Genomic DNA, 57,671 nt, shown 5'->3' on the forward strand with positions numbered 1-57,671 from the left:
ATGGAGCACGCTCTCGCCAGGCATAGAAGCCGCTGGCGGAGACACCGAGCACGCGGCACATGGCGCGCACAGGAAGGTCGGCCTGGTTCGCCATCACGAGTCCGAAGACTTCGTGGATGTCGCATCGCTGCGACCGGCGAACCAGGCCGTAGCCTTTGCCAGGATGTCGCGCTCCATCTGGACCTGACGCAACTGGCGGCGCAGCCGCACCAATTCTTCTCGCTCGGCGGTGGTCAGGCCTTCTTTGCCAGGTAAGGGCTTGCCCTCGTCGATGGCGGCCTGACCGACCCAGTTGGTGATGGACTGGGCAGTGACACCGAACTCACGCGAGAGCTGTGTGGGTGAGCGGCCGGCTCGAACCAGCTCGACCATCTGCCGACGGAATTCCGCCGGGTACGGCGGTCGTACTTTGGACATCTGCGACTCCTTGAACACAAAGAATGATGTGTCCACGGAACCGGGTCAACTCCAATCAGCCAGCGTCAGGCGGGCGTCATCTCGGCCTAGCCGGGCTTGCTTGAGCGTGACGGCGGGGTAGCTGCCCAGCGCCAACCGCTTTTCCTTGCCAGCAAATCGGTACTTCCAAAACCAGCGTTTGGCCTTGTCGGTGACTTCCAGGTAGAGACCGCCAGAATCGGCGTAGCGGAGCCTTGCACGCTCTGGCGGGCAGGTCGCGGCCTTGCATTGTGCTTCAGTCAACATGGGGGAAAAGAAAAGTCAAAAAAAGTGGAAGAAACGATGTTTTCCCCCACTTTACCCCCAAACCTGATGATATTCAATGATTGCTTATGACGCTTACTTGTCCTTGTTTTCCATCCAACCCTTTGATTTTATTGCTATTTTTATCAATTCTAGGCATCAGTGAAAGCCTCAAATGGTGCCTGGGACGGGAATCGAACCCGTAAAGCTTGCGCCGAGGGATTTTAAGTCCCTTGTGTCTACCAATTCCACCACCCAGGCTACAGAGGGGCTGATTCTACCTCATGGTGTTTCGGTGCGTAATTCATGTGTAGATCAGGCCATATCACCCTACCCTCCAGTCGTAGCCAACATTGTGAGTGGCCGGACAACACAAGCCGCGATCCCGTTAAATTGTTCCCGGGAATCGCAATGGAACAGGCGCCAGGCTTGAAGTGTGACGACCTGCGTTCCCCTGCAAGGCGTAAAATTTCTGCGCTGCTGGTTCGGCAACGCAGAAGCGAGCCGCGAAATTGCCGGGTGTTACCGCAATGTTTGAGGTACGCCAAGGGACCAGAAGCAGATGGTGCTCGAGCCCTATTTGCACCCGTCCCGGGCGCCATGTGTTGACGCAGGGGTGTTTTTCACCGAGCAACAGGCATGTCCACCTCCCCCTTCCTCCTGATGGCCATTCCCGCCGTGGTCGCCCTGGTGGGCGGTTTGCTGGCTGCCGTCTGGTCGCCAGGCCATCAGCCCCGCAGCATGATCCAGCACTTTGCCGCAGGCGTGGTGCTGGCGGCCCTGGCGGTGGAACTGCTGTTCCTCGGCCTGGCGCTAGCATCGGACCAGATCCGTGGCTGGAAAATCGTGGCCGTCTCCGGCGCCCTGGGCCTGACGGTGCTCGGCTGCGCCCTGGCCGGCAGCCTGCTGCTGGCACAGGCCTCGCACGACACCATTGGCACCGTGCTCTCCTTCAGCGCCGCCGCCCTGCTCTATCTGGTCACCGAAGAGCTGCTGATGGAAGCGCACGAAGTAGAAGAAAAATCCTACTTCACGCTGATCCTGTTTGGCGGCTTCCTGACCTTCTGGTGCATCCAGCTGCTGGGGCAAGGCTGACGCCCCTGCAAAGACAGGCATGCCCGGCCAGCCATCCGGCTGCCGGGCATCGGGAATCAGGCCGTGGCAGCTGCCAGACTTACCAGTACGGCTTGGCCGAGCGCATTTCCTGCAGCGCCGGCATGATTTCCTCTACCGCCAGATAGCCGATGTGTTCTTCCCAGCCAGCGGCGGCGCCAGCAGCAAAGGCCACCGCCGGCTGCTGCACCGCCAGTTGCTGCAGCAGTTCGCGGCTGACCACGGCATCGTTCATCAGGCCCAGCGCTTCCTGCACGTCGCGGTAGGAACCCAGGAACTTCTTCACGCGCGCCTGCGGGTACAGGCTGGAGAAGAACTCGGCACTGTAGCGCAGCTTCTTCACGTGCTTGCGCAGCGTATGGCGCTCGGGCTCGTCCAGCTTTTCCCAGCGCTTGGCAAACTTCTCGACCGACGCCAAGCGCTTGTCCAGCGCGGCATGGGCAAAATCCTTCAGCGCCACGCCATCGGCAGCGGAGTCTTCCGGATGGTCCACATGCAGCCAGGCCAGCAGGTGCAGCAGCAGCGTGCCGATGCGCGGCGAATGCATTGCCGTGCGCACTTTCTGGATCAGCTCCTCGCGCTGCTGCAACAAGGCCTGCTGCACCACATGCAACGGAATCTTGCCCTCAAACGCCGGCTCGATGCGGGCCAGCGTCTCGTGCACCAGCACGTCACGGTCGCGCACGTCACCCAGCATCTGCGCCAGCGCCTGCAGGCCGTTTTCGAGGCGGTTCCAGGTGGCATCGTCCGGCAGCGCGGCAAACGCCTTGTTGGCCGAGCGCATGCGGCGGATTGCCACGCGCGCCTGGTGGATGAACTCCATGTCATCCCCCTGGCCGACCCAAGGCAGGTTCGCCTGCAGGTGGCGCAGGCATTCCATCTTGATCAGGCGGCGTGCCTCGATCGGGCTCATGTCGGGCGTCAATTCGGGCAGCTTGGCGCCTTCCGGCTTGATCGGCGTCTGCGTGAACAGGCGCGCACCGCGTTCGGCCTTGCTGCGCGGTTGCGGCAGCAGCGGAAAAGTCTTGGCCAGCGTCAGCGCCACGGCAAACATGGCTTCGAGCTTGCCCTGCTTGAGTTCGACCTCGACCTCGTTCACCACCGCACTGCGGTCATCGCAGGAAATATGGCCAACATCCAGACAAACCTCGACGATATTGCCCTGCTTGTCCTCGATTTCCCATAGCGTGCGCTGCACGCGCGTGGTAAACGCCGGCTGCAGGCGCGTGGCGATCTTGTCATCGCACAGGAAGTTGCGCGCATCCAGATCGGCAATATTGGCCAGCTCCAGCGCCGGGCCATGCGTGATGTGCTCGAATTCGGCACGCGCGTTCAGGCCGGCCCCCGCAGACTGGCCATACTTGACCGTCTGGATCCACTGGTTGCCCTTCTGGCGCAGGCGCAGGCCCATGTCACGGCGCTGCAGGTCCATATTGGGCGTGTCGTAATAGATGCTCAGCAGATCCTGCTGTTCCGGCTTGCCGGCGGCGGGCAGCAGCTTGGGCAGTTTCTGGATAAAAGCCGAGTTCAGCTCTGCCGGCAGCGCCAGACACAGTTCAATTTCCTGATCCATGGCGATTCCCTTTCTCCTGTCACGGTTTTTTAATGCAAAGGGCTAGGCTATCACGAAAGCCCCCGCGCATTGTGACAACGGGAATCGGCTCAGCCCTGTTGCGCCAGCAGATCCAGCATGCCCTGCTGGTCCAGCACCGTGATCCCGAGCGATTGCGCCTTCTCCAGCTTGCTGCCGGCCTCGGCTCCGGCGACCAGGTAATCGGTCTTCTTGCTTACGCTGCCGGTGACCTTGGCGCCGGCGGCTTCCAGCAGTTCCTTGGCCTCGTCACGGCCCATGTCGGGCAGCGTGCCGGTCAGCACAAAGATCTTGCCGGCCAGCGGGCTGGCACTTTCCAGGGCAGCAGCCTGGCCTTCCGATTCCGGCCAGTGCAGGCCCAGCGCACGCAGGCGCTCCAGCACCTCACGGTTGTGCGGTTCGGCCATGAAGCGCAGCAGGCTGTCGGCCACCACCGGGCCGACATCAGGCACCTGCAGCAGCGCGGCCTCATCGGCCTGCAGCAAGGCATCAAGGCTGCCAAAGTGGCGCGCCAGGTCCTTGGCCGTGGTTTCGCCGACATGGCGTATGCCCAGGCCGTAGACAAAGCGTGCCAGCGTGGTCGACTTGCTCTTTTCCAGCGCGTCCAGCAGGTTTTGCGCGGATTTTTCGCCCATGCGGTCCAGCCCGGACAGGGTCTCCAGCTGCAGCGTGTACAAGTCGGGCAGGCTGCGGATGATCTCGCCATCCACCAGCTGCTCCACCAGCTTGTCGCCCAGGCCTTCGATGTCCAGCGCGCGACGCTGGGCAAAGTGCAGCACCGCCTGCTTGCGCTGCGCGCTGCAGTAGATGCCGGCGGTGCAGCGGGTATCGACCTCGCCCTCTTCGCGTGCCACGGCGCTGCCGCAGACCGGGCAGACATCGGGCATGGCAAACGGCACCGTGCCTTCGGGGCGCTGTTCCAGCACCACCGATACCACTTCGGGGATCACGTCACCGGCGCGGCGCACCACCACGGTATCGCCAATGCGCACATCCTTGCGGTTCGCCTCTTCCTGGTTGTGCAGCGTGGCATTGGTCACGGTCACGCCACCCACAAACACCGGCTCCAGCTTGGCCACCGGTGTGAGCTTGCCGGTACGGCCGACCTGCACGTCGATGCCGCGCACCACGGTCAGCATTTCCTGCGCCGGGTACTTGTGCGCCACCGCCCAGCGCGGCTCGCGGCTGACAAAGCCGAGCTGGCGCTGCAGCGCGATGCGGTTGACCTTGTAGACCACGCCATCGATATCGAAGGGCAGCTGGTCACGCCGTTCGGCAATCTGCTGGTGAAAGGCAATCAGGCCTTGCGGGCCCTGGCTCACCACGCGTTCTTTCGACACCGGCAGGCCAAAGGCATCCAGCGCATCGAGCACACCGCTGTGGCTGTCCGGCATGGCGTCCCAGCCCTGTACCTCGCCCCAGGCGTAGGCATAAAAACTCAGCGGGCGCTGTACCGTGATGGCAGGATCGAGCTGGCGCAGCGAACCGGCGGCGGCGTTGCGCGGGTTGACGAAGGTTTTTTCGTTCTTCGCGCCCTGGGCGATCTTGTCGCGCTGGCGCTCGTTCAGTGCCTCGAAGGCATCGCGCCGCATATAGACCTCGCCGCGCACTTCCAGCACGGCCGGCAGCGCATCGCCACGCAGGCGCAGCGGAATCTGCCGAATCGTGCGCACGTTCTGCGTGATGTCCTCACCACGCTCGCCATCGCCGCGCGTGGCGGCCTGCACCAGCACGCCCTGCTCGTAGCGCAGGTTCACGGCCAGACCGTCAAACTTGAGCTCGGCGGCATATTCGACCGGCGGCTCTTCCGGCGTCAGGCCCAGCTCCTTGCGCACGCGCGTGTCGAAGGTGATGACGCCGCTGGCCTCGGTATCGGTCTCTGTGCGGATCGACAGCATCGGCACCGCATGATGCACCGCTGCAAAGCCCGGCAGCAGTTGGCCCAGCACACGCTGCGTCGGTGAATCGGCGGTCAGCAGCTCCGGGTGCTGCTGCTCCAGCGCTTGCAGCTCCTGGAATAGCCGGTCGTATTCGGCATCGGGCAGCTCGGGCGCGTCCAGCGTGTAGTAGAGGTAGGCGTTGTGGTGCAGCTGCGCACGCAGCACGGCGGCACGTTCACGCGCCGGCTGCAGCGGATCGGGCTGCGCGGCAAACAGGTCAGGCGTGCTCATGAGAACAGACGGCGCGCCAGGTCAGAACCGGCCGGGAATCCGCGCTCGTCCAGCTCCTGGTACAAGCCTTCCAGTTCCTGCGCGATTTTCTCCATAGATTCCGGCATGATGCGGATGCCATTGCCGTCGGTGACATTGCCACCCATCTCTTCGGCCAGCTGCAGCGCGATCTCGCACATGCGCGCAAACGGGCGCTCTTCGGCTGGCACATGCGTGACTTCCAGGCCCAGCAGCGCCTCGTAGATGGCGGATTGCTCCAGGTCTTCCGCCAGCGCCGCCTGGGTGTCGTATTCCAGGCTCAGCAGTGGCGCCGCACCTTCGGTGCCGGACGGCAGCACCAAGCGGCCCGGCAGTGCCCCCGGCACGAATCCGAGGCGCGCCACGGTCTGCTGCAGGTAGCCGATGCTCCAGGCAGCCTGGCGTGCGCGCAGCACGAAGTGCAGGCGGGCATCGTGGCTGGCCGCAAACTGGTCCAGTTCACGCGCCCGGTGCACCTCGTTGCGCATGTCGGGGATGCGCGCCGAGCCGTTGATGGCATCGGCAAAATCCTGCGCCTTCAGTGTGAACTCGGAAAAACCGATGTCGTTCAGCGCGCCGCTGCGGTTGGCCAGCTGCACGCCGGCCTGGAAGCCATCGTACAGATGGCCGGGCTGCGGGTATTCCCAGTCGCCGGAATCCTTCAGGCGGCCTTCCACGGCAAACGGCTTGTTGTCCACACGGCGCGTCGCCGGCAGCGCGGCCAATGCGGCATCGCCCGAGACCAGCGCGCCTTCATCGAGCAGGATAGGCGCCAGCGCGTCCAGCAGCGGATCCAGCATCAGGCGGCGCTCCTGGTGCACCGGCACCTGCAGCGTGATAGGCGTGGCAGTCTCGTCCATCGCGGCGGCAGTGGCTTCATCCAGCAACGGCTCCTGGCGCTCGGCTTCGCCGGGCACGATGGCGCCGGCATCGGCGGTTTCATGCAGCGGCGTGGCGGTTTCGGGCTCGGCCTGGCGCGGCTGCGCCTTGCGCGCCTGCAGGGCGTTGTGCAGCACCAAGCCTGCCAGCACCACGCCACCTGCCGCTGCCAGACCGATTTGTAGGGAGTAACTCATGGGATTTCCGTATGACTTGGCCGTATCTTAGGTCAAACCGGCCCGGAATCGGCCATGGACACAGCGGATTCCATATCGACGGCCACGATGCGCGAGACGCCCTGCTCCTGCATCGTCACGCCAATCAGCTGTCGGGCCATTTCCATGGCGATCTTGTTGTGGCTGATGAACAGGAACTGCGTCTCCGCGCTCATGCGCGTCACCAGCCTGGCATAGCGTTCGGTGTTGGCATCGTCCAGCGGCGCGTCCACCTCGTCCAGCAGGCAGAACGGTGCCGGGTTGAGCTGGAAAATCGCAAACACCAGCGCGATTGCCGTCAGCGCCTTCTCGCCACCGGACAGCAGGTGAATCGTCTGGTTCTTCTTGCCCGGCGGCTGCGCCATCACCTGCACGCCGGAATCGAGGATTTCATCGCCGGTCATGATCAGCTTCGCCTGGCCGCCGCCAAACAGCTCGGGGAACATGCGGCCAAAGTGCTCATTCACGGTCTCAAAGGTCGATCCCAGCAGCTCACGCGTTTCGCCATCAATCTTGCGGATCGCGTCTTCCAGCGTGGTGATGGCGTCGAGCAGGTCGGCTGATTGCGCATCCAGGAAGGTCTTGCGCTCGCGTGCGCTGATCAGTTCGTCCATGGCGGCCAGGTTGACCGCACCCAGGGCGGCAATCTCGCGCTGGATACGGTCGATCTCGCCCTGCAGGCCCTGCAGCTTCACGCCTTCTGCCTCGATGCCTTGCGCGATCGCGGCTTCGTCGGCCTCGGCTTCCTGCAGCGACTGGCTGAACTGTTCCACGCCGATGCGCGCGGCCTGCTCCTTCAGCTGCAGCTCGGTGATGCGCTGGCGCAGCGGATCCAGCTCGCGCTCCAGCGTCAGGCGGCGCTCGTCGCTGGCGCGCAGCCTGGCGCTCAGGTCTTCGTACTGGCTGCGGCGCGCGGCCAGATCCAGCTCACGCTCGGCCTTGCGCTCCAGCGCATCCTGCAGGCCGTCCTGGGCCTGGTCGGCGGTCATGGCTTGCAAATCCTGCTGCGCCTGTTCGATTTGCGCCTGCAGGGAATGCGCCTGCTGGCTGGCCGTAGCCAGGGTACGCTGCAATTCGCCGGCGCGTGATTGCAGGCTGCGGCGCGCAAACACCGCTTCCTGCGCCGCACGCTCCAGGCTGCGCTGCTGTTCGCGGCTGTCCGACAGCTTACGCTCGGCGGCCATCACCTGGTCCTCGGACTGGGCGTGGCGCTCCTGCACATCGGCCAGCTGCATGTCCAGCTCTTCAAAGCGGCCTTCGGCGGTGGCGCGGCGGATCTGCAGCTCTTCCAGCAAGGCATCGATTTCTTCCAGATCAGCGCCAATCTGTTCGCTGCGGGCGCGCATCTGCTCGGATTGCTGCTGCAGGCGCAAGTGCTCCACCTGCAGCGCATGGTGTGCCGATTGTGCTTGCGCTGCCTCACGGCGCACGCTGACCAGACGCTGGCTGGCATCGCCATAGCCGGCATCGGCACGCGACAGTGCCAGCCGTGCTTCTTCGTGGATCAGCTGCTGCGCACGCAAGGCTTTTTCCAGGTTCTCGATCTCTTGGGCGCGCGCCAGCAGGCCGGCCTGTTCGCTGTCCTGGGCGTAAAAATCCACGCTGTGGGCGCTCACCACATGGCCGGCGCGCACCACGATCAGTTCGCCGGCAACCAGCTGATCGCGCTGGATCAGCGCTTCATCCAGCGTGCTGGCAGCGTAACAGCCGTGCAGCCACTCGGCCAGCAAGCCCTGCAGGCCGGCATCGTGCACGCGCACCAGATCGATCAGTGCCGGCAGCGCCACGGCACCGGCTGCGGCGGTCCTGGCCGCCTGCGGCAGGCTATAGAAGCTCAGCTTGGCTGGCGGTGCATCGCTGGCTAATGCACGGATGCTGTCCAGCCGCGAGACTTCCAGCGCGCCCATGCGCTCGCGCAGCACGGCTTCGATGGCGTTTTCCCAGCCCGATTCGACCTGCAGCCGCGACCACAGGCGTTGCATGCCGTCCAGCCCGTGCTTGTGCAGCCAGGGCGCGAGCTTGCCGTCGGTCTTCAGTTTTTCCTGCAGCGCCTTGAGCGCTTCCAGCCTGGCGGTCAGGTCGGCCAGCTTGCCCGATTCGGCGTTCAGGCCCTGCTGTGCGCTGCGACGCTGCTCATCCAGCTGCGGCACCTGGTCCTGCAGTTCAGCCAATTGCGCCTGTACCAGTTCCAGCTGTTCGCCGCTGCTGGCGAGCTGGGTGTCCATCTGCAGCAGGCGCGCTTCTTCGGGCGCAGCCAGCGCCTTGCGGTCGCCCAGCAGGCGCTCGCGGCGCTGGTTCTGCTGGCGCAGCTGTTCCTCGATGCTGCGCTGCTCGGCCGCCAGCACCTGGATCTGCTGCTGCACCTGGCTAACGCTGGCACGCAGTTCGTTGCTGCGCTGCTGGCTGTGGCGCAAGCCCTCTTCCAGCGCCGGCAGCTGCATCGCCTGCTCTTCCACCTGCGCTTGCAGGATCGCCTCGCGCTCTTCCGATTCCATGTCCTGCGCCGCCAGCCCTTCCTGCTCGGCCTCGGCCTCCAGGCGGCGCTCGTCCCAGTGCGCGATCTGTTCTTGCAGCTGCTGCAGGCGCAGTTCGGCACGCTGGCGGTTTTCCGTCACGAAGCGGATCTCGGCTTCAAGCTTGCCGACTTCAGCCGTGGCCTCATAGAGCTTGCCCTGCGCCAGGTTGACCTGGTCGCCGGCAGCATAGTGCGCCTGGCGGATGCTTTCCAGCCCGGCTTCGGTGCTGCGCACCTCGGCCATGCGCTCTTCCAGCGCATTGCGGGCGGCATCTGCTTCGGCCTGCACCTTGCCTTGGTCGGCCGCCGCGCTGGCGCGTTTCAGGTACCACATCTGGTGCAGCCGGCGCGTGCCGGCCGCCTGTAGCTGGTGGTATTGCTCGGCCACCGCAGCCTGCTTTTCCAGCCGGCTCAGGTTGCTGTCCAGCTCGCGCAGGATGTCTTCCACGCGCGTCAGGTTTTCGCGTGTGTCGTTCAGGCGGTTTTCCGTTTCGCGACGGCGTTCCTTGTACTTGCTGACGCCAGCCGCCTCTTCCAGGAACAGGCGCAATTCCTCGGGGCGGCTTTCGATGATGCGGCTGATCGTGCCCTGGCCGATGATGGCGTAGGCACGCGGCCCCAGGCCGGTACCCAGGAACACGTCCTGCACATCACGGCGGCGCACCGGCTGGTTGTTGATGAAGTAGCTGCTGCCGCCCTCGCGCGTCAGCACGCGCTTGACCGCGATCTCGGTGAACTGGCCCCACTGGCCGCCGGCGCGGTGATCGGCGTTGTCAAACACCAGTTCCACCGAGGAACGCGATGCCGGCTTGCGCGTGGTCGTGCCGTTGAAGATCACGTCCTGCATCGACTCGCCACGCAACTCGCTGGCCTTGCTCTCGCCCAGCACCCAGCGCACCGCATCCATGATGTTAGACTTGCCGCAGCCATTGGGGCCTACCACGCCCACCAGCTGCCCGGGCAGCTCGAAATGGGTCGGTTCGGCAAAGGACTTGAAGCCGGAAAGTTTGATCGAATTCAGTCGCACGTGGTCAAGCGCAAAGCCCGCGTACCCTGTTGCGTCAGGCACCCGGGCTCTTACAATACAGAGTCAGAAAAAAACGCATCATACCTGTTCCCCCCGCCGTCTGACGCGGCGGGCTGCCCGCTGCGCCACCATGAAGTCCCGCCCACGACTGCTGCAAGCCTGTCCCACCGCGCATCTGCGCTTCGCGGGTCTAGATGGCACATTTGCCCTTGCAGGCAGCGGCTCACCAGAACTCCCGGTATCCCGTTTCCGCCAGCAGATTTGCTGTCTATCCCGCCGCACGCCGCGCAGTGGCCTGCTACAGGCACGCACCGCACCCTGCCCGAAGGCGCCACAGCGTCTCCGTACCCTTCTCCAGGGACACCATCCCTGATTTTTCTCCATCCTGACAGGAACTCCCCATGACGACCCAACTGCAGTCCATTATCGAAAACGCCTGGGAAAGCCGCGCCGACATCAACTTCTCCTCCGCCCCGAAAGACATCGTTGACGCGGTGGAGCATGTACTGGCAGAGCTGGACCACGGCAGGCTCCGCGTAGCCACGCGCGAGGATGTCGGCAAATGGACGGTGCACCAGTGGATCAAGAAGGCCGTGCTGCTGAGCTTTCGCCTGCAGGACAATGTGCTGATGCGTTCCGGCGACCTCGCCTTTTACGACAAGGTGCCAACCAAATTCGGCAGCATGACGGACGAGCAGATCCGGGCCAGCGGCGTGCGCGTGGTGCCGCCGGCGGTGGCGCGCCGTGGCAGCTACATTGCGCCAGGCGCCATCCTGATGCCCTCCTACGTCAACATCGGTGCCTATGTCGATGCCGATTCCATGGTCGATACCTGGGCCACCGTCGGCAGCTGCGCCCAGGTCGGCAAGCATGTGCACCTGAGCGGCGGCGTCGGTCTGGGTGGCGTGCTGGAGCCGCTGCAGGCCGGCCCGACCATCATCGAGGACAACTGTTTCATCGGCGCGCGTTCCGAAATCGTCGAAGGCGTGATCGTGGAAGAAAACTCCGTGATCAGCATGGGCGTGTATATTGGCCAGAGTACGCCGATCTACGACCGCGCCACTGGCGAGATCAGCTATGGCCGCGTGCCGGCCGGCTCGGTGGTGATCAGCGGTTCGCTGCCCAAGGATGGCGGCCGCTACAGCCTGTATGCGGCCGTCATCGTCAAGCGCGTGGACGCCCAGACCCGCTCCAAGACCAGCCTGAACGATCTGCTGCGCGATTGACAAGCCCCTAAAATCGCTGCGGGCGTGCCGGCCAGACCGTGCACGCCCCTGTTTTTTTCCGGCAGCCTGCTGCCCTCCTGCTGAATCTTCATGTCCGACACCCTTGCCCTTTCCGAACAGCTGATCCGGCTGGCCTCCGTCACGCCGGATGATGCCGGCTGTCTGCCGCTGCTGGCCAGCCAGCTGGAACCGCTCGGCTTTGCCTGCGAACGCATCGACAGCGGCCCGGACGATTTCCGTGTCAGCAACCTGTGGGCGCTGCGTCCCGGCCGCCTGGGCGATGCCGGCAAGACACTGGTACTGGCCGGCCATACCGATGTGGTGCCGACCGGTCCGCTGGAACAGTGGACCAGCCCGCCCTTCGAGCCGGCACAGCGCGATGGCAAGCTCTACGGCCGCGGTGCCAGCGACATGAAGACCTCGCTCGCCGCCATGGTCGTGGCGGTACGCGAATTCCTGCAGCAGCAGCCCGATACCGCGCTCAACCTCGCCTTTCTGCTCACCAGCGACGAGGAAGGCCCGGCGCACGATGGCACGGTGGTCGTCTGCAACACGCTACAGCAGCGCGGCACGCGCATCGATTACTGCCTGGTCGGCGAGCCCACGGCCGTCAGGCAGACTGGCGACATGATCAAGAACGGCCGCCGTGGCAGCATGAGCGGCCGCCTGACCGTGCACGGCATCCAGGGCCATATCGCCTACCCGCACCTGGCGCGCAACCCGATCCACCAGGTCGCGCCAGCACTGGCCGAACTGGCCGCCACCACCTGGGACGAGGGCAATGCCTTTTTTCCACCCACCAGCTGGCAGATCAGCAATATCCACGGCGGTACCGGTGCCAGCAACATCATCCCCGGTTCGGTGGTGATCGATTTCAATTTCCGCTTCTGCACCGAATCCACGCCCGACAGCCTGCAGCAGCGTGTCGAAACTGTGCTGCAGCAGCATGGCCTGGACTACACGCTGGACTGGAGCATCAGCGGCCTGCCCTTCCTGACTCCGCCCGGCGAACTAGTGGCCGCCGCGCAACAGGCCATCCGCGACGAAACCGGGCTGGAAACCGAACTCTCCACCAGCGGCGGCACCAGTGATGGCCGCTTTATCGCGCAGATCTGCCCACAGGTCATTGAGCTCGGCCCACCCAACGCCAGCATCCACAAGATCGATGAACATATCGCGCTCGACGACATCGAACCGCTCAAGAATATCTACCGGCGCTTGCTGGACAACCTGTCAAAGGAAATCACCCCATGATCGTGCTTCAGGATGTGGTGCTGCAGCGCGGCACCAAGGTCTTGCTCGACAAGGCCTCGGTCAGCATCAACCCCGGCGAACGCGTCGGCCTGGTCGGGCGCAATGGCTGCGGCAAGTCCAGCCTGTTCAGCCTGCTGCAGAACCGCCTGCATGAAGATGCCGGCGATGTCAGCCTGCCGCCCCACTGGCGCATGGCCGAAGTGGCACAGAACATGCCCGAAACCACGGACAGCGCGACGGAATTCGTGCTCGGTGGCGATTCCCGCCTGCAAGAAGCCCATGCCGCACTGGCGCAGGCCGATGCCAGCGGCGACGGCATGGCGATTGCCCACGCGCACACGCTGCTGGCCGATGCCGGTGCGCACGACGCGCGCTCGCGCGCCCAATCGCTGATCCTCGGTCTCGGCTTCCAGATCGATGAGCTGGAGCGTCCGGTCAACAGTTTCTCGGGAGGCTGGCGCATGCGCCTGCAACTGGCGCGCGCGCTGATGTGCCCAAGCGACCTGCTGCTGCTGGACGAACCGACCAACCACCTGGATCTGGACGCGCTGGTCTGGCTGGAAGGCTGGCTCAAGCGCTACCCCGGCACGCTGCTGGTGATCAGCCACGACCGCGAATTCCTCGATGCTATCACCCAGGTGACGGTGCATGTGGAGCACGCCCAGCTGACGCGCTACAGCGGCAACTACACCGCCTTCGAGGAGCAGCGCGCCGAACGCATCGTGCTGCAACAGGCCGCCTACGCACGCCAGCAGGAAAAAATCGCCCACCTGCAGCAATTCATCGACCGCTTCAAGGCCAAGGCGACCAAGGCCAAGCAGGCGCAGAGCCGGGTCAAGGCGCTGGAGCGCATGGAACGGCTGGCACCGGTGCTCACCAGTGCCGATTTCACCTTTGAATTCCAGGAACCGCCGCAGCTGCCCAACCCGATGCTGGCAGTGCGCGATGCCGCTTTCGGCTACCGCGGCGCTGCCGGCAAGCCGGCACCAGACCTCATCCTCGACGCAGAGCTGCAGGACTTCAGCACCAGCCAGGAGTTGCACCAGCACCAGCTGCAAAGTGGCGAGGCGCTGCCGCCCATCACCGAACAGGACAAGGTGATCCTGCAGGGCATCAACGTCTCGGTGCTGGCAGGCCAGCGCATTGGCGTGCTCGGTGCCAACGGTCAGGGCAAGTCCACCTTCGTCAAGACGGTGGCGCACGCCCTGCCGCTGCTGGCTGGCCGCATCACCGAAGGCAAGGGCCTGCGCCTGGGCTATTTCGCCCAGCAGGAACTGGACGTACTGCAGCTCGATGACCACCCGCTCGGCCACATGACGCGGCTGGCGCGCGAGCACCCGGATCTGGCCGCCCAGGCCGGCCGCGAGCAGGATTTGCGCAACTTCCTAGGCAGCTTCCAGTTTGCCGGCGACATGGTGCACCAGGCCGTGGGCAGCATGAGCGGTGGCGAAAAGGCACGTCTGGTGCTGGCGATGCTGGTCTGGCAGCGTCCCAACCTGCTGCTGCTGGACGAGCCGACCAACCACCTGGATCTGGTCACGCGCGAGGCGCTGGCGATGGCGCTCAACAGCTTTGACGGCACAGTGATGCTGGTCAGCCACGACCGAGCCCTGCTGCGCGCCGTCTGCGACGACTTCTGGCTGGTTGGAGAAGGCGGCATCCGCCCCTTCGATGGCGATCTGGACGACTACCAGCGTTACCTGCAGGACGTGGCACGCCAGCGCCGCGAACAGCTCAACGCCGGCAACAGCGCCAGCGCAGATGCCACAGACAGCAAGCCAGCCCTGAGTGGTGCCGAACAGCGCAAGCTGCAGGCCGCGCGCCGCCAGCAGTATCTGGAACAGCGCCGCCCGCTGGCCAAGCGACAGCAGCAGCTGGAAAAGGACATGGAGCAACTGCGCGCCGACAAGGAACGCCTCGAAGCCGAACTGTGCCAGCCGCTGGAGCCGCAGGCGATTGCCGATGCCGGCCGCCAGCTCAAGCAGGTGACCGATGGCCTCGACGAGGCCGAGATGGCCTGGCTGGAAGTCTCCGAACAGCTGGAGGCGCTGGAGGCCAGCCAGGAAGCCGTGTAATCACAGTCTGACACACCTGCTGGCAGATGACTGCCATACAGCTGTCAGGGTTTGCGGTTAGTATGTGGCCGTTGACAACAAACAGGGAGTTTTTCCTCATGATGCAAATCATTTCCATCATCGTCGTCGGTTTTATCGTGGGTCTGCTGGCCCGCGCCCTCAAGCCGGGCAATGACAGCCTCGGTTTCCTGATGACGACCGTGCTCGGTATCGTCGGTTCCGCCGTGGCCAACTTCATCGGCTCCGCACTGGGTCTGTACGGTCCGGGTGATGCCGCCGGCTGGATCGCCTCCATCATCGGTGCCATCATCGTGCTGTACGTGTACGGCCTGGTCACCAAAAAGCGCTGATACCGCAAGCGGCGTAGCACGCCGCTGGTATATAGTGACAGGGGCTTCGGCCCCTTTTTTTGATGCTACATTGACGAGCATGACTCCATTGTTTACCCGCAGCAGGCTGCTGCTGATTACTCCCGCACTGATGCTGCTGGCGGCCTGCCAGCCAGCTGGCGATGCCACCAATGCCCCGGCTTCGTCAGCTGCCAGCGCCGTGGCCATCGCACCGGCCAGCGCGGCAGCATCGGCTGCTGATGCCCCACTGATGCAAGGCGTGTTCTTCTGGGGTCCTGAAGTCGAGACCTTCTCGCCCTGCAATACCAACCAGACTTTCTGGCTCGATGGCGAACCGGAGCAGCTGGCGCCGCTGGAAGACATGGCAATGGAAAAAGCCGACCAGGCCAACGAAGCCTACCAGCCGGTCTATGTCGAGATCCACGCCACACAGATGGGGCCAGCCACGGACGGCTATGCGGTCGAGTACGACGGCGTGCTCGCCTTGCAGCAGGTGGTCAAGCTGTCGCCCGAGGTGCCCAGCACCTGCAAGCTGATCGAGCAGCCACCGCCCCCGTCCGGCGTGGCGGCCAGCGCTGCCGAGGATTGAACACGCGCAGCCGCCGTTTACACCAGACAGAAACAGACAAGCCACCCATCGGGTGGCTTGCTGCTGTCAGGGCCTGACTGAAGATCAGTTCATGGCCTGCTTCTTGCCGTCCACGTACTGGTAAAGCGTGCTGGGCGCGTTCACCATGTCACCGGTCGCGTCAAAGGTGATCTTGGAAGTCACGCCTTCGTAGTTCGATTCGGCCAGCTTGGCCAGGTAGACCTTGGGATCGGCAGAGTCGGCACGCTTCATGGCGTCCACGATCAGCATCGCCGCGTCATAGGTGTACGGGCTGTAGATCTGGAACTGACCCGGATAGGCCTTTTCGTAACGCTCGCGCCAGGCCAGGCCACCCGGCATCTTGCTCAGCGAGGCACCGCCTTCGGCACACACCACGTTCAGCAGCGGCTTGGAACCACCAGACAGCTTGGCCAGTTCGGTGGTGCAGATGCCGTCACCGCCAAAGTACTTCTGCGTGGTCAGGCCCAGCTGCTCCATCTGGCGCAGCATCGGGCCGGCCTGGGCATCCATGCCGCCATAGAAAATGCCATCCGGGTTCTGCGCCTTGACCGCCGTCAGGATCGCCATGAAGTCGGTCGCCTTGTCGTTGGTGAACTGCTGGCTCACCACCTCGATGCCGTTCTGCTTGGCCACAGCGGCAAACACCTCGGCCAGGCCCTGGCCATAGGCGGTACGGTCGTCGATCACGGCGACACGCTTTAGGCCAAAGGTCTTGGCCTGGTTGGCCAGCGCCGCACCCAGTGCGTTGTCGTTGGCGATGATCCGGAAAGTGGTCTTGTAGCCGTTCTTGGTCAGCGCCGGGTTGGTGGCAGCGCCGGTCACCATCGGCAAGTCACAATCGTTGTAGATCTTGGATGCCGGAATGGTAGTGCCGGAGTTCAGGTGACCAACCACGCCGTTGACCTTGGAGTCGCACAGCTTCTGTGCCACGGCCGTGCCCTGCTTCGGATCGGCGCCATCGTCTTCCACCACGGCTTCAAAGCGTACCGGCTTGCCGCCGAGCGTCACGCCCTGCTGGTTCAGGTCAGCCACCGCCATCAGCACGCCGTTGGCGTTGTCCTTGCCATAGTGGGCCTGGCTGCCCGACATGGGCGCCACGGATGCCAGCTTGACGACCTGGGCGTCAGCTGCCGGAGCCGCAGCAGCAGCGCCACCGCTGGCAGCCGGTGCCGTCGGGGTTTCGGTTTTCTGGCCACAGGCTGCCAGCACGGCGCTGGCAGCCAGTACGGCGGCAACGCTCAGTCGGAGTTCAAATTGCATGGTGCTCTCCCATTTCACAAGAGTGGCAGCTGCCGACATCTGCGAGATGCGGATTGTCACGACTGGCTGTTAAAAAAATTGTAGCCAGCCCGATTTCCATTTTTCAGCTATATGTCAAGCTCAAGGGAAAACACCGATTCGCCCCAAGGCCTTGCCAAAGCCCCTTAGCCGCGAACTTGCACGTCGTGACGCACGATCTGGTAGCCGCGGCTGGTGTAGTACTTCCAGCGGGTGCGGGCCTGAGCGCGATCCTGCTCGTCAAACGTCACCACCTCGATCAGGCGGGCAAACTGCTCGAAACCGGCCGGCACTTCGGGCAGCAGGCTGACCAGCACATCGTGGCGCTCACACTGGCTGACATCGGGAGTCAGCCACAGGCGCGCATGGCGCGCCTCGGGCGATTGCGCCTGCTCCGGCTGCCCCAGCAGGCAGTGACCAATGAATTCGGTAGGTGCCAGCTGCCATAGCTGGCGATCCACCTGCTGCAGCACCTCGGGCGCTGCCACCAGAACCACCGATTCGGAATGCGCCACCGCCTTGCGCAGCAGGCGGCTCACATAGCGCAAGCGCTCCGGGATGTTGAAGTGAAAGGCAACTTCCGTCACATTCAGCCCGCGCGCTTGCCGCTCTTGCCAGTTGTCTTGGCCTTGGTGGCTGCCGGCTTGGCAGCGGCTTTGGTCACTGGCTTGTCCTGGCTCTGCTGTTCGGCTTGCGAGGGGCCAAAATCGACCGGCTGTTCTGCCATGTTCAGTGCAAACTGCAGCAGCAGCGGTACCGGACGGCCGGTCGCCCCCTTGGCCGCACCCTCGTTCCAGGCGGTGCCAGCGATGTCCAGATGCGCCCACGGATAACGGCCGGTAAAGCGCTCCAGGAACTTGGCCGCCGAAATCGCGCCAGCCAGACGACCTGCCACGTTGGCCATGTCGGCAAAATTGGATTTCAGGTCCTGGCCGTAGACATCGTCCATGGGCATGCGCCAGCACAGGTCGGAGCTTTCATCGGCAGCGCGCTCCAGTTCTTGCGCCAGCTCATCGTTGGTCGTGAACAGGCCGCTGCGCAGGTGGCCCAGCGCCATCACGCAGTTGCCAGTCAGCGTGGCAATGTCCACCACCGCCTGCGGCTGGAAGCGCTCGGCGTAAGTCAGCGCATCGCACAGGATCAGGCGACCCTCGGCATCGGTATTCAGGATCTCGATGGTCTGGCCGCTCATGCTAGTGACCACATCGCCTGGCTTCAGGGCACGGCCGCTGGGCATGTTCTCGCAGGTCGGGATCAGGCCGACCACGTTGATCTTCGGACGCAGCAGGCGCAGCGATTCGAACAGGCCGAGCACGCTGGCGGCACCGCCCATGTCGAACTTCATCTCGTCCATGCCGGCACCGGGTTTCAGCGAGATACCGCCGCTGTCAAAGGTGATGCCCTTGCCGACGAACACCAGCGGACGTTGGCTGTCGGCTGCGCCTTCATAGCGCAGCACGATAAAGCGCGGCGGCTCGTCCGAACCCTTGGCCACCGACAGGAAGGAGCCCATGCCCAGCTTCTCGATCTGCTTCTGCTCCAGCACCTCGCATTCCAGCAGGCCGTGGCCGCCGTCATTCTGCGCCTGGGCTGCGATGTTGCGCGCCACCTCGCCCAGCATGCTGGGCGTGGCGTGGTTGCCCGGGCGGTTCGCCCACTCGCGCGCCAGCGTCATGCCGGCCACCAGCGCCTTGCCCTGCGCCAGCGCGCCCTTGCGCTCGCCGGCATTCGGCGCGCCCAGCAGTACCTTCTTCAGGCCGCCCTTGGCGCTCGGCTTGGTCGTGCCATAGACATGGCCACCTGCTGCAATCGAAGTCATCGCCGCAGTCCATTGGGCATCGCTCGCATCCTGGGCAAAGCAGACCGCCAGCTTGACCGGGTCTGCAGCCACCTCCTTCACCAGCTTGGCCAGCGACTTGCGGATCTGGGCCGGCGATCCGTCACCGATACCCAGCAGCTCCACGCGCGCCGCCGGGCGCGATTCGGGCAGGTAGAGCGACAGGCGCTTACCGGACTCGGTACTCCAGTGGCCGGCAGACAATGCCCTTTTCACCAGCAGGGACAAGCCTGCGGTCAGCGGCTCTCCCAAATCCAGGCCATCGGCAGCCAGCAGGATCAGGACATCGCCAAGTTCGGCATCCTGGGTCAGGGGGTTGGAGGTTGCAAGAGAAAAATTCATCATAATGTCGGTTTGAGTTGAGGCTTTAGCGTAACGCCAATGTTATTCCAAACTTCCATCCGGCGCGAACTGGCCCGCAGTTTCGGGGCCACGCTGTTCGTACTGCTCATCATCGTGCTCACGATGATGCTGATTCGCGCCCTGCGCTACGCCAGCAAGGGGGCCATCGGCCCGTCCGAAGTCGCACTGATCCTCGGCTTTTCCACGCTCGCCTACTTCCACGTGCTGCTCACGCTCAGCATGTTCATCTGCGTCGTGGCCACGCTCACGCGCATGTACCGCGACAGCGAAATGGCGGTCTGGTTCTCCAGCGGCCAGAGCATGTTCAACCTGCTGCGGCCGATCTTCACCTTCTCCTGGCCGATCGTGCTGCTGATCATGGCGCTGTCGCTGTTCGGCTGGCCCTGGGCCAACGCCCAGACCGAAGAACTGCTGAGCCGCTACCAGACGCGTGGCGACATCGAACGCATTGCTCCCGGGCAGTTCCAGGAATCGTCTGATGGCAGCCGCGTGCTCTATGTCGATGATGACCGCAACGCCCGTGGCGGCGCCCAGATCGAGAACGCCAGCAAGCTGTTCGTGTTCACGCGCAATGCCGATAACGAGACTGTGATCACCGCCCGCAGCGGCAAGATCGAGCAGCGTGAAGACGGTGCCTTTGCCGTGCTGAAAGATGGCCAGAGCACCGAGATCAATGAAGACCATACCCTGACCATCAGCCACTTCGGCGAATACGGCATGCGCATCAGCGAACAGCAGGTGCAATCCAGCGGCATCGACCTGAACAACCCGGATGCGCTGCGCCAGGCCAATCCGCGCATGATTTCCACGCCCACCCTGCTCACCGTCGATACGCCACGCTTCCAGGGCGAATTCAGCTGGCGTCTCGGCATGGGCCTGGCGGCACTCAACCTGGTGCTGCTCGCGGTGGCCTCCACCAACCTCAACGTGCGCTCTTCGCGCAGCGGTGGCGTGCTGCTGGCGCTGATGATCTTCGTCATCTATTACAACCTGCTCAACTACGCCAGCGACTACATCAAGATGGGCAAGGCCGGGCTGGTCCCGACGCTGCTGGTGCTGCATGGCGGCGTGTTCGTGTTCGCCGTACTCTGGCTGTTCAAGCGCCAGCAGCAATGGACGCTGGGCGGCTGGCTGCGACGTCGCCAGTCACGCACGGAGGTGGCAGCATGAGAGTCTCGCAACGCTATATCTACCGCCAGATCCTGCTGGCGGTGCTGGTGGTATCCATCGGCTTCCTGGCACTGTTCTTCTTTTTCGATACCGTCAGCGAGCTGTCCTTTGCCGGTCGCCACGGCCGCGAATACAGCCCGAGCAGCGCCATGCTCTATGTCGGCCTGCTGATGCCCAGCCATGCCTACGAGCTGCTACCCATCACGGTGCTGATCGGCAGCATCTTCGTCATGTCCAGCATGTCGCAATCGTCCGAATTCACCATCCTGCGCACCAGCGGCCTGAGCCCGGCACAGGCCTTGCGCACCTTGCTCTGGCTGGGTCTGGGCTTTGCCGTGCTGACCTTCGTGCTCGGCGATTACGTGGCGCCGGCCTCGGAACGCCTGGCGCAGCAGCAAAAGGCCACCATCGAAGGCAAGCTCACCACCGGCCAGACCGGCGCCTGGATGAAGGAGCGCATGGGAGAGCATGACCGCATCGTCAACGTGCAGGAACTGCTGCCCAGCGGCGAGATGCGCCAGGTCCGCATCTTCGACTTCAACGCCCAGGGCCTGCTGGCAGAAGTGATCCGTTCCGAATCGGCCACGCTGCAGGACGGGCAATGGCAGCTGCGCCAGGTCGAGCGCAGCACCGTCATCCCCGGCAACGAGCGTCAGCAGCTGGACCGTGCCATCCAGGACAGCATGCCGCTGCAGACCACCATCCGCCAGGACATGGTCTCCTCCGCCCTGCTAGACCCGGATCGCATGTCCACGCTGGACCTGTACACCTATATCAACCACCTGCAAAGCAACAACCAGTCGGCGCAAAGCTACCAGATCAAGTTCTGGCACAAGGTGTTCTACCCGTTCAGCTGCCTGGTGATGATGATGCTGGCGCTGCCTTTTGCCTACCTGCACTTCCGCTCCGGCGCGATCTCGTCGGCGGTGTTTGGCGGCGTGATTGTCGGCATCAGCTTCTTCATGCTCAACAACGTGTTCGGCTATATCGGCAACGTCAATGGCTGGCAGCCCTGGCTGGCGGCGCTGACACCCAGCCTGATCTACACCGCGATCTCGCTGGGCGCCTTCACCTGGCTGGTGCGCAACCGATGAGCCCGGCGGCCGCACAAGCCGGCGTGATCCTGTTTGCGCACGGTTCACGTCGCCCGGGCTGGGATGACACGATTCATGAACTGGAACAGCGGCTGCGGCAGCAGGATGCCGGCCTGCACATCCAGCGCGCCTACCTGGAGCTGCAACAGCCCGATCTGGAGCAGGCCGTGCGCCTGTTGGTAGAGCAGCATGGCGTGACCCGGCTGCACGTGATTCCGCTGTTTCTGGGCAAGGGCAACCATCTGCTGGAAGATTTGCCTGCCCTGATCCGTGAACTGCAGCAGCAACAGCCCGATTTGCAGTTACACTTGCAGGCTGGCATCGGGCAACGCAACAGCTTTGCCGATTGGCTGAGTGCAGAAATCCTGCAGGATCTGGGTCAGGCCTGAGGAAATTTCCGGAAAATGCAGAATCACTTCAAGACACGCATTTTTTGGGTTATAATTTCTGTCTTCGGAGTATAGCGCAGCCTGGTAGCGCGTCTCGTTCGGGACGAGAAGGTCGAAGGTTCGAATCCTTTTACTCCGACCACACCCAAACCCATTGCTTTCACGGCAATGGGTTTTTTTCTTGCCTGCACGTAAGTCTGCCGCCGCTTATAATCCCTGGGAATTAAAAACAACTACTTCATGCTTGAAACATCATGAATCTGCATCAATTCCGCTTTGTCCAGGAGGCGGTGCGCCGCAACCTCAACCTCACCGAGACCGCCAAAGCCTTGCACACCTCCCAGCCCGGTGTGTCCAAGGCCATCATCGAACTGGAAGAAGAGCTCGGCGTCGATATTTTTGCGCGTCACGGCAAGCGCCTGAAACAGGTCACCGAACCGGGCCAGCACATTCTGGAAAGCATCCAGATCATCCTGCGTGAAGTCGCCAACCTCAAGCGCATCGGCGAGGAATTCAGCATCCAGGACAGCGGCCGCTTCAGCGTTGCCGCCACCCATACCCAGGCACGCTATGTGCTGCCGGAACGCGTGGCACGGCTGCGCGGCCTCTACCCCAAAGTACAGATCAGCCTGCATCAGGGCACGCCGGACCAGGTCGCGCGCATGCTGCTGGACGAAACCGCCGAAATCGGCGTGGCCACCGAATCGCTGGCTGATTATGCCGATCTGGTCACCCTGCCCTGCTACGACTGGCAGCACGTGCTGGTAATCCCGGAAGCACATCCACTGGCGCAGCAGGAGCGCATCACGCTCGAAATGCTGGCCGAGCACCCGCTGATCACCTACCACCCCTCGTTCACCGGCCGTACCCGCATCGACCAGGCCTTTGCCCAGCGTCACCTGACACCCGAAGTCGTGCTGGAAGCGATCGATTCCGACGTCATCAGCACCTATGTGCTGCATGGCCTGGGCATCGGCATCATCGCCGAAATGGCGGTAGCCGAAGACAACAAGCCGGGCCTGGTCTACCGGCCGATGGGTCACCTGTTTGGCAGCAACGTGACGCGTGTGGCCTTCAAGCGCGGCATCTACCTGCGCAACTACGTCTACGAGTTTGCCGAACTACTGAGTGATCGCCTGCCGCGCAAGCTGGTGATGAAGGCCATGACCGGCCAATACGAAGACTACGCACTGTAAGGAACAGACGCATGCACCCGACACCAAGCATTCCGTCGCGCCTGCCCGACAGCGGCACGACGATTTTTTCCGTCATGTCGGCGCTGGCGCTGCAGCACCAGGCGGTGAACCTGGGCCAGGGTTTTCCGGATTTTGGCTGTGACACGGCGTTGCTGGAAGGCGTGACCGAGGCGATGCAGCAAGGCCACAACCAGTACCCGCCCATGCCCGGCATTCCGGCCTTGCGTGAAGCGATTGCCGCCAAGATCGAGGCGCTCTACGGCCACCGCTACGATGCCCAGAGCGAAATCACCGTCACCGCAGGCGCCACCCAGGCGCTGCTGACCGCCCTGCTCGCCATCACCCTGCCCGGCGATGAAGTGATCGTGCTGGAACCCTGCTACGACAGCTATGTGCCGGGCATCCGCATGGCCAACGCGGTACCGGTGCCGGTCAGCCTGGATCCGCACAGCCATGCTCCCGATTTCGATCGCATCGCCGCCGCCATCACGCCGCGCACACGCGCCATCATGATCAACACGCCGCACAACCCGAGCGGCACGGTCTGGAGCGATGCCGACATGCTGCGCCTGCAGGAGTTGCTGCATGGCACCGACATCATCGTCATCAGCGACGAGGTCTATGAGCATATGGTGTTTGACGGCCAGCCACATGCCAGCGCGTCGCGCTACCCGGCACTGGCAGCGCGCAGCATCGTCGTCAGCAGCTTTGGCAAGACCTTCCACGTCACCGGCTGGAAAGTCGGCCATGTCTCGGCACCGGCAGCGCTAATGGCAGAGTTCCGCAAGATCCACCAGTTTAACGTGTTCACGGTCAACACGCCGATGCAGCATGGCCTGGCACGCTATCTGCAGGATCCGGCACCATATCTGCAACTGCCGGCGTTCTACCAGCGCAAGCGTGACCTGTTTGCCACCGGCCTGCAGCAGACGCGCTTGCGCCTGCTGCCCTGCCAGGGCACCTATTTCCAGTGTGTCAGCTATGCCGATATCGCCCTGCCGGAACGTGATCTGGGTGAAGCGGCTTTCTGTGAATGGCTGACCCGCGAGATCGGCGTGGCGGCGATTCCGCTGTCGGCCTTCTACGGCCAGCCGGTGGAGCGGCAGACCATCCGCTTCTGTTTTGCCAAGCAGGATGACACCCTGCGGCAGGCCCTGGAACGGCTGGCACGACTCTGATACCCGAAAATGACAAACCCCATCTCCGTGAGGACGATGGGGTTTGTGGCAGACAGGCTGCCAACGAGCGGCCTGCCTGTCCTGGCTGGAGCTACAGCTTAGTTGCTGGCAGCTGCCTGGGCCTTCTGGGCGGCTTCCTCGGCCTTCTTCAGGGCGTCGTTGGCAGCTTCCTTGGTAGCAGCAGCGGCGTCCTGGGCAGCGTCCTTGGTTGCAGCAGCAGCATCCTTGGCGGCATCGGTGGTAGCAGCAGCAGCGCCCTTGGCAGCGTCAACCGCCTTGCCAACAGCGCTGGCAGCGGATTCGGCAGCTGCGGAAGCAGCGTTGACGGTCGCAGAAGCGGCCAGGCCGGCAGCGGCTGCAGCCTGGTCCTGGGCCTTCTCGACCTTGGCTTCTTCTTTCTTGCCGCAAGCGGCCAGGGACACGGCAGCAGCGATAGCCACAGCCAGCATGGAGCGTTGGAAGTTCATGATCTGATCCTCATCCGGAAATAAAAAAGACCCTGCAGGCTGGATTGCCCACAGGATCTTTCTAATTTACTGCATTAGTCAATGCTGACACCAGCCTGTCGTATAAAAAAGACGGGCTGTGTGCAACAGTTGGCTATTACTGCACCTTGCTGACCATGAAATGCACCGCATTGGCCAGTTCTTCGTCGCTGGCAGTGGAAGCACCACGCGGCGGCATCACGCCGGTCAGGCCGGTGTAGCCATCGATGGAGTGCTTGATCAGGGTGTCATTGCCCTGAGCCAGACGCGGAGCCCACTCTTCCTTGTTACCCAGCTTGGGTGCACCGGCAATACCGGCGTCGTGGCAGACGAAGCAGGCCGACTTGTACAGCTTTTCACCAGCGGCCAGATCGACACTGCCACCTGCGGCAGGCGCAGCCTTGGTCACGGCAGCAGCAGCTGCAGTGGTGGCAGCTGCGGCCTTGTTGGCGGCATCGCCGGCTGCGCTGGCGGCAGCACCAGCAGCGCTGGCAGCATCATTCACGACTGCAGAAGCGGCTTCTGCGGCAGCAGATGCCGTTGCCACGGCAGCGGATGCAGCGTCGGTAGCTGCAGATGCAGCCACTTGCGCGGAAGTAACCGCTTCGGATGCTGCGTTTTGTGCTGCAGTAGGCGTAGCCTGCTTGTCGCCACAGGCCACCAGGGCGGCAGCCGCAGCCACCAGAGTCAGAATTCCAACGGTACGTTGCATCATGTGTCTTACCTCTCAATAGGTTACAAATTGATTTCTCTTGCAGTATAGCGCGCTACCCCTTACGGGGAAACCCGTTGAACGTGCTGGCATTGGGGTTATCTGATACAGGTCAATGGATCAGCTGCAGCCAGACTTTTTCCAGCCGTTTGACGCTGACCGGTTGCGGCGTGCGCAGCTCCTGGGCAAAAAAGCTGACGCGCAATTCTTCCAGCAGCCAGCGGAATTCCAGCATGCGACTGTCCTGCTGTCCCTTGCGCTCGGCCAGCAGGCGCCAGTAACGCTGTTCCAGCGGTTTCAGCTCGGCCAGCTTCTGTGCATCGCGCGCGCTGTCAGTGCGCAGCTTGTCCAGCCGCAACGTGATCGCCTTGAGGTAGCGTGGCAGGAATTGCAGCTGGGTCCAGGGCGTTTCGGCCAGAAAGCGCGGGCCGACCAGTTTCTGCAACTGTTGCGTGATGTCGGCCGTCGCCTCGGGCTGGTTGCGCGTGTCCTTGAGCTTGCGCCGTGCGCTGTCAAACTCGGCCAGCACAATGGCAGCCTGGCGCGCAACTTCCTGCGCGATCAGGCTGAGCCGGCTCTTGCCCTCTTCCACGCGCTGGCGGAAGCTGTCGGCATCGGTGGGCAAGGGGTCGAGCAGGAAGGCGCGGTCCACCGCCAGATCCAGGATCTGCTGTCGCAATTCTTCCGCCGTCCCCAGCTGCATGTAGGCAGTCGCCATCTTCTGGAAATCCGGCAGGTTCTTCTGCAGATACTTGAGGGTATCGCGTACCTGCAGCGCAAACAGCCTGCGTAGCCCTATCCGATGACTGGCTTGTGCGCGTTCGGGTTCATCGAACAGCTCGATGGTCACGGCATCACCGGCATCGATCAGCGCCGGAAAGCCGATCAGCGTCTGTCGGCCGCGGCGCAGTTCCATGATCTCGGGCAGTTCGCCGAAGTCCCAGCTGGTGTAGCGCTGGTCTTCGACCAGATCGCTGCTGGCGGCCGTGGCTACCGCTGCCTTTGCGGTGCTTACGTCTGCCGTGGCAGCGGGAAGTTCGGCAGGCTCTTCCTTGCGCACCGCGGTTTTCAGCACCGCCAGAGCCTGGAAGGCGCCGCGCGCCTGGCTCCCGAGTTCGGCCTTGAGCGCACCCAGATTGCGGCCCATGCCAAGCTGGCGGCCATGTTCATCTACCACGCGGTAGTTCATGAACAAATGCACCGGCACCATGTCCCGCTTGAAATCGGCCAGCTTGATATCCAGTCCGGTGTGCTCGCGCGCGCGCTGCAGCAGCACATCGGCCAGGCTGCCCTTGCCAAAGCCGGGATCCTGCTGGAGCTGCTCGGCCAGCTTGCGCGCGCTGTCGGGTAGCGGCACAAAACGGCTGCGTGGACGCTGCGGAAGGCTCTTGAGCAGGGCCTGGATCTTTTCCTTGAGCAGGCCGGGTACCAGCCAGGGCCCGCGCTCCTCATCGACCTGGTTCAGGGCAAACAACGGGATGTCAACGGTGACGCCATCACGCGCATCGCCGGGTTGGTGCAGGTAACTGGCGCGGCAATCGACGCCGCCCAGGCGGATGGTGCGCGGGAACTGGTCGGTGGTGATGCCGGCGGCCTCGTGCCGCATCAGCTCGTCCTTGCTGATCTGCAGCAGTTTCGGCTGCTGGCGGCTGGCCTCGCGGAACCACTTTTCCAGCTGGTGCGCATTGCAGATGTCGCGCGGGATCTGCGCGTCATAGAAGGCGTAGATCAGTTCGTCGTCCACCAGCACGTCCTGGCGGCGTGACTTGTGCTCCAGATCTTCCACCTGGCGCACCATCTTGCGATTCGCGGCCAGGAACGGCAGCTTGCTCTCCCAATCGTCCTCGACCAGCGCCTGGCGGATGAAGATGTCACGCGCATGTTCGGGATCGAGCTTGTCGTAATCGACGCGGCGGTTGTTGTAGAGCACGATGCCGTAGAGCGTGGCACGTTCCAGCGCCACCACCTTGCTCGCCTTTTTCTCCCAGTGCGGATCGAGCAGCTGGCGGCGCAGCAGGTGCGCCCCGACCTCTTCCAGCCACTGCGGCTCGATGGTCGCCATGGTGCGGCCATAGAGGCGGCCGGTTTCCATCAGTTCGGCACATACGACCCAGCGGCCCGGGCGCTTGCGCAGGCGTGCGCCGGGATGGCGGAAAAACTTGATGCCGCGTGCACCCAGGTACCAGTCTTCCTCGTCATTCTTGCACCCGACGTTGCCCAGCAGGCCTGCCAGCATGCTCTTGTGCAGCTGCTCGTAGCTGGCCGGCTGTGGCTTGGGTTTCCAGCCCTGCTCCGACGCCACCGTCAGCAGCTGGCTGTGGGTATCGCGCCATTCGCGTACACGGCGCACATTGATGAAGTTCTGCCGCAACAGGGTTTCGTACTGGCGGTTGCTGAGCTTGTGCACCGGCTGTGCTGCAACTGCTGGCTCAGTCGGAGCCGGATCTGCCCTGCCCTGGCTGCGCTGCGCCACCGGCAGCACGGCCTGCGAAGTCGGCTTGGGCCCAGCCTCGCGCTGCTGGCTGCGCGCCGAGCCCAGGCTGGAGTGGCCACCGCGCACGTCGTGCAGCCACTGCCACAATTTCAGCGTGCTGACGAATTCGCTGCGCTCGTCATCGAACTTGGCATGCTGCTGATCGGCCTGGGCCTGCTGCTCCAGCGGCCGGTCGCGCACGTCCTGCACGCTGAGCGCCGAGGCAATCACCAGCGCCTCGTTCAGCGCGCCGCGCTGCTGCGCCTCCAGCAGGATGCGGCCCACACGCGGGTCCAGCGGTAGCCGTGCCAGCGCCTGGCCGATGCGCGTCAGCTGCTTGTCGTCATCAACCGCGCCCAACTCGTTGAGCAGCTGGTAGCCATCGCTAATCGCCTTGGGGCGCGGCGCTTCCAGGAACGGAAAGTTCTCCACATCGCCCAGATGCAGCGCCTGCATGCGCAGGATCACGCCCGCCAATGAGGAACGCAGGATTTCCGGATCGGTAAACGGCTGGCGGCTGTTGAAGTCTTTCTCGTCGTACAGGCGGATGCAGATGCCGTTGGCGACACGGCCGCAACGGCCGGCACGCTGGTTCGCTGCTGCCTGGCTGACCGGTTCCACCAGCAGCTGTTCCACCTTGTTGCGATAGCTGTAGCGCTTGACGCGCGCGGTGCCGGAATCGATCACGTAACGGATGCCAGGCACTGTCAGCGAGGTTTCTGCCACGTTGGTGGCCAGCACGATGCGACGGCCCTTGTGATTGTCGAACACGCGGTCCTGCTCGGCCTGGCTCAGGCGCGCAAACAGCGGCAGCACCTCGGTGTTGCGCAGCACCGGGCTGTGGCTCAGGTGCTTGCACAGATGGTCGGCGGCCTCACGGATCTCGCGTTCGCCGGGCAGGAACACCAGAATGTCTCCGGCATCCTGCGGCGTGCGCCAGAGCTCGTCCACGGCATCGGCAATCGCCGTATTCAGGTCGGTATCGCGCGTTTCCTCGAACGGGCGGTAGCGCATTTCCACCGGAAACAGCCGGCCCGATACCATCAGCACCGGTGCCGGGCCCTTGGCCGAGGCAAAGTGTTGCGCAAAGCGGTCGGCATCGATCGTGGCCGAGGTGACGATCACCTTCAGATCCGGCCGGCGCGGCAGGATCTCCTTCAGATAGCCCAGCAGGAAGTCGATATTCAGGCTGCGCTCATGTGCCTCGTCGATGATCAGCGTGTCGTAGGCCTTGAGCAGCGGATCGCTCTGTGTCTCGGCCAGCAGGATACCGTCCGTCATGAGCTTGACCGAAGCGCCCTTCTGCAGCCGGTCGGCAAAGCGCACCTTGTAACCCACCACCTCACCCAGCGGCGTCTGCAGTTCCTCGGCAATGCGCTTGGCCACGCTGCTGGCAGCGATCCGGCGCGGCTGCGTGTGGCCGATCAGGCGCGGCCGCTGGCCCGGCTGGGCGTTGCAGGCACCGCGTCCCAGCGCCAGTGCAATCTTGGGCAGTTGCGTGGTCTTGCCGGAACCGGTTTCACCACAGACGATGATGACCTGGTGGCGTTGCATCGCCGCCATGATCTCGTCGCGGCGGCTGGAAACCGGCAGCGATTCCGGGAACTGGATACGCAAGGGGGATTTATCTGACAAGTAAAGTCCTGATCTGAAGCAAAGTATCGGAAAATGCGGGATTATCCCAGCATTGCCGGCGGGCGTCACTTGGCACGCCTGTCACCATCCTCCCCATATCGTTCCATGTCCAGCGTTTTCAATTTCACCTTTGTCCCCTGGTTCCGCTCGGTGGCGCCGTACATCCACATGCACCGCGACAAGACGCTGGTGCTGGGCGTACCCGGCGAGGCGATTGCCGCCGGCAAGCTGCCCAGCATCGTGCAGGACCTGGCCCTGATCAAGAGCATGGGCGTGCATATCGTGATGGTGCACGGCTTCCGCCCGCAGGTGAACGAGCAGCTGCGCGCCAAGGGCCAGGAGCCGCGCTACTACAAGGGCTTGCGCATCACCGATGAAATCGCGCTGGACTGCGCGCTCGAGGCTGCCGGCCAACTGCGCTACGAGGTTGAGGCCGCCTTCAGCCAGGGTCTGCCCAACACGCCGATGGCCGGTGCCACGGTACGCGTGATTTCCGGCAACTTCCTGACCGCGCGCCCGGTCGGGATCGTCGATGGCGTGGACTACCTGCACTCGGGCCAGGTGCGCAAGATTGATGCCAGCGCGATCCAGTCCATGCTGGACCAGAATGCGCTGGTGCTGCTGTCACCGCTGGGTTTCTCACCCACCGGCGAGGCCTTCAACCTGACCATGGAAGATGTCGCCACCGAAGTGGCCAGCGAGCTGCACGCCGACAAGCTGCTGTTCCTGACCGAAAACGGCGGCATCCGCCAGCGTCCGTTTGATCCGCCAGGCGACGACAACCCGATCGATACCGAACTTTCGCTGCCCTATGCCGAATCGCTGATGGCGCAGCTGCCACCGCCGGAGAAACCAACCGACAAGGGCTTCTACCTGCGCCACTGCATCAAGGCCTGCAAGAACGGTGTGGAGCGCAGCCACATCGTGCCCTACAAGGTCGATGGTTCGGTGCTGCTGGAAATCTACACCCACGACGGTATCGGCAGCATGGTGGTGGACGAAAAGCTCGAAAGCCTGCGCGAGGCCACGATCGAGGACGTGGGCGGCATCCTGCAGCTGATCGAGCCGTTCGAGCAGGACGGCACCCTGGTCAAGCGCCAGCGCCACGAGATCGAGCGTGATGCCCACCTCTACACCATCATCGAGCACGATGGCGTGATCTTTGGCTGTGCCGCGCTCTACCCCTACCCCGAAGATGGCACTGCCGAAATGGCCTCGGTCACCGTCAGCCCACAGGTGCAGGGCCAGGGCGATGGCGACAAGCTGCTGCGCCGCATCGAGCAGCGCGCACGTGCCCAGGGCCTGAAGAGCATCTTCGTGCTCACCACGCGCACCATGCACTGGTTCATCAAGCGCGGTTTTCAGGTCATGGACCCGAACTGGCTGCCTGAAGCACGCAAGCGCAAGTACAACTGGGACCGAAGAAGTCAGGTTTTAGTGAAAAAATTGTGATGCATTTTCGGGGTCGGGAATTTAAAATGCTTCTTTGGGTTTAACACAACATCAAGAAGGAGCCGTTGATGGTCACACGCCGCACCCCTGCCCCCGAAAAACCCCGCCTCGCCCGATCGGGTGACGTGATCCTCGGCAAGACATCGCCCGAGAATATTCCCAAGGTGGCCGCCCGCGATGCCGAGATGACCGCGCTGACACGTCGCGAAGTCGCCATCGAACAGATCCTGGAAAAGGCCGAAGACAAGGTCGAGGCCATGAAGACGCTGATGAGCCGCGCCTCCAAGGACGAACTGGACGCCTTGCGCCTGATGCTGGCCACGCCCTCGCACGCCGCACAGCGCGCCATCAGCGACGAAGAGCTGTCGCCGAACTGGCGCAAGGGGGGCTACCCGTACAAGAACCTGATGAGCCGCAAGAGCTACGAGAAGCAGAAATACACGCTTCAGGTAGAGCTGCTCAAGCTGCAGGCATGGGTCAAGGAAACCGGCGCCCGCGTGATGATCGTGTTCGAGGGTCGCGATGCTGCCGGCAAGGGTGGCACCATCCGCCGTTTCATGGAGCACCTGAACCCGCGCGGCGCGCGTGTGGTCGCCCTGGAAAAGCCGACCGAGGAAGAAAAAGGCCAGTGGTACTTCCAGCGCTACGTCAAGCACATGCCGACGCATGGCGAGATCGTGCTTTTTGACCGTTCCTGGTACAACCGCGCCGGCGTCGAGCGCGTGATGGGCTTCTGCACCGAAGACGAGTACCGCGAATTCATGCTGCAGGCACCGCTGTTCGAGCGCATGCTGACGCGCAGCGGCATCTATCTGGTCAAGTTCTGGTTCTCGGTCAGCCGCGACGAGCAGCGCCGCCGCTTCAAGGAACGTGAACTGCACCCGCTCAAGCAGTGGAAACTGTCCCCAATCGACAAGGCAAGCCTGGACAAGTGGGACGATTACACGCGCGCCAAGGAAGCCATGTTCTTCGAGACCGACACCGTGGATGCACCCTGGACCGTGATCAAGTCGGACGACAAGAAGCGCGCCCGCCTGAACGCGATGCGCTACGTGCTGAACCGCGTGCCGTATGACAACAAGGACACCGACAGCATCGGTACGCTGGACAGCCTGCTGGTCGGCCGCGCCAACAGCATCTACGAGCATGGCGAGCACCCGATGGGTGAGTTCCGCCACGCGTTTGACCTGATGAGCCGCCGTTAAACACTGCGGCGCTGATGGCAGCGACAGGGGCTGGTCTGCGGGCCAGCCCTTTTTCATGTGTGCGGGATCAGGGATCGCGCCCGAACAGCACCATCTGGAAGAAGCGCAGCAGCTCCTGGTCGAGCGAGGCCTTGATACCCTTGAAATCGGCCTGGCGCGGTTCCGGGATGCGCTGGACTTCCGCACGGTGCAAGGCCTCGGCGCGGCGCACGGCATCGGCCTCTTCCGAACGCACGGCGTGATCGGCCAGCACATGCACATAACCCGGCCCGATTTCGGCCAGGCCACCAATGACATACATGCCGGCCGGTTCGGCATCGGGCGTGACGCGGTAACTCAGTGTTCCGGCGCGCAAGGTGGTCAGCACCGGCACGTGGCCGGGCAACACGCCCATGCCACCGGCCGCCCCGGGCAGGTTGACCTCGTGCACGACGCCGCTGAACAGCAGCTCGCTCACCGTGCCCACTTCCAGGTGCAGGTGCTTGGGCAGGCCGCGATGGCCAGGAGGATGGACAAGGGATTCAGCGTTCATCAATGGCTGCCGCTCCGGCCACGATCTCGATCAGCTCGCGCGTGATCGCTTCCTGTCGGGCCTTGTGGTATTGCAGGGTCAGTTCTTCCACGCGCTGGTCGGCGTTTTCGGAAGCGGACTTCATGGCCGTCATGCGCGCGGCCTGTTCGCAGGCGGCGTTTTCGGCTACGGCCTGGTAGATGATGGTCTCGACGTAGCGTAGCAGCAAGGCATCAACCACCTCCTGCTCGCCGGGCTCGTAGATATAGTCCACGCTGTCATGCAGCGCATGGCGGTGCAGCGACAGCTGCAGGTGCTCCGGCACGCCTGCCAGCGGATTGCCCAGTGGCAGAAAGCGTGACAGCAGCGGCTGGTAGCTCAGCACGTTGACGAAACGGTTCGTCGCCACATAGAGCTCGTCGATCTCGCCCTGCAGGAACTGCAGGATTGGTACCGACATGGTGCCAAGCAGATCTTCCGAGGCCTCGAATTCGCTGCCGGCCGAGGCATGGGCGACCACCTTGCAGCCACAGCGTTTCAGCGTGGCCAGACCACGCTGGCCAATGATGGTCAGGCTGCACTCCCGTCCGTCCTGCTGCCAGCGCTCCAGCTGCTGCACCACCTCCTGCAGCAGGCGGGTGTTGAGCGGACCGCACATGCCGCGATCCGTCGTGACGACGATCAGGCCAACCCGCCTGGCCGGCTCGCGCTGCGCCATCAGCGCCGGCTGGTAGTCGCCACCCACGTGCACGAAGCGTGCCATCATCTTGCGCAGGATGCGGCCATACGGGCGAATGCTCTCGGCGCGCTTGCGCGCCTGCGCCAGTCGCGCAAACGCCATGCGCTCCATGGCGCGCGTGATCTTGCGAGTCTTGTTGATATTGGTGATCTGGGCGCGTATCTCGCGCGTCTGTGCCATGGCTTGCGGACTGTTAGCGACGACGGCGCAGGATGGTCCAGAACCAGCCCAGGCAGACCAGCGCAATCGCGGCAAAGCCGACGAAAGACCAGTTGGCAATCGTGCCACCCAGGAAAGTCCAGTCCACCGCCGTACAGTCACCGCTGCCGGCAAAGATACGCGGCAGCGCCTGGCTCAGCGGCAGCTGCTCGATCATGCCGTAGAAGTCACGGCCGCAGCTGTAGAACTCGGGCGGATACCACTGCAGCCAGGACTGGCGCGCGGCGGTAAAGGCGCCAAACAGCGCCACCGGCAGGATCAGGCCCATGGCCGCTATCGGTGCCTTGCACTTGCCCAGCGCAGCCCCCAGCAGTGCCAGGATCAGCACCACGATATAGGCGTAGCGCTGCACGATGCACATCGGGCACGGCGTCAGGCCCAAGCCGTATTGCAGGTACATGCCAAAGCCCAGCATGCCGACGATGACGGCAGCCATCCACAACAGGGTGCGGCGCGGGGTGGAGAAAAACAGGGAGATGAAGCTGGTCATGATGGGACTTTCAGGTGGGCGGGATGACACCAGAATGCCTCCTCCAACTGAATATTATTCCCCAAATGCGCGCTTGTGTGCAGTGCAGCATCAATTCCGTGCAGGGATACCGGCCTTCGTGCTGGCCGCAGCGGAGTGACTGGCCTGCCCGGAGGGACTCGAACCCCCGACCTGCTGCTTAGAAGGCAGCTGCTCTATCCAGTTGAGCTACGGGCAGTCATGGCTGGCGATTGTACCGGGCGCGCAATGGCGCGCAGATACAAAAAAAGGATCGGCTGGCGCCAATCCCTGGAATATGGTCGGAGCAGAGAGATTCGAACTCCCGACCCTCTGGTCCCAAACCAGATGCGCTACCAGACTGCGCTATGCTCCGAAACACGAGATTATAGCGGGTCTGGCAAGGTCTTGCAGCACCGTTACCGCTTATTTCTGCAAGATGCCCCACGCGCCCCGGACAGGCGAACGGCAGCCGCTATAGTGGCATGAACGATCCGAGCATCGCTATGACTACAGGAACTACAGGAGACTTGCCCATGCAGCCCAGCTTTCGTCCGCTTGACGGGATCCGCATCCTCAGCCTGGCACTGAATCTTCCCGGCCCGGCCGCACTGCAACGCTGTGCCGATCTGGGAGCCGTCTGCAGCAAGCTGGAACCGCTGGCCGCACCCGGGCAGCGCAGCAGTGATCCGATGCTGGCCTACACGCCCAAGGGCTACGAAGACCTGCACCAGGGCATCCGTACCCTGCAGGCCAACCTCAAGACCCCCGAGGGCCAGGCCACGTTGCACGAAGAACTGGCGCGCACCGATGTGCTGCTGACCTCTTTCCGCAAGAGCGCCATGCTCAAGCTCGGCGTCGACTGGGACACGCTGCACCCGCGCTACCCGCAGCTCTCGCTGGTGGCCATCTACGGCAACCTTGACGATCCTGATGAGGCCGGCCACGACCTGACCTACCAGGCGCAGAACGATCTGGTCAACGGCCTGCACATGCCCCCCACCCTGTTTGCCGACATGTCCGGCGCGCTCATGGCGACCGAAGCCGTGCTCGGCTGCTGTCTGCATCGCCAGGAGCACGGCTGCGGCACGGTACGCGAAGTCGGTCTGAGCCAGGCGGTGTCCTTTCTGGCGATTCCGCGCACGCGCTACGCCATGCTCGGCCCTGATACGCAACTCGGCGGCCAGCACGTCGGCTACCGCGTCTATGCCTGCCAGGATGGCCGCGTGGCACTGGCGGCGCTGGAGCCGGTGTTCTACCAGCGCCTGTGCCAGCTGATTGGCGGACTGGACGCCTCCGAGCCCGACCTGATGCTGCGCGAGGAGACCGCCGGCATCATCGGCCAGTGGCTGGCCGGCAAGACGCGCGCCGAACTGGGCGAGCTGGCACGCCAGCACGACCTGCCCCTGGAAACCCTGCCCGCCTGATCCCGAACTGGAGCCCCGCATGACCCCCAGCTATTCCCAACAACAGGAACTGATTGAACTGGCGCGTACCGCCATGCGCGAACGCGGCCTGTGGCCGGACTTTTCCTCGGCCGCCAGGGAGCAGACGGCTGCCATGGACCAGCCCGGCGAGCCGCATGGCGGCGAGGTGCGTGACCTGCGCGCCCTGCTCTGGTGCTCCATCGACAACGACGATTCTCGCGATCTGGACCAGATCACTGCCAGCGAGCCGCTGGATGATGGCAGCGTGCGCATCCTGGTCGGCATTGCCGATGTCGATGCGCTGGTGCGCCAGAACACGCCGGTGGACCAGCATGCGGCGCACAACACCACCTCGGTCTATACCTCGGCCATCATCTTTCCGATGCTGCCCGAAAAGCTATCCACCGGGCTGACCTCACTGAACCCGCAGGAAGACCGGCTCGCCATGGTGACCGACATGGTATTCCAGCCCGATGGCACGCTGGGCAGCGCCACCGTCTACCGCGCCTGGGTGCATAACCACGCCAAGCTGGCCTATGACGCCGTCAGCGACTGGATCGTCGGCAAGGGGCCGCTACCCGAGGCAGCCGCAGCCGTGCCTGGCATGGACGTCCAGCTGCGCACACAGGATGCGGTCGCGCAACAGTTGCGCGCACGCCGTATTGAAAACGGTGCGCTCGAATTCCAGACCTTCCAGCCCAAGGCGGTGTTCAAGGACGGCAAGCTGGTCAAGATCACCGAACAGGAACAGAACCGCGCGCGCCAGCTGATCCAGGAATTCATGATCGCCACCAATGGCGTGGCGGCACGCTTTCTGGCGCAACAGGGCCGCAGCTCGCTGCGCCGCGTGGTGCGCTCGCCGGAGCGCTGGCAGCGCATCGTGACGGAAGCAGCCCGCCTCGGCACCGACCTGCCACCGGAACCGGACGGCCCAGCACTGGAGGCCTTTCTGGCGAAGCAGCGTGCCCGCGATCCGGACCGTTTCCCGGACCTGTCGCTGACCATTATCAAGCTGATGGGTGCCGGCGAATACGCGCTCGAAACCCCGGGCGGCAACAGCACCGGCCACTTTGGCCTGGCAGTACGCGACTACTCGCACTCCACCGCGCCGAATCGCCGCTTCCCCGACCTGATCACGGCGCGCCTGCTCAAGGCCGCGCTCAAGAATCTGCCCGCTCCCTACTCCGACGACGAACTGGCCCGCCTGGCCGAGCACTGCACGCGCCAGGAAGACGCCTCAAACAAGGTAGAGCGCCAGATCCACAAGTCCGAAGCAGCGCTGATCCTGGAAGCGCATATCGGCAAGGAGTTTGATGGCATCGTCACCGGCGTGTCCAAGGGCAACAACTGGGTGCGCATTTTCCAGCCGCCGGCCGAAGGCAAGCTCAACGTGCGCCGTGGCGACTCGGTGCACGTGGGCAAGCGCGTGCGCGTGAAACTGCTGTCCACCGATGTGGAACGCGGCCACATCGACTTCGAACTGGTCAGCTGAAGCGCCTGTCGCTCAGGCCTGATGCCGCTGCGTCGGCGGCATCGGCCGGCGGAACAGGTGCCGGCTGACCCACTCGCGCAGCGTCAGATTGTGCAGGAAGACGCCACCCACCACGCCGATCACGCTGCCGACCACGATATCGATCAGGCGCGCCTGGATGATCACGTCTGGCGGCAGCTGCATGTTGGCGCCAGCCTCGGCCAGCAGGATCGTCAAGGGTGTGATGAAGATCACCGCCAGCCCGTAGTGGCGCACCACCAGCATCTCGATGATGAAGCTCAGCGTCGTCAGGATCAGGAACAGGCTCCAGGGATTCAGCTGCAACGTCAGCAACAGCCAAGTCAGCACCATGCCGGCAGCCGTCCCCAGGATGCGGTGCACCTGCTTGTTCCAGACCGCGCGCATGGTCACGTTCTGCATGATGGCGATGCAACTCACCGGTGCCCAGTAGGCCGAGCGCAGGCCCATCAGTTCGGCTACCACCAACGCCAGGCCAACGAACACGGCAATCAGCACCGAGTCATAGACCACGTACTGGAAATCGTAATGGGGCGAAGGAGCTGGCTGCGGGGGTGGCAGGCGCGGCATCATCCACAAGCTGTAGAAAAAGGCCATCAGCAGCGCCAGCATGCTGCCCATGAACACCAGGCCGACGCGCAAGGGAATCAGTTCCACGTTCACCGGCAGGTAGGCACCAATCGACGCCACCATGATGAAGAAGAAGCTGCCCGGTGGCGGCAGGCGGTAGAAACGCGTCACCATGCCGACCAGCAGCGTGAGAAAGGTCAGCACCACTGGCGTTGCCAGCGGATGCAGCGCGCTGCCCATTTGCGCCAGGCCAAAGCTGGCAGCCATGGCGAAGGCGCACACCATCAGCACCACCATGCGCTGCGCCAGTGGCAGGTTGGCGATATAGAGGAACACCAGGCCGCCGAGCGAGGACAGCACGCCGTACTGCACATGGCCGAACCAGGCCCCTACCGCCAGCGGCAGACCGCTGGCCAGCGCCGCCGCAAACGGCAGCTGCCAGGGACGGTCGCTGTGCTTGAAGTCGGTCAGGTGGTACCACTCGGTGCGCACCAGTTGGGACAGCCGTTGCCAGAAGGTCATGTCGTCAGGTTTGCCTAGCATAGAAAGTCGGCGTTGTCAGCCTATTTGAGACTTTTATCTTGAATTTTTTCAGGGATTTTGTATAATATAGGGATTCGACACGGCAAGCGCGACAGCAGCACCTCCGAGCCCGGCCCACCGAGGGATATACACACCCCAACCGGCCACCTCCATCGCAAGGACTGTACTCCAAATGTTCGCCCTTCCCTCTTGCCAATGTCAACCCCGGTCACGCCGCCTGCAGCCAGGTCATGGATGTTCCGGGGTTGCTCTCCTTATGGCAAGTGTTTTCCTCTACTGGAAATCGGCTTTTCCGTTCCCATATGGCGAGCATGCGTCGCACCATGGCCTGCATGGTGCCTGCCCGGAACAGTTCAAAAGGAAGGGTTCAGCCTATGGCCACCAGTAAAACCAGCACCACCACCGATACCGAACAGGACGTGAACAGCACGCCTGCGACCGAGCCGGCCAAGAAGCCCGCGGTGCGTCGCACCACCACGCGCAAGACCACCACGGCTGCTGCAGCCGCTGCTCCCGAGGCTGCCGCTGACGGCACCGAAGCCAAGCCAGCTCCCCGTACCCGCCGCGTAGCCGCCAAGCCGGCTGCCGCCGCCGCAACGGACGAGGCCGCCACCCCGGTCAAGCGCACCACCACGCGCCGCACCACCGCCGCAGCCAAGGCTGCTGCTGACACCGAGACTGCCGCAGACGCTACGGCTGAAGAGGCCACACCGGCTAAGAAGCCGGCCACGCGCCGCCGCACCACCGCTGCCGCCAGCACCACCGCCGCCAAGACGCCGGCCCGCCGTGGCCGCAAGCCTGCTGCCAAGGACGATGACGACGATACCGATCTGTCCGACGTCGAAAACGAATTTGGCGTGGACGAGGAGCCCGAAGAGGAAGCTCCTGCAGCCGATGCTGCCGCTGCACCGGTCGAGAAGGTCAAGCCGCTGCGCATGAAGCTGTCCAAGGCCAAGGAACGCGCCCTGATGAAGGAATTCGGCCTGGACGAAGTCGCCCTGTCCGAAGAGGAAGTCTCGACCCGCCGCCAGCGCCTGAAGGAGCTGATCAAGCTGGGAAAGACGCGCGGCTACCTGACCAATGCCGAAATTTCCGACCACCTGCCCGACAAGCTGGTCGATGCCGAAACGCTGGAAGTCGTCATCTCCATGATGATCGACATGGGCATCTCCGTCTACGAGCAAACGCCCGATGCCGACACCCTGCTGCTGAACAGCTCCAACACCGCCACCACCAGCGAGGAAGAGGCCGAGGAAGAAGCCGAAGCCGCGCTGTCCAACGTGGACAACGAATTCGGCCGCACCACCGACCCGGTACGCATGTACATGCGCGAGATGGGCACGGTCGAGCTGCTCACGCGTGAAGGCGAGATCGAGATCGCCAAGCGCATCGAGGGCGGCATGATGGACATGATGGAAGCCATTTCCGGCTCCCCTGCCACCATTGACGAGATCCTGGCCATGGCCGAGGAGATCCGCGAAGACAAGGTCGTGATCACCACCGTGGTGGACGGTTTTGCCGATGCCGACGAGAACGACGACTACGTGGCCGAAGAGGACGAAGACGAGGTCGACGACGATGACGACGGCGGCACCAAGTCCCAGACCAAGATGATGGAAATGGTCAAGAACGAAGCCCTGCGCCGCTTTGACGACATGCGCACCAGCTTCGAGGCCATGCTGGCCGCCTACGAAAAGGACGGCTACGGCTCGCCCGCCTACCTGCAGGCGCAGAAGGAAATCAGCAGCAAGCTGATGACGATCCGCTTCACCGCCAAGACCATCGAAAAGCTGTGCGATACCGTGCGCGAACAGGTCGAGGAAGTGCGCAAGAACCAGCGCCTGCTGCGCCAGATCATCGTGGACAAGTGCCACATGCCGCAAGAGAAATTCGTTGCCGAGTTTGCCGACAATCTGCTCAACCTGCAGTGGGTGGAACAGCAGGCAGCCGCCGGCAAGCCCTGGAGCGAGACCCTGAGCCGCAACATCCCGCCGGTGCAGGAGCTGCAGCAGCGCCTGATCGACCTGCAGACGCGCGTCGTGGTGCCGCTGGAAGAACTCAAGGCGATCAACAAGCGCATGATCGACGGCGAGCGCTTCTCGCGCAATGCCAAGAAGGAGATGATCGAGGCCAACCTGCGCCTGGTGATCTCGATTGCCAAAAAGTACACCAACCGTGGCCTGCAGTTCCTCGACCTGATCCAGGAAGGCAACATCGGCCTGATGAAGGCGGTGGACAAGTTCGAATTCCGTCGCGGCTTCAAGTTCTCGACCTATGCCACCTGGTGGATTCGCCAGGCGATCACGCGCAGTATTGCCGACCAGGCCCGCACCATCCGCATCCCGGTGCACATGATCGAGACCATCAACAAGATGAACCGCATCTCGCGCCAGCACCTGCAGGAATTCGGCTTCGAGCCGGATGCCTCGATCCTGGCCGAGAAGATGGACATCCCCGAGGAAAAGATCCGCAAGATCATGAAGATCGCCAAGGAGCCGATCTCCATGGAAACGCCGATCGGCGACGACGACGATTCGCACCTGGGCGATTTCATCGAGGACAGCGTCAACACCGCACCGATCGAGGCCGCCATGCAGGCCGGCCTGCGCGATGTGGTGAAGGACATCCTCGATTCGCTCACGCCGCGCGAAGCCAAGGTGCTGCGCATGCGTTTCGGCATCGAGATGGACAACGACCACACGCTGGAAGAAGTCGGCAAGCAGTTCGACGTCACGCGTGAGCGTATCCGCCAGATCGAGCACAAGGCGCTGCGCAAGCTCAAGCACCCGACCCGCAGCGACAAGCTGCGCACCTTCCTGGGCAGCAACGACTGATGGCCAAGACCCTGTCCACCCGCGGCGTGCTCTGCGCAGCCGCGCTGTCCGCCCTGGCGCTGGCTGGCTGCAGCCAGAACGCCAGCAAGGCACCCGCTGCGGCGGCCAGTGCAGCGGCTGCTGCGCCGGCCTCCGCCTCCTCTTCCCTTTCCACCTCTTCTGATCCCAACAAGATGAACCAGACCATCACCACGGCCAGCGGCCTGCAATACATCGACACCCAGATCGGCGACGGCGCTGAAGCCAAGCCCGGCCAACACGTGCTGGTGCACTACACCGGCTGGCTCTATGAGAACGGCCAGCAAGGCACCAAGTTCGACTCCAGCCTGGACCGCGGCCAGCCGTTTGCCTTTGGCCTGGGCCAGGGCATGGTCATCAAGGGCTGGGACGAAGGCGTTGCCGGCATGAAGATCGGCGGCTCGCGCACGCTGATCATTCCGGCCGAGCTGGGCTACGGCAGCCGCGGAGCCGGTGGCGTGATCCCGCCGAACGCGACGCTGAAGTTTGACGTACAGCTGCTGGATCTGCGCTGATCCTGGTGGTGCTGCCTGGCGACAGGCTGCCGTTCCTGCAACCCCGATGCAGCTTGTCTGCTCGGGGTTTTTTCTTGCACAGGCTTCAGGTTCAGCGCCTGGCTGCTCCCAGCAGGTCTGCGCCACCATCGCGTTTCAGCATTTCGTACACCACTGACAGGAACAGACTGCGGGTGTCTTCATTGCCTGCTCCACGCGTCTTGTACAGCTCATGACTGCGCCGGACCGGCCAGCATGTTCATGATCAGCCGGATCAGGGTGTCCTTCTGCGCTGGATCAGACTCTGCGACCAGCAACGCCAACGCGGCCAGTCCAATATCATTGATCACCGGCTGACCTGCGGCATCCAGCAGACGGCCGTTGCGATGCAGGAAGTCGACGAACAGGTAGGCACCGCTACGCTTGTTGCCATCGGCAAATGGGTGATTCTTGATGACGAAGTACAGCAGGTGTGCCGCCTTGGCCTCGACACTGGGATAAGCAGGCTCGCCAAACACGCTCTGGTCCAGATTGCCCAGCAGAGCCGCCAGGCCATCGCTACGCTCGCGGGCGAACAGCTCGGTGGCTTCGCCACGCGCCATCAGGCTGGCCTTGAGACCGGCAAGCGCCTTGCGGGCTTCTTCTACTGTCGGCAGTACGCCGCCGGTCTGCACCAAAGGGTCAGCCAGCAAGCCTTCGTCGTAGCGTTGCAGCAGCAGGAAAGTCTGTGCATAACGACTGACAATATCCGCCAGTCCACGTCCGGCATCCGCACCCAGCTCCGGGTTGCCCGCCAGCCTGCGCACCATATGCAGCGCTGCTTCCAGTTCTCGGGCATTGGTTTCGAAGCGCTGGTGATCGAGGGTGTAACCACGGGTCAGGTGTTCACGCAGCACGCGGGTGGCCCATTGGCGGAAGCGAGTCGCACGCGCGGAATTGACCCGGTAGCCGACTGAAATGACGGCGTCCAGATTGAAATGTTCCAGGTCTCGGGTAACCTGGCGCATCCCTTCGATTCGAACCATTTCCATTTTGGAAACAGTTGCCTCCCGCATCAGTTCGCCGCTGAGATAAATGTTTTTCAGGTGTTTGGAGATGGCAGCCTTCTGCACCGCGAAAAGGCTGGCCATCTGGTCCTGCGTCAACCAAAGGCTCTCTCCTTCCAGACGCACCTCAAGTTGTCCTGCCTCACCCTCGAAAATTACCATCTCGCTCATGCCGTCACCTCACCCAACAGCACGGCAATGTCGGCCTCGGCCGTCCGCGTGCGGCCATCGATCAGGCCATTGACTGAACTGATAACGACAACGCTGGCCAGCGCGGATTGCTTGAAGTCGCCACGCACGGCATCTGCCACGCTCCAGATGAAGTCGGCAAGGTTTTGTTGGTTCATGGTGTATGGCCTACAAGGTATTGCAGCGAGTATGCCACCGAAGGTGCTTGCCAGACCCCGGTTGCCCAGGCGTCGCGGGATGCGCCAGTCCTGCGCATTTTCATGCGCTCCATGTTCGCGCAATTCATGACCCCGTCCCCCACTCTCCATGAGGGGAATTCCCTGTATCGACAAGCACTTGCCCGAGCACAACAGCAGCTTGCACCAGCGCTCTTGAAATCCTCCGGCCCGCTCCCATTTGTAACCTGACGCGCAGCCCCGGCTGCCACCCTGTTTTGACCTTTCGGACCCATCACATGACGACTACCCCTGACCATCAGCCCGACAACGTCCAGAACGACACCCCCGAAGCCACCATCGACGCTGCCCAGGCGGCTACCGACACCGCTGCGCTACAGGCGCAGGTGCAGGAGCTGCAAGACCAGTACCTGCGTGCCCAGGCCGAAGTGCAGAACGCACGCCGCCGTGCCGACGACGAGGTGCAGAAGGCGCGCAAGTTCGGTATCGAGAGCTTTGCCGAAAGCCTGCTGCCGGTGCTGGACAGCCTGGAAGCCGCGCTGGCGATCCCGAACGGCACCGCCGAGCAGCTGCGTGAAGGCACAGATGCCACGCTGCGCCAGCTGCTGAGCGCGCTGGAGCGCAACAAGGTGATCGCGATTGCCCCGGCACAGGGCGACAAGTTCAACCCCAACCACCATCAGGCCCTCAGCGTGGTCCCCGCCCCCGAAGGCGTGACGCTGGAGCCCAACAGCATCGTCAACGTGCTGCAAAAAGGCTACCTGATTGCCGACCGCGTGCTGCGTCCGGCGCTGGTGATGGTCAGCCCGAGCTGATCGCCCTGCCGGAAGCGCAGCACATGCGACGCCGGCCTTGAAATTCTTTTCTGCAACCACATATCTGAACCAAGCGGCAGCGCCGCAGCCCGGCATACACGGGACGGACGCTGCAAACACATTGCCTCAAGGAGCCATTCAACATGGGAAAAATCATCGGTATTGACCTGGGTACCACCAACTCTTGCGTTGCCATCATGGAAGGCAACACCACGCGCGTGATCGAGAACGCCGAAGGCGCGCGTACCACTCCGTCCATCGTCGCCTACCTGGAAGACGGCGAAGTACTGGTTGGCGCACCGGCCAAGCGCCAGGCTGTCACCAACCCCAAGAACACCCTGTTCGCGATCAAGCGCCTGATCGGCCGCAAGTTCACCGAGAAGGAAGTGCAGAAAGACATCGACATGATGCCTTTCTCCATCGTCGCGGCTGACAACGGCGATGCCTGGGTGGATGCCCAGGGCAAGAAGCTGGCACCGCAACAGGTCAGCGCCGAAATCCTGCGCAAGATGAAGAAGACCGCCGAGGACTACCTGGGCGAGCCCGTAACCGAAGCCGTGATCACGGTGCCGGCCTACTTCAACGACAGCCAGCGCCAGGCCACCAAGGACGCTGGCCGCATCGCCGGCCTGGACGTGAAGCGCATCATCAACGAGCCGACTGCTGCGGCCCTGGCCTTTGGCCTGGACAAGCAGGACAAGGCCGACCGCAAGATCGCTGTATATGACCTGGGCGGCGGTACCTTCGACGTCTCCATCATCGAGATTGCCGATGTTGACGGCGAGAAGCAGTTCGAAGTGCTGTCTACCAACGGCGACACCTTCCTGGGCGGCGAGGACTTCGACCAGCGCATCATCGACTACATCATCACCGAGTTCAAGAAGGAACAAGGCGTTGACCTGAGCAAGGACGTGCTGGCCCTGCAGCGCCTGAAGGAAGCTGCTGAAAAGGCCAAGATCGAGCTGTCCAGCACCACGGCTAGCGACATCAACCTGCCCTACATCACGGCCGATGCCTCCGGTCCCAAGCACCTGACCATCAAGCTGACCCGCGCCAAGCTGGAAGCCTTGGTGGAAGACCTGGTCCAGCGCTCTATCGAGCCCTGCAAGATCGCCATGAAGGATGCCGGCCTGAGCGTGAACGAGATCTCCGACGTGATCCTGGTCGGCGGCATGACGCGCATGCCCAAGGTGCAGGACACGGTGAAGGAATTCTTCGGCAAGGAGCCGCGCAAGGACGTGAACCCGGATGAAGCCGTGGCCGTCGGTGCCGCGATCCAGGGCCAGGTGCTGAGCGGCGACCGCAAGGACGTGCTGCTGCTGGACGTGACCCCGCTGTCCCTGGGCATCGAGACCATGGGCAACGTCATGACCAAGATGATCCAGAAGAACACCACGATCCCGACCAAGTTCGCGCAGACCTTCTCGACCGCAGAAGACAACCAGCCTGCCGTGACCATCAAGGTCTACCAGGGTGAGCGTGAAGTGACTGCCGGCAACAAGCTGCTGGGCGAATTCAACCTGGAAGGCATTGCCCCGTCTCCGCGCGGCGTGCCGCAGATCGAGGTGACCTTCGACATCGACGCCAACGGCATCCTGCACGTGAGCGCCAAGGACAAGGGTACCGGCAAGGAAAACAAGATCACCATCAAGGCCAACACCGGCCTGATCGAAGAGGAAATCCAGCAGATGGTGAAGGACGCCGAGCTGAACGCCGCTGAAGACCACAAGAAGGTCGAGCTGGTACAGGCACGCAACCAGGGCGATGCCATGGCGCACAGCGTCAAGAAGAGCCTGACCGAGTACGGCGACAAGCTGGACGCCGGCGAAAAGGACGCGATCGAAGCCGCCATCAAGGAGCTGGAAGAAGCCATCAAGGGCGACGACAAGGACGCCATCGAGGCCAAGACCAATGCCCTGATGGAAGCCAGCCAGAAGCTGGGCGAAAAGATCTACGCCGACCAGGCCGCTGCCGCTGGTACCGAAGCTCCGGCCGGTAACGCTGGCGCTGCTGACGACGACGTGGTTGACGCCGAAGTCAAGGAAGTGAAGAAGGACTGATCCGTCAGTTGCAGGGCAGTGCCGCCAGGCCCTGCCCTGCTGCCACGGACGTCGCGCCGCGCCCACCGTTATCAGGTGACGCGGCGTTTGTGTTCCAGCCGGCCTGAGCGGCTGGCGAACAGGAATAGCCATGTCAAAACGCGATTACTACGAAGTCCTGGGCGTGCCCCGCAACGCCGGTGAGGACGAGATCAAGAAGGCCTACCGCAAGCTGGCCATGAAATACCACCCTGACCGCAACCAGGGTGACAAGGCCGGTGAAGCCGAGGCCAAGTTCAAGGAGGTCAAGGAAGCCTACGAGATGCTGTCCGACAGCCAGAAACGTGCGGCCTACGACCAGTACGGCCATGCCGGCGTCGATCCCAACATGGGTGCCGGCGGTTTCGGTGGCGGCTTTGGTGGCGGCTTCGAGAGCTTCAGCGACATCTTCGGCGACATCTTTGGCCAGGCCCGTGGTGGCCGCGGCGGCCGCCAGGTGCACCGTGGCAACGACCTCAGCTACTCGATGGACATCACGCTGGAAGAGGCGGCCAACGGCAAGGACGCGCAGATTCGTATCCCGAGCTGGGACGATTGCGACACCTGCCACGGCACGGGTGCCAAGCCCGGCACCAGCAGCAAGACCTGTACCACCTGTGGCGGCAGCGGCGTGGTGCAGATGCGCCAGGGTTTCTTCAGCGTGCAGCAGACCTGCCCGCACTGCCACGGCTCCGGCAAGATCATCCCCGAGCCCTGCACCAGCTGCCATGGCCAGGGCAAGATCAAGAAGCAGAAGACGCTGGAAGTGAAGATTCCGGCCGGTATCGACGACGGCATGCGCATCCGCAGCGCCGGCAATGGCGAACCGAGTCCGAACGGCGGCCCGCCGGGCGACCTCTACATCGAAATCCGCATCCGCAAGCACGAGGTGTTCGAGCGCGATGGTGACGACCTGCACTGCGTGGTGCCGATCAGCTTCACCAAGGCCGCCCTGGGTGGCGAGATCGAGGTACCGACGCTGACTGGCAAGGCCGTGATCGACATCCCGGAAGGCACGCAGCACGGCAAGCAGTTCCGACTGCGCGGTCGCGGCATCAAGGGCGTACGATCCTCCAGCAATGGTGACCTGTACTGCCATATCACGGTCGAGACGCCGGTCAAGCTGACCGAGCACCAGCGCAAGCTGCTCAAGCAGCTCGACGAATCGCTGGAGAAAGGCGGCGGCAAGCACAGCCCGAACGAGAAATCCTGGTTCGACAAGGCGAAGGACTTCTTCTCCTGATACCGGTAGCTCCAAAGACAAGGCCCTGCAGTGATCGCTGCAGGGCCTTGCTTTTGGTGGAATGCGTGGCTGATCAGACGTTCAGCAGCGCATCGCGCGCCTGCACGTATTCGCGCTTGAGCTGGCTTACGTAATCGGCCACCGGCTGCACCTGCTTGACCGCGCCAATACCCTGGCCACAGCCCCAGATGTCCTTCCAGGCCTTGGCCGCACCGCTGCCAAAATCCATCTTGCTCGGATCGGCTTCAGGCAGCTGCGCCGGGTCCAGGCCGGCAGCACGGATTGACGGGGCCAGGTAGTTGCCATGCACGCCGGTGAACAGGTTGGTGTAGACGATGTCGTCGGAGTTGCTGTCCACCACGCACTGCTTGTAGGCATCGCTGGCACGCGCTTCATCGGTAGCGATAAAGGGGCTGCCGATATAGGCAAAGTCGGCGCCCATGGCCTGCGCCGCCAGGATCGCGCCACCCGTCGCGATCGAGCCGCTCAGCGCCAGCGGGCCGTCAAACCACTGGCGCAGCTCCTGCACCAGCGCAAACGGGCTCTTCACGCCAGCGTGGCCGCCGGCTCCAGTGGCCACGGCGATCAGGCCATCGGCACCCTTCTCGATCGCCTTGCGCGCAAAGCGGTTGTTGATGACGTCGTGCATGACCACGCCGCCATAGCTGTGCGCGGCCTGGTTGATCTCTTCCACCGCGCCCAGGCTGGTGATGATGATCGGCACCTTGTACTTGACGCACAGCGCCATGTCTTCCATCAGGCGTGCATTGCTCTTGTGCACGATCTGGTTGATGGCAAACGGCGCCGCCGGCGACTCCGGATGCGCCGCATTGTGTGCATCCAGCGCCTCGGTGATCTCGGCCAGCCACTCGTCCAGCTGCGAGGCCGGGCGGGCGTTCAGCGCAGGCATGGAGCCGACGACGCCAGCCTTGCACTGCGCAATCACCATCTGCGGGTTGCTGATGATGAACATCGGCGAAGCGATGACCGGGAATTTCACGCGCGCCAGCGCGCCGGGGAGGGATCGGCCCATGGTGTCTCCTGTTGCGTGGCAGTTCTGTGCTGCCGGTTCAGTTCGGGTTGACGGCCACCGCATGGGTGGCCGTTTCGGCATCACGATATCATAAAATCGAACGAATGTTCACTTGTGGATTGCCCTCGGTCAGACGACCGACCACGGCAGCCTGGCCGAAGCCGGCATCGCGGAAAGTGGCCAGCACCTGATCGACGGCATCCGGCGCACAACTCACCAGCAGGCCACCCGAAGTCTGCGGATCGGTCAGCAGTTTCTGCTGCCATTCGGCCATGCCTGCCTCCAGCGCCACTTCACCGCCATAGCTGGCCCAGTTGCGCGTGGAGGCACCGGTGGAAATGCCCTGCTGCACCAGCTCCAGCGCCTGCGGGATCTTGGGTACGGCGTCAAAACCCAGCTCGGCCGACAGACCAGCCGCACGGCAGATTTCCAGCAGGTGGCCCAGCAGGCCAAAGCCGGTGACGTCAGTCATGGCATGCACGGCGTCCAGCTGGCCCAGCGTGGTGCCAACACGGTTGAGCTGCGTGGTGTACTGCACCATCAGGGCATAGCCCTCTTCGCTCAGGATGTCCTTCTTGAGCGCGGCCGACAACACGCCAATGCCAAGCGGCTTGCCCAGGATCAGCACGTCACCAGCCCGAGCGCTGCTGTTCTTCTTCATGCGCTGCGGATGCACCAGGCCGATCGCCACCAGACCGTAGATCGGCTCGACCACATCGATCGAGTGGCCGCCGGCAATTGGAATACCGGCTTCGGCACAGATGGAGGCACCACCTTCGAGGATCTGGCTGATGGTCTCGACCGGCAGCTTGTCGATCGGCATGCCGACCAGTGCCAGCGCCAGCAGGGGCTGCCCGCCCATGGCGTAGATATCAGAGATGGCGTTGGTGGCGGCAATACGGCCAAAATCACGCGGATTGTCGACAATCGGCGTGAAGAAATCGGTGGTAGCGACCACGGCCTGCTCATCGTTGAGCTGGTAGACGGCCGCGTCGTCAGATGATTCGGTACCGACCAGCAGCTGCGCCGGCAGCACGCCTGCCGGTACGTGCGACATGATTTCGCGCAGCAGCGAAGGCGCAATCTTGCAGCCGCAGCCGCCGCCGTGCGCCAGGGAGGTCAATCGGGGAGTCGTAGTCATGGGAATCCTGTCACTGTCTTTATCTCAAGGATGATACGACTTAAGATAGCGGGTTGCACCGACTCGGCTACTTTCATGAAAAACTCCTGGCTTGTTCCGCCCACTGACATTGGCAATTTCAGCACCATCATCGATGTGCGCACGCCGCTTGAATTTGCCGAAGACCATGTGCCCGGAGCCATCAACTGCCCGGTGCTGAGCAACGAGCAGCGCGCCAAGGTCGGCACCATCTACAAGCAGGTGTCGCCGTTCGAGGCCAAGAAGATCGGTGGTGCGCTGATTGCCGCCAATATCGCCACGCATATCCAGCAGCAGATGCTGGACATGCCGAAAGGCTGGCGACCGCTGATCTACTGCTGGCGCGGCGGCATGCGCAGCGGTGCCATGCAGATCATCCTGCGCCAGATCGGCTGGCAGGCGCACAAGCTCGAAGGCGGCTACAAGGCCTTCCGCCACCACGTGATCGAGCAGACCGCCCTGCTCGCGCCCAGGCTGCCGCTGCGCATCATCTGCGGCGCCACCGGCAGCGCCAAGACGCGCATCCTGCAGGCCATCGGAGCCCAAGGCGGCCAGATCCTGGACCTGGAAACCCTGGCCAGCCACAAGGGCTCGGTACTCGGCTCCTTGCCCGGACAGCCACAGCCCAGCCAGAAAGGTTTCGAGACCGCGCTCTGGCAGGCGCTGGAACGGCTGGACCCGACGCGCCCGGTCTTTGTCGAGGCAGAAAGCCGCAAGGTCGGCAACCTGCATATCCCCGAACCGCTGATCGAGCGCATGCGCGCATCGCCCTGCCTGGATATCGAGGCCACGCGCGAGGCGCGCATTGCCTTCCTGCAGCGCGATTACGACTATGCCTGCCAGAACCTGCCCTGGCTGGAGCAGCGCCTGGACAAGCTGATCGAGCGCCAGGGGCGCGCCGTGGTTGATGGCTGGAAAGCCCTGGCTGCACAAGGCGAATGGAGCAGCCTGGTCGGCGAGCTGCTGGACCAGCACTACGACCCACTCTACCGCGCTTCGCAAGGCGGCAACTACACCGGCGAACGTCCCTGGCCAAGCTTTGCCACCGATGACCTGTCCGAGGCCGGCATTGAAACGCTGGCACGCCAGATCCTGCAGCGCAGCGCCAGCTGAGCTGGCCACCCTGCTCTCCTAGCCCGCATAAAAAATCCCCAGCCGGTTGTCCGACTGGGGATGCGTGCCATTAACGGCCACCCCGTGCGGAGTGACCTGGCCTTGCCGATTACAGCAGGTCCACGTTGATGGCGTTGGTAGCCGCGTGACCGGCCACGATGCTGTGCGCCACGCCCGGAGCCTTGCTCAGGATGTGGTCAGCGTAGAAGCGTGCCACCTGCACCTTGGCCTGGTAGAACTTCTCGCCGTAGTTGTCGTCAGAAGCGACACCAGCGGCCAGCTTGCCTTCTGCCACCAGCAGGGCACGCGCCAGCTGCCAGCCGCAGACCATGTTGGCGGTCAGCATCAGGTAGGGCACGCTGCCAGCGTAGGCGGCGTTGGGGTTGCTCTTGCCGTTGGCAACCATGAAGTCCACCACCTGCAGCACGGCTTCGCGGGCAGCGGTCAGCGTCTTCAGCACGGCCTGGGCATTCTCGCCACCGTTGGCGGCCAGTTCGGATTCGGTCTGCTGCACCATGCCAGCCACTTTCTTCACCAGCTCGCCGCCATCACGCACGGTCTTGCGTCCCACCAGGTCGTTGGACTGGATCGCCGTCGTGCCTTCGTAGATGGTCAGGATCTTGCTGTCACGGTAGTACTGGGCCGCGCCGGTTTCCTCGATGAAGCCCATGCCGCCGTGCACCTGCACGCCCAGGCTGGTGACTTCCTGGCTCATTTCGGTGCTGAAGCCCTTGACCAGCGGCACGGTGAACTCGTACAGCGCCTGCTGCTCTTCGCGCACGGCCGCATCGGGATGGTGATGAGCAGCGTCAAAGGCGGCGGCAGACACGCTGGACAGCGCACGGGCACCTTCGGTATAGGCACGCATGGTCATCAGCATGCGCTTGATGTCCGGGTGCTGGATGATGGCCACGGCTTCCTTGGCGGAACCGTCCACCGGGCGGCTCTGCACGCGCTCGCGGGCGTAATTGACAGCGTGCTGGTAGGAGCGCTCGGCAATGCTGATGCCCTGCACGCCCACCGCGTAGCGGGCTGCGTTCATCATGATGAACATGTATTCCAGGCCGCGGTTTTCTTCACCGACCAGGTAGCCGGTAGCGCCGCCGTTGTCACCAAACTGCAGCACGCAGGTCGGGCTGGCCTTGATGCCCAGCTTGTGCTCGATGCTGACGCAGTGCACGTCGTTGCGATCGCCCACGCTGCCGTCGGCATTGACCAGGAACTTGGGCACCACGAACAGGCTGATACCCTTCACACCCTCCGGCGCACCGGCCACGCGGGCCAGCGTCAGGTGGATGATGTTCTCGGCCATGTCATGCTCACCCCAGGTGATGAAGATCTTGGTGCCAAACACCTTGAAGCTGCCGTCCTCGTTGCGCTCGGCGCGGCTGCGCACCAGCGACAGGTCGGAACCGGCCTGCGGCTCGGTCAGGTTCATGGTACCGGTCCACTCGCCGGAGATCAGCTTGGGCAGGTAGGTCTGCTTGAGCTCGTCGGAACCAGCCGTCAGCAGCGCCTCGATGGCACCGTCCGTCAGCATCGGGCACAGGGCAAAGCTCATGTTGGCAGCGTTGGTCATCTCGCCGCAGGCCGCGCCAATCGTCTTGGGCAGGCCCTGGCCGCCAAAATCGACCGGGTGCTGCAGGCCTTGCCAGCCGCCTTCGACGAACTGCTGGTAGGCTTCCTTGAAGCCCGGAGTGGCCGTCACGACGTCACCGCTCAGCGAGCTGGGGTTCTTGTCACCCTCGAAGTTCAGGGGTGCAATCACGTCCTGGTTGAGCTTGGCCATTTCTTCCAGCACAGCCTGTGCCGTTTCCACGCCCGCATCGGCAAACTCGGGAATGGCTTGCGCCAGGGCATCGAGTCCTGCCAGATGCTCCATGTTGAAGACCATGTCCTTGATCGGTGCGGTATAGCTCATGCATTTTCTCCTTGTGATGAGGGTAACGGAATGTATTCAGTATAGGACAAGCGAAGCGTCAAAAAAGGCCGCTCCGGCAAAGAAGCGGCCTTTCATTGACCTGAGTCAGGCAGACAATTACAGCTTGCTGACCAGTTCGGGCGTGGCGGTAAACAGGTCTGCCACCAGGCCGTAGTCGGCCACGCTGAAGATCGGCGCTTCGGGATCCTTGTTGATGGCCACGATCACCTTGCTGTCCTTCATGCCGGCCAGGTGCTGGATGGCGCCGGAGATGCCCAGTGCGATGTACAGCTCGGGTGCCACGATCTTGCCGGTCTGGCCGACCTGCAGGTCGTTCGGGGCGTAGCCGGCATCGACGGCAGCACGGGAAGCACCGATGGCGGCGTTCAGCTTGTCAGCCAGCGGGGTCAGCACTTCCTGGAACTTCTCGTCGCTGCCCAGGGCACGGCCACCGGAGACGATGATCTTGGCGGCAGTCAGTTCGGGGCGGTCGGACTTGGTCACTTCGCGGCCGACGAAGCTGGACTTGCCGCTGTCAGCGGCAGCAGCCACGGATTCGACAGCGGCGCTGCCACCGGTAGCGGCTGCGGCGTCAAAGCCGGTGGAGCGCACGGTGATGACCTTGACGGCATCGGTGCTCTGCACGGTGGCAATGGCGTTGCCGGCGTAGATCGGACGCTCGAAGGTGTCGGCGCTGTCGACCTTGGTGATGTCACTGATCTGGGCCACGTCGAGCTTGGCAGCCACGCGCGGAGCCACGTTCTTGCCGCTGGCGGTAGCCGGGAACAGGATGTGGCTGTAGTCGCCGGCCACGGCCAGCACCTGGGCGGTCAGGTTCTCGGCCAGGCCTTCGGCCAGGGAGGCGCCATCAGCGTGCACCACCTTGCTCACGCCAGCGATCTGGGCGGCGGCCTGGGCAGCGGCAGCGGCGTTGCTGCCAGCCACCAGCACGTGCACCTCACCGCCACACTGGGCAGCGGCGGTCACGGTGTTCAGGGTTGCGCCCTTGATGGAAGCATTGTCGTGTTCTGCGATCACGAGTGCGGTCATGTCTTATCTCCTGTGATTCTTGCTGTGGGGCCTGATCAGATGACCTTGGCTTCGTTCTTGAGCTTGTCGACCAGCGTGGCGACATCGGGCACGGTGATGCCGGCGCTGCGCTTGGCAGGCTCGCTCACCTTCAGCGTCTTCAGGCGGGAAGCCACGTCCACGCCCAGCTCTTCCGGCTTCAGGGTGTCGATCGGCTTCTTCTTGGCCTTCATGATGTTGGGCAGCGTGACATAGCGCGGCTCGTTCAGGCGCAGGTCGGTGGTGACCACGGCCGGCAGGCTGATGGAGATGGTTTCCAGACCGCCGTCCACTTCACGCGTGACGCTAGCCTTGCCGTCGGCCACTTCGACCTTGCTGGCGAAAGTGGCTTGCGGCAGATCAGCCAGGGCAGCCAGCATCTGGCCCACCTGGTTGGAGTCGTCGTCGATCGCCTGCTTGCCCAGGATGATCAGCTGGGCCTGTTCCTTGTCCTGGACGGCCTTCAGCAGCTTGGCCACGGCCAGCGGCTGCAGCTCTTCGGCGGACTCGACCAGGATGCCGCGGTCGGCACCGATGGCCATGGCGGTACGCAGGGTTTCCTGTGCCTGGGTCGGGCCGCAGGACACGGCGATGACCTCGGTCACGATGCCCTTTTCTTTCAGACGCACGGCTTCTTCGACCGCGATTTCGTCAAACGGGTTCATGCTCATCTTGACGTTGGCAATATCCACGCCCGTATTGTCAGACTTGACGCGGACCTTGACGTTGTAGTCAACCACGCGCTTGACTGCGACCAGTGCTTTCATGAAGTGATCTCCTGATTATTGAAACTTGTTTCGCAAGTGCTTCATTCACCCGCAGAGTGGCAATTGACGTAAACGTCAATCTATTGTCATTCTACTGAAGAATTCGGCATTTGCGCAGATTTTTTGTGAACGGTCGTGCTTTTCTCCAGCTGACTCAACAATGCATCCAGTCCGCCGGCCTTTTCAGCCAGCAGCGCCAGCCTGGCCAGGGTGTCGCCAGGTGCTGTGCTGGCGCCTGCCTCGGGTACGGGGTACAGGCGCTTGGGTAAAGGAAATTCTATGCCATGTTCACGCGCCCGTTCGAGGAAACGCCGATTGATTTCCGAGAACAATCCGGCGGTGCCATTATCAGGATCCTCCACCTTGATACCCAGGCTGAACTCCAGACCATCCGGACTGAATCGCGACAGGTTGACACTGGCTTCGCCGATCACACGCGGCACATCGCGCGCGGCCTCGATCAGCAGGCGGCGTACCAGTTCGGCGTCGCTGTCGTAGGCCACGGTGACCGTGGTCGATACCGTCAGCGCACGCGTATGCAGGGAATTGTTCTCGACACGCTGCGTGACCATCAACTCGTTGGGCAGTATCGCTTCCACACCAGACAGAGAGCGAATGGTCGTGTAGCGCGCCCGGATATCCGTGACCTTGCCACTGAAGCCATCGACCACCACGGAGTCGCCGATGCGGATATTGCGCTCGGCCAGCAGCACAAATCCGCTGACATAGTTGGCAGCCAGCTTCTGCAGGCCCAGGCCGATGCCGACGCCCAATGCGCCGCCCAGCACGGACAAAACGGTCAGGTCGATGCCGACCAGCGACATCGCCAGCATCACGGCAAATACCGCCAGACCGGCTCTGATCATGTTGCTGGCGATCTTGCGCATGGACAGTTCATTGCCGATGGCGTTGCGCAGCAGGCGCTGCTCGATCAGCGAGGCCAGCCAGAACGACAGCATCACCGCCACCGCAATCAGCAACGCGCCCTGCAGAAAGGACAGCACGGTGAACTGGCTGCTGCCGATCTTGAAGCTGATCAGTTCCAGCTGTTCCAGGATTACCGGCAGCACGCCAAACATCCACAGCACCACCACGATCCAGACCGCCCAGGAAATCGTGTTTTCCATCAGCCGCACCCAGCGTGTTTCTTCATAGGCCAGACGCAGCAGCTTGGCGCCCAGGCGAATCAGTACCAAGGCCAGCAGCACCGGCAGCGCCACGCGAAACACCGAATACTGCGTTTCCACGCCCAGCATCCAGGGTGCCGCCGACGCCAGCAGCAGCCACAGCAGCGGAAACAGCACGCCGTCATAATGGCGCTGGCCAAACAGCACGGAGCGGCTGCGGCGTTCTTCCGTGGCCGGCCAGATCGATTCCACGCGCTGGCGCAGCAGGCGCACCAGTCCGTAGGCGATCAGGCCCATCAGCAGCAGCAGTCCGAGCTGCTGCAGCACATCGGAGCGGCTGATGGTATCGAACCAGAGGATCCAGTCCTCCAGAAAAGCGTGGGCATTCTGCATCGGGGGCTATCGTGTCATGATGAAAAAGGCATTCTCACACACGATGCCGGCCTGCCCTGTCAGCGCACTGCCCGGCTGCAGAAACGACAAGGGCTGGCACAAGGCCAGCCCGTTGCGATCAGCAGATGGGGCAGATCAGACGTCGGCCAGCACGCGCACGTGGGCCTCGACGCTGCGCGCCAGCGAGCTCAGGTTGTAGCCGCCTTCCAGCACGCTGACGATGCGGCCTTCGCAGTGGCGCTGCGCCACATACTTGATGCGCTTGGTGATCCACTGGAAGTCGGACTCGACCAGACCCAGCTGGCCCATGTCGTCTTCGCGGTGGGCATCGAAACCGGCCGAGATGAAGATCAGCTGCGGCTTGAACTCGTCCAGGCGCGGGATCCAGATGCCGTCCACCACTTCGCGGATGTCCATGCCCTTGGTATAGGCCGGCACCGGCACGTTGAGCAGGTTGTTGTCGTTCTTGAGCGAACCACCTTCGGGGTAGAACGGGTGCTGGAAGTAGCTGACCATCAGGATGCGGTCGTCGCCGGCAACGATGTCTTCGGTGCCGTTGCCGTGGTGCACGTCAAAGTCGATGATGGCGACGCGCTCCAGGCCGTGACGCGCCACGGCGTACTTGGCGGCAATCGCCACGTTGTTGAAGAAGCAGAAACCCATGGCCTTGTCGCCGCAGGCATGGTGGCCGGGCGGGCGCACGGCGCAGAAGGCGTTTTCCAGTTCTCCGGCCAGCACGGCATCGACCGCCTCGACGGCTGCACCGGCTGCCAGCAGCGCAGCGCGGTAGGTCTTGCTGTTCATGGAGGTATCGGTATCGAGCGAGAAGTGCTGCGAATCACCAGCGGCGATATCGTCTTCTTCCAGCCAGTCGCTCATGCCGCGCATGGCGGCAATATGCATGCGGCGATGGGCCAGCTTGATCTCGGCCAGGTTGGCGGGGTTGGGCTGGCGACGCTCCAGCGCATCGGCCACGCCGGTGATCAGCAGGCGATCTTCAATGGCATCCAGGCGTTCCGGGGCTTCCGGATGGCCGGCGCCCATATTGTGCAATTTGCAATCATTATGAAAATAGTAGCCCGTGGCGCCCATTATCCGCCTCCGAAGTCTCTTGTTAACATTTTGTAGTCTTATCAGTTTAATAGATTGTTGAGAGAGTGACAATCATGCGAAACCCTAGCGCCGGCCTGTCCGGCCGCCGTCATCCGCTACACTGCTGACAAGCAATTGCATGACCAACCTTTCTGGCCCACCATGTCCGAATTCCAGCCCTCTTCCCCTGCCCTTCCCCAACGTGAACGCCTGCTGCTGCTGGGTGCCCTGATTGGTGCCGGCGCCCTTGGCCTGGCGGCCTGCGGCTCGACCAAGACGGAAAGTTCGGCTGCGCCCACACCCGCGAAGTCGGCCAGCCACCCACAGCCGCGCCGTGCCCGCAGCGGCCAGGTGCAGCCCATGCCGCTGAACGGCAGCTATTCCCAGCGCGCCGATGCCATGGCGCAGGTGCCCGAGATTGCGCGCCGCACCGGCCTGCCCGAAACCTGGGTACGCAATGCCATCGGCAATGCCAACTACCTGTCCAGCGTGCCGCGCCTGATCCTGCCGGCGGGCCGTGGCGTGCGCCGCAACTGGCGCGTGTATCGCAGCCGCTTTGTCGAACCGATCCGCATCCGCGCCGGCGTCAATTTCTGGCGCCAGAACCTGGCCACGCTGCAGCGCGCCGAGCGCGAGTACGGCGTGCCGATGAAGTACATCGTCGGCATCATCGGCGTGGAAACCATTTACGGCCGCAACAAGGGCGACATGCGCGTGATCGACACGCTGTCCACGCTGACTTTCGACTTTCCGCAGGCGCACCCGCGTGCGCGCGAGCGCCATGCCTTCTTCCAGGGCGAACTGGACCATTACCTGCAGCTGACCTGGGACAACCGCGACGATCCGCTGGCGCTGCGCGGCAGCTATGCCGGCGCCATGGGCCTGCCAC

The 57,671-nt window shown here is 63.3% G+C and carries 46 protein-coding genes, 4 tRNA genes and 1 pseudogene (1 of these 51 running past the window's edge); 23 read left to right on the forward strand and 28 right to left on the reverse strand.

The genetic code is table 11. From position 1 onward, the window contains the following. From V1261_RS09690 to V1261_RS09700, 3 genes and pseudogenes are all read right to left on the reverse strand, one after another. A pseudogene (locus V1261_RS09690) lies at nt 1-417 on the reverse strand (transposase); the annotation flags it as partial. Nucleotides 418-462: 45 nt separating this feature from the next. After that, complete coding sequence (locus V1261_RS09695; RefSeq protein WP_329771534.1) at nt 463-702, reverse strand: Arm DNA-binding domain-containing protein; 240 nt, start codon at nt 700-702, stop codon at nt 463-465. A 173-nt stretch (nt 703-875) separates the two neighbouring features. Then, nucleotides 876-960, reverse strand: a tRNA-Leu gene (locus V1261_RS09700). A gap of 378 nt (nt 961-1,338) precedes the next feature. On the opposite strand from V1261_RS09700, the gene V1261_RS09705 reads away from it, so the two are divergent. Continuing rightward, nucleotides 1,339-1,794: a ZIP family metal transporter gene (locus V1261_RS09705; RefSeq protein ID WP_329771535.1), complete on the forward strand. Its 456-nt coding sequence runs from the start codon at nt 1,339-1,341 to the stop codon at nt 1,792-1,794. Nucleotides 1,795-1,873: 79 nt separating this feature from the next. Here V1261_RS09705 and V1261_RS09710 read toward each other — a convergent pair whose 3' ends face one another. The 4 genes from V1261_RS09710 to smc all read right to left on the reverse strand — a co-directional run bounded on the left by V1261_RS09710 (nt 1,874) and on the right by smc (nt 10,228). After that, a complete protein-coding gene (locus V1261_RS09710; protein WP_329771536.1) occupies nt 1,874-3,385 on the reverse strand; it encodes a CYTH and CHAD domain-containing protein in 1,512 nt (503 codons plus the stop codon). 89 nt (nt 3,386-3,474) lie between these two features. After that, nucleotides 3,475-5,574: an NAD-dependent DNA ligase LigA gene (ligA, locus tag V1261_RS09715; RefSeq protein ID WP_329771537.1), complete on the reverse strand. Its 2,100-nt coding sequence runs from the start codon at nt 5,572-5,574 to the stop codon at nt 3,475-3,477. Continuing rightward, nucleotides 5,571-6,668 carry a cell division protein FtsZ gene (locus V1261_RS09720; protein WP_329771538.1) on the reverse strand — a complete coding sequence of 366 codons (1,098 nt, stop codon included), beginning with the start codon at nt 6,666-6,668 and terminating at the stop codon, nt 5,571-5,573. Before V1261_RS09720 ends, ligA begins: the two co-directional genes overlap by 4 nt. Before the next feature lie 32 nt (nt 6,669-6,700). Further along, nucleotides 6,701-10,228, reverse strand: coding sequence for a chromosome segregation protein SMC (gene smc / locus V1261_RS09725; protein ID WP_329771539.1), 3,528 nt, complete (start codon nt 10,226-10,228; stop codon nt 6,701-6,703). A 401-nt stretch (nt 10,229-10,629) separates the two neighbouring features. Between smc and dapD the strand changes: the two genes are divergently transcribed. From dapD to V1261_RS09750, 5 genes are all read left to right on the forward strand, one after another. Beyond that, nucleotides 10,630-11,454 carry a 2,3,4,5-tetrahydropyridine-2,6-dicarboxylate N-succinyltransferase gene (dapD, locus tag V1261_RS09730; RefSeq protein ID WP_329771540.1) on the forward strand — a complete coding sequence of 275 codons (825 nt, stop codon included), beginning with the start codon at nt 10,630-10,632 and terminating at the stop codon, nt 11,452-11,454. A gap of 90 nt (nt 11,455-11,544) precedes the next feature. Continuing rightward, the gene (gene dapE / locus V1261_RS09735) at nt 11,545-12,708 is read left to right on the forward strand and encodes a succinyl-diaminopimelate desuccinylase (protein WP_329771541.1); all 1,164 of its coding nucleotides are present in this window, start codon (nt 11,545-11,547) and stop codon (nt 12,706-12,708) included. Then, complete coding sequence (locus V1261_RS09740; protein ID WP_329771542.1) at nt 12,705-14,783, forward strand: ABC-F family ATP-binding cassette domain-containing protein; 2,079 nt, start codon at nt 12,705-12,707, stop codon at nt 14,781-14,783. The genes dapE and V1261_RS09740 overlap by 4 nt, the downstream gene beginning before the upstream one ends. A 101-nt stretch (nt 14,784-14,884) precedes the next feature. Next, complete coding sequence (locus tag V1261_RS09745; RefSeq protein WP_329771604.1) at nt 14,885-15,133, forward strand: GlsB/YeaQ/YmgE family stress response membrane protein; 249 nt, start codon at nt 14,885-14,887, stop codon at nt 15,131-15,133. Between the two features lie 79 nt (nt 15,134-15,212). Further along, nucleotides 15,213-15,722: a hypothetical protein gene (locus V1261_RS09750; RefSeq protein ID WP_329771543.1), complete on the forward strand. Its 510-nt coding sequence runs from the start codon at nt 15,213-15,215 to the stop codon at nt 15,720-15,722. Between the two features lie 84 nt (nt 15,723-15,806). On the opposite strand, the gene V1261_RS09755 is transcribed toward V1261_RS09750, so the two are convergent. From V1261_RS09755 to V1261_RS09765, 3 genes are all read right to left on the reverse strand, one after another. After that, nucleotides 15,807-17,003 (reverse strand): branched-chain amino acid ABC transporter substrate-binding protein, encoded by a 1,197-nt coding sequence (locus tag V1261_RS09755; protein WP_329771544.1) that lies wholly within the window; start codon nt 17,001-17,003, stop codon nt 15,807-15,809. A 164-nt stretch (nt 17,004-17,167) separates the two neighbouring features. Next, entirely contained in the window at nt 17,168-17,608 is a 441-nt protein-coding gene (locus tag V1261_RS09760) for a DNA polymerase III subunit chi (RefSeq protein ID WP_329771545.1), read from the reverse strand. A gap of 2 nt (nt 17,609-17,610) precedes the next feature. Next, entirely contained in the window at nt 17,611-19,200 is a 1,590-nt protein-coding gene (locus V1261_RS09765) for a leucyl aminopeptidase (RefSeq protein WP_329771546.1), read from the reverse strand. Nucleotides 19,201-19,239: 39 nt separating this feature from the next. On the opposite strand from V1261_RS09765, the gene lptF reads away from it, so the two are divergent. The 6 genes from lptF (at nt 19,240) to V1261_RS09795 (ending at nt 24,248) form a co-directional block, all read left to right on the forward strand. Next, nucleotides 19,240-20,391, forward strand: a complete 1,152-nt coding sequence (lptF, locus tag V1261_RS09770; protein ID WP_329771547.1) for an LPS export ABC transporter permease LptF — start codon at nt 19,240-19,242, stop codon at nt 20,389-20,391. Continuing rightward, nucleotides 20,388-21,485: an LPS export ABC transporter permease LptG gene (lptG, locus tag V1261_RS09775; RefSeq protein WP_329771548.1), complete on the forward strand. Its 1,098-nt coding sequence runs from the start codon at nt 20,388-20,390 to the stop codon at nt 21,483-21,485. The genes lptF and lptG overlap by 4 nt, the downstream gene beginning before the upstream one ends. After that, nucleotides 21,482-21,874, forward strand: a complete 393-nt coding sequence (locus V1261_RS09780; protein ID WP_329771549.1) for a sirohydrochlorin chelatase — start codon at nt 21,482-21,484, stop codon at nt 21,872-21,874. Before lptG ends, V1261_RS09780 begins: the two co-directional genes overlap by 4 nt. A 65-nt stretch (nt 21,875-21,939) precedes the next feature. Next, nucleotides 21,940-22,016, forward strand: a tRNA-Pro gene (locus V1261_RS09785). Between the two features lie 112 nt (nt 22,017-22,128). Continuing rightward, a complete protein-coding gene (locus V1261_RS09790) occupies nt 22,129-23,070 on the forward strand; it encodes a CysB family HTH-type transcriptional regulator (protein ID WP_329771550.1) in 942 nt (313 codons plus the stop codon). A gap of 11 nt (nt 23,071-23,081) precedes the next feature. Continuing rightward, a complete protein-coding gene (locus tag V1261_RS09795; RefSeq protein WP_329771551.1) occupies nt 23,082-24,248 on the forward strand; it encodes a pyridoxal phosphate-dependent aminotransferase in 1,167 nt (388 codons plus the stop codon). A 98-nt stretch (nt 24,249-24,346) separates the two neighbouring features. On the opposite strand, the gene V1261_RS09800 is transcribed toward V1261_RS09795, so the two are convergent. The 3 genes from V1261_RS09800 to hrpA form a co-directional block, all read right to left on the reverse strand. After that, entirely contained in the window at nt 24,347-24,715 is a 369-nt protein-coding gene (locus V1261_RS09800; protein WP_329771552.1) for a hypothetical protein, read from the reverse strand. A gap of 136 nt (nt 24,716-24,851) precedes the next feature. Further along, the gene (locus V1261_RS09805) at nt 24,852-25,448 is read right to left on the reverse strand and encodes a c-type cytochrome (protein WP_329771553.1); all 597 of its coding nucleotides are present in this window, start codon (nt 25,446-25,448) and stop codon (nt 24,852-24,854) included. A gap of 109 nt (nt 25,449-25,557) precedes the next feature. Then, on the reverse strand, nt 25,558-29,481 hold the full coding sequence (gene hrpA, locus V1261_RS09810; protein ID WP_442877952.1) for an ATP-dependent RNA helicase HrpA: 3,924 nt from the start codon (nt 29,479-29,481) through the stop codon (nt 25,558-25,560). Between the two features lie 177 nt (nt 29,482-29,658). Here hrpA and argA point away from each other — a divergent pair, with 177 nt between their 5' ends. Then, nucleotides 29,659-31,005: an amino-acid N-acetyltransferase gene (gene argA, locus V1261_RS09815; protein WP_329771555.1), complete on the forward strand. Its 1,347-nt coding sequence runs from the start codon at nt 29,659-29,661 to the stop codon at nt 31,003-31,005. 68 nt (nt 31,006-31,073) lie between these two features. Continuing rightward, nucleotides 31,074-32,210 carry a polyphosphate kinase 2 gene (gene ppk2, locus V1261_RS09820; RefSeq protein WP_329771556.1) on the forward strand — a complete coding sequence of 379 codons (1,137 nt, stop codon included), beginning with the start codon at nt 31,074-31,076 and terminating at the stop codon, nt 32,208-32,210. Between the two features lie 67 nt (nt 32,211-32,277). Here ppk2 and atpC read toward each other — a convergent pair whose 3' ends face one another. The 5 genes from atpC to V1261_RS09845 all read right to left on the reverse strand — a co-directional run bounded on the left by atpC (nt 32,278) and on the right by V1261_RS09845 (nt 34,542). Beyond that, on the reverse strand, nt 32,278-32,742 hold the full coding sequence (gene atpC / locus V1261_RS09825; RefSeq protein WP_329771557.1) for an ATP synthase F1 subunit epsilon: 465 nt from the start codon (nt 32,740-32,742) through the stop codon (nt 32,278-32,280). Then, the gene (atpG, locus tag V1261_RS09830; protein ID WP_329771558.1) at nt 32,732-33,640 is read right to left on the reverse strand and encodes an ATP synthase F1 subunit gamma; all 909 of its coding nucleotides are present in this window, start codon (nt 33,638-33,640) and stop codon (nt 32,732-32,734) included. The genes atpC and atpG overlap by 11 nt, the downstream gene beginning before the upstream one ends. A 13-nt stretch (nt 33,641-33,653) precedes the next feature. Then, nucleotides 33,654-34,169 carry a disulfide bond formation protein B gene (locus V1261_RS09835; protein WP_329771559.1) on the reverse strand — a complete coding sequence of 172 codons (516 nt, stop codon included), beginning with the start codon at nt 34,167-34,169 and terminating at the stop codon, nt 33,654-33,656. A 140-nt stretch (nt 34,170-34,309) separates the two neighbouring features. Further along, nucleotides 34,310-34,386: transfer RNA gene (locus V1261_RS09840), tRNA-Arg, on the reverse strand. 79 nt (nt 34,387-34,465) lie between these two features. Further along, nucleotides 34,466-34,542: transfer RNA gene (locus V1261_RS09845), tRNA-Pro, on the reverse strand. A gap of 160 nt (nt 34,543-34,702) precedes the next feature. On the opposite strand from V1261_RS09845, the gene V1261_RS09850 reads away from it, so the two are divergent. Together V1261_RS09850 and V1261_RS09855 are read left to right on the forward strand one after the other, a co-directional pair. Further along, a complete protein-coding gene (locus tag V1261_RS09850) occupies nt 34,703-35,593 on the forward strand; it encodes a CaiB/BaiF CoA-transferase family protein (protein WP_329771560.1) in 891 nt (296 codons plus the stop codon). 19 nt (nt 35,594-35,612) lie between these two features. Next, on the forward strand, nt 35,613-37,085 hold the full coding sequence (locus V1261_RS09855; RefSeq protein ID WP_329771561.1) for an RNB domain-containing ribonuclease: 1,473 nt from the start codon (nt 35,613-35,615) through the stop codon (nt 37,083-37,085). Between the two features lie 12 nt (nt 37,086-37,097). Here the strand turns inward: V1261_RS09855 and V1261_RS09860 are convergent, their stop codons facing one another. Further along, nucleotides 37,098-38,195, reverse strand: coding sequence for an FUSC family protein (locus V1261_RS09860; RefSeq protein WP_329771562.1), 1,098 nt, complete (start codon nt 38,193-38,195; stop codon nt 37,098-37,100). 395 nt (nt 38,196-38,590) lie between these two features. Between V1261_RS09860 and rpoD the strand changes: the two genes are divergently transcribed. Further along, nucleotides 38,591-41,050: an RNA polymerase sigma factor RpoD gene (gene rpoD, locus V1261_RS09865; protein ID WP_329771563.1), complete on the forward strand. Its 2,460-nt coding sequence runs from the start codon at nt 38,591-38,593 to the stop codon at nt 41,048-41,050. A 173-nt stretch (nt 41,051-41,223) separates the two neighbouring features. Further along, entirely contained in the window at nt 41,224-41,583 is a 360-nt protein-coding gene (locus tag V1261_RS09870; protein WP_329771605.1) for an FKBP-type peptidyl-prolyl cis-trans isomerase, read from the forward strand. A 209-nt stretch (nt 41,584-41,792) separates the two neighbouring features. On the opposite strand, the gene rhuM is transcribed toward V1261_RS09870, so the two are convergent. Then, complete coding sequence (gene rhuM / locus V1261_RS09875) at nt 41,793-42,779, reverse strand: RhuM family protein (protein ID WP_329771564.1); 987 nt, start codon at nt 42,777-42,779, stop codon at nt 41,793-41,795. Beyond that, nucleotides 42,776-42,955, reverse strand: a complete 180-nt coding sequence (locus V1261_RS09880; RefSeq protein WP_329771565.1) for a hypothetical protein — start codon at nt 42,953-42,955, stop codon at nt 42,776-42,778. Before V1261_RS09880 ends, rhuM begins: the two co-directional genes overlap by 4 nt. Before the next feature lie 296 nt (nt 42,956-43,251). Here V1261_RS09880 and grpE point away from each other — a divergent pair, with 296 nt between their 5' ends. From grpE to dnaJ, 3 genes are all read left to right on the forward strand, one after another. Further along, nucleotides 43,252-43,788, forward strand: a complete 537-nt coding sequence (gene grpE, locus V1261_RS09885) for a nucleotide exchange factor GrpE (protein WP_329771566.1) — start codon at nt 43,252-43,254, stop codon at nt 43,786-43,788. A gap of 143 nt (nt 43,789-43,931) precedes the next feature. Further along, nucleotides 43,932-45,848, forward strand: a complete 1,917-nt coding sequence (gene dnaK / locus V1261_RS09890) for a molecular chaperone DnaK (RefSeq protein ID WP_329771567.1) — start codon at nt 43,932-43,934, stop codon at nt 45,846-45,848. A 130-nt stretch (nt 45,849-45,978) separates the two neighbouring features. Next, nucleotides 45,979-47,109: a molecular chaperone DnaJ gene (gene dnaJ, locus V1261_RS09895; RefSeq protein WP_329771568.1), complete on the forward strand. Its 1,131-nt coding sequence runs from the start codon at nt 45,979-45,981 to the stop codon at nt 47,107-47,109. Between the two features lie 73 nt (nt 47,110-47,182). Here the strand turns inward: dnaJ and V1261_RS09900 are convergent, their stop codons facing one another. Further along, complete coding sequence (locus tag V1261_RS09900; RefSeq protein WP_329771569.1) at nt 47,183-48,142, reverse strand: NAD(P)H-dependent flavin oxidoreductase; 960 nt, start codon at nt 48,140-48,142, stop codon at nt 47,183-47,185. Between the two features lie 88 nt (nt 48,143-48,230). Further along, entirely contained in the window at nt 48,231-49,283 is a 1,053-nt protein-coding gene (gene selD / locus V1261_RS09905; protein WP_329771570.1) for a selenide, water dikinase SelD, read from the reverse strand. Between the two features lie 75 nt (nt 49,284-49,358). Here selD and mnmH point away from each other — a divergent pair, with 75 nt between their 5' ends. Further along, complete coding sequence (mnmH, locus tag V1261_RS09910; protein WP_329771571.1) at nt 49,359-50,414, forward strand: tRNA 2-selenouridine(34) synthase MnmH; 1,056 nt, start codon at nt 49,359-49,361, stop codon at nt 50,412-50,414. 109 nt (nt 50,415-50,523) lie between these two features. On the opposite strand, the gene V1261_RS09915 is transcribed toward mnmH, so the two are convergent. The 5 genes from V1261_RS09915 to V1261_RS09935 all read right to left on the reverse strand — a co-directional run bounded on the left by V1261_RS09915 (nt 50,524) and on the right by V1261_RS09935 (nt 56,782). After that, the gene (locus tag V1261_RS09915; RefSeq protein WP_329771572.1) at nt 50,524-52,335 is read right to left on the reverse strand and encodes an acyl-CoA dehydrogenase; all 1,812 of its coding nucleotides are present in this window, start codon (nt 52,333-52,335) and stop codon (nt 50,524-50,526) included. A gap of 117 nt (nt 52,336-52,452) precedes the next feature. Further along, nucleotides 52,453-53,385 carry an electron transfer flavoprotein subunit alpha/FixB family protein gene (locus tag V1261_RS09920; RefSeq protein WP_329771573.1) on the reverse strand — a complete coding sequence of 311 codons (933 nt, stop codon included), beginning with the start codon at nt 53,383-53,385 and terminating at the stop codon, nt 52,453-52,455. A gap of 35 nt (nt 53,386-53,420) precedes the next feature. Beyond that, nucleotides 53,421-54,170 (reverse strand): electron transfer flavoprotein subunit beta/FixA family protein, encoded by a 750-nt coding sequence (locus tag V1261_RS09925; RefSeq protein ID WP_329771574.1) that lies wholly within the window; start codon nt 54,168-54,170, stop codon nt 53,421-53,423. 86 nt (nt 54,171-54,256) lie between these two features. After that, the gene (locus tag V1261_RS09930) at nt 54,257-55,690 is read right to left on the reverse strand and encodes a mechanosensitive ion channel family protein (RefSeq protein ID WP_329771575.1); all 1,434 of its coding nucleotides are present in this window, start codon (nt 55,688-55,690) and stop codon (nt 54,257-54,259) included. A 135-nt stretch (nt 55,691-55,825) separates the two neighbouring features. Continuing rightward, a complete protein-coding gene (locus tag V1261_RS09935) occupies nt 55,826-56,782 on the reverse strand; it encodes a histone deacetylase family protein (protein WP_329771576.1) in 957 nt (318 codons plus the stop codon). Between the two features lie 162 nt (nt 56,783-56,944). Here V1261_RS09935 and mltB point away from each other — a divergent pair, with 162 nt between their 5' ends. Beyond that, nucleotides 56,945-57,671 carry the 5' portion of a lytic murein transglycosylase B gene (gene mltB, locus V1261_RS09940; RefSeq protein WP_329771577.1) on the forward strand. Its footprint extends 443 nt past the window's final position, so only the first 727 of its 1,170 coding nucleotides appear in the window; it begins with the start codon at nt 56,945-56,947; the stop codon falls past the right edge of the window.

The sequence above is a fragment of the Brachymonas sp. J145 genome, assembly GCF_036312245.1.
Lineage (GTDB): Bacteria > Pseudomonadota > Gammaproteobacteria > Burkholderiales > Burkholderiaceae_C > Brachymonas > Brachymonas wangyanguii.

Bases quoted from the DNA above. Each gene is read 5' to 3' on its own strand.
- V1261_RS09695 (WP_329771534.1), bottom strand. From the start codon at position 702: ATGTTGACTGAAGCACAATGCAAGGCCGCGACCTGCCCGCCAGAGCGT.
- V1261_RS09705 (WP_329771535.1), top strand. From the start codon at position 1,339: ATGTCCACCTCCCCCTTCCTCCTGATGGCCATTCCCGCCGTGGTCGCC.
- V1261_RS09710 (WP_329771536.1), bottom strand. From the start codon at position 3,385: ATGGATCAGGAAATTGAACTGTGTCTGGCGCTGCCGGCAGAGCTGAAC.
- ligA (WP_329771537.1), bottom strand. From the start codon at position 5,574: ATGAGCACGCCTGACCTGTTTGCCGCGCAGCCCGATCCGCTGCAGCCG.
- V1261_RS09720 (WP_329771538.1), bottom strand. From the start codon at position 6,668: ATGAGTTACTCCCTACAAATCGGTCTGGCAGCGGCAGGTGGCGTGGTG.
- dapD (WP_329771540.1), top strand. From the start codon at position 10,630: ATGACGACCCAACTGCAGTCCATTATCGAAAACGCCTGGGAAAGCCGC.
- dapE (WP_329771541.1), top strand. From the start codon at position 11,545: ATGTCCGACACCCTTGCCCTTTCCGAACAGCTGATCCGGCTGGCCTCC.
- V1261_RS09740 (WP_329771542.1), top strand. From the start codon at position 12,705: ATGATCGTGCTTCAGGATGTGGTGCTGCAGCGCGGCACCAAGGTCTTG.
- V1261_RS09745 (WP_329771604.1), top strand. From the start codon at position 14,885: ATGCAAATCATTTCCATCATCGTCGTCGGTTTTATCGTGGGTCTGCTG.
- V1261_RS09750 (WP_329771543.1), top strand. From the start codon at position 15,213: ATGACTCCATTGTTTACCCGCAGCAGGCTGCTGCTGATTACTCCCGCA.
- V1261_RS09755 (WP_329771544.1), bottom strand. From the start codon at position 17,003: ATGCAATTTGAACTCCGACTGAGCGTTGCCGCCGTACTGGCTGCCAGC.
- V1261_RS09765 (WP_329771546.1), bottom strand. From the start codon at position 19,200: ATGAATTTTTCTCTTGCAACCTCCAACCCCCTGACCCAGGATGCCGAA.
- lptF (WP_329771547.1), top strand. From the start codon at position 19,240: ATGTTATTCCAAACTTCCATCCGGCGCGAACTGGCCCGCAGTTTCGGG.
- lptG (WP_329771548.1), top strand. From the start codon at position 20,388: ATGAGAGTCTCGCAACGCTATATCTACCGCCAGATCCTGCTGGCGGTG.
- V1261_RS09780 (WP_329771549.1), top strand. From the start codon at position 21,482: ATGAGCCCGGCGGCCGCACAAGCCGGCGTGATCCTGTTTGCGCACGGT.
- V1261_RS09790 (WP_329771550.1), top strand. From the start codon at position 22,129: ATGAATCTGCATCAATTCCGCTTTGTCCAGGAGGCGGTGCGCCGCAAC.
- V1261_RS09795 (WP_329771551.1), top strand. From the start codon at position 23,082: ATGCACCCGACACCAAGCATTCCGTCGCGCCTGCCCGACAGCGGCACG.
- V1261_RS09800 (WP_329771552.1), bottom strand. From the start codon at position 24,715: ATGAACTTCCAACGCTCCATGCTGGCTGTGGCTATCGCTGCTGCCGTG.
- V1261_RS09805 (WP_329771553.1), bottom strand. From the start codon at position 25,448: ATGATGCAACGTACCGTTGGAATTCTGACTCTGGTGGCTGCGGCTGCC.
- hrpA (WP_442877952.1), bottom strand. From the start codon at position 29,481: ATGGCGGCGATGCAACGCCACCAGGTCATCATCGTCTGTGGTGAAACC.
- argA (WP_329771555.1), top strand. From the start codon at position 29,659: ATGTCCAGCGTTTTCAATTTCACCTTTGTCCCCTGGTTCCGCTCGGTG.
- ppk2 (WP_329771556.1), top strand. From the start codon at position 31,074: ATGGTCACACGCCGCACCCCTGCCCCCGAAAAACCCCGCCTCGCCCGA.
- atpC (WP_329771557.1), bottom strand. From the start codon at position 32,742: ATGAACGCTGAATCCCTTGTCCATCCTCCTGGCCATCGCGGCCTGCCC.
- atpG (WP_329771558.1), bottom strand. From the start codon at position 33,640: ATGGCACAGACGCGCGAGATACGCGCCCAGATCACCAATATCAACAAG.
- V1261_RS09835 (WP_329771559.1), bottom strand. From the start codon at position 34,169: ATGACCAGCTTCATCTCCCTGTTTTTCTCCACCCCGCGCCGCACCCTG.
- V1261_RS09850 (WP_329771560.1), top strand. From the start codon at position 34,703: ATGCAGCCCAGCTTTCGTCCGCTTGACGGGATCCGCATCCTCAGCCTG.
- V1261_RS09855 (WP_329771561.1), top strand. From the start codon at position 35,613: ATGACCCCCAGCTATTCCCAACAACAGGAACTGATTGAACTGGCGCGT.
- V1261_RS09860 (WP_329771562.1), bottom strand. From the start codon at position 38,195: ATGACCTTCTGGCAACGGCTGTCCCAACTGGTGCGCACCGAGTGGTAC.
- rpoD (WP_329771563.1), top strand. From the start codon at position 38,591: ATGGCCACCAGTAAAACCAGCACCACCACCGATACCGAACAGGACGTG.
- V1261_RS09870 (WP_329771605.1), top strand. From the start codon at position 41,224: ATGAACCAGACCATCACCACGGCCAGCGGCCTGCAATACATCGACACC.
- rhuM (WP_329771564.1), bottom strand. From the start codon at position 42,779: ATGAGCGAGATGGTAATTTTCGAGGGTGAGGCAGGACAACTTGAGGTG.
- V1261_RS09880 (WP_329771565.1), bottom strand. From the start codon at position 42,955: ATGAACCAACAAAACCTTGCCGACTTCATCTGGAGCGTGGCAGATGCC.
- grpE (WP_329771566.1), top strand. From the start codon at position 43,252: ATGACGACTACCCCTGACCATCAGCCCGACAACGTCCAGAACGACACC.
- dnaK (WP_329771567.1), top strand. From the start codon at position 43,932: ATGGGAAAAATCATCGGTATTGACCTGGGTACCACCAACTCTTGCGTT.
- dnaJ (WP_329771568.1), top strand. From the start codon at position 45,979: ATGTCAAAACGCGATTACTACGAAGTCCTGGGCGTGCCCCGCAACGCC.
- V1261_RS09900 (WP_329771569.1), bottom strand. From the start codon at position 48,142: ATGGGCCGATCCCTCCCCGGCGCGCTGGCGCGCGTGAAATTCCCGGTC.
- selD (WP_329771570.1), bottom strand. From the start codon at position 49,283: ATGACTACGACTCCCCGATTGACCTCCCTGGCGCACGGCGGCGGCTGC.
- mnmH (WP_329771571.1), top strand. From the start codon at position 49,359: ATGAAAAACTCCTGGCTTGTTCCGCCCACTGACATTGGCAATTTCAGC.
- V1261_RS09915 (WP_329771572.1), bottom strand. From the start codon at position 52,335: ATGAGCTATACCGCACCGATCAAGGACATGGTCTTCAACATGGAGCAT.
- V1261_RS09920 (WP_329771573.1), bottom strand. From the start codon at position 53,385: ATGACCGCACTCGTGATCGCAGAACACGACAATGCTTCCATCAAGGGC.
- V1261_RS09925 (WP_329771574.1), bottom strand. From the start codon at position 54,170: ATGAAAGCACTGGTCGCAGTCAAGCGCGTGGTTGACTACAACGTCAAG.
- V1261_RS09930 (WP_329771575.1), bottom strand. From the start codon at position 55,690: ATGCAGAATGCCCACGCTTTTCTGGAGGACTGGATCCTCTGGTTCGAT.
- V1261_RS09935 (WP_329771576.1), bottom strand. From the start codon at position 56,782: ATGGGCGCCACGGGCTACTATTTTCATAATGATTGCAAATTGCACAAT.